The sequence below is a fragment of the Streptomyces sp. NPDC002817 genome, assembly GCF_053592055.1.
In genome coordinates this window covers 568,888-626,558 of sequence record NZ_JBSFUY010000001.1, presented here as the reverse complement: position 1 = coordinate 626,558, position 57,671 = coordinate 568,888, and the positions used below count along the sequence as shown (strand labels likewise).

The window sequence follows — 57,671 nt, the reverse complement described above, 5'->3', positions numbered from 1 at the left end:
CAACTCCCTGCTGATCCTGGCCCGGCTGCTCTCCGACAACCCGGACGGACATCTCTCCGACCAGGAGGTGCAGTTCGCGACGACCATCCACCGCTCGGGCTCGGACCTCCTCCAGCTGATCAACGACATCCTCGACCTGTCGAAGATCGAGGCGGGCCGGATGGACGTACGCCCGAAGAAGCTGCCGCTGATCAAGCTGCTCGACTACGTCCACGCCACCTTCCGCCCGCTCACCCTTGACCGGGGACTCGCCTTCGAGGTGGCGGTCGGCGAGGACGTGCCGCGCGAGATGTACTCGGACGAGCAGCGACTCCAGCAGATCCTGCGCAACCTGCTCTCCAACGCGATCAAGTTCACCGCGACGGGCCGGGTCGAGCTGCGCGTCAACAGGGTCACGGACACCGAGCTCCACTACGTCCGTGACAGCGGCCAGGTGATCGCGTTCTCCGTCAGCGACACCGGCATCGGCATCGCGCAGGAGAAACTGCCGGTGATCTTCGAGGCGTTCCAGCAGGCCGACGGCACCACCAACCGCAAGTACGGCGGCACCGGCCTCGGTCTGTCGATCAGCCGCGAGATCGCCGGTCTGCTCGGTGGCCGGATCGTCGCCGAGAGCGAGCCCGGCAAGGGCTCCACGTTCACGCTGTACGTCCCCGTCGTCAGCCCCGGCCACTCGGCGACCGGCCCCACCCCCGAGGAACACACCCTGCCGGTACCGGAACAGCTGTCGACCGAGCCCTTCACCTCCGCCGAAGTGGACGACTCGTGGCCGACGCCCACCAAGCTGGAGGCGTGGAAGAGGGGCCGGGCGGGCCAGGTGCTGCCCGGGCGGCGGGTGCTGATCGTCGACGACGACATCCGCAACGTCTTCGCACTGACCCATGTCCTCGGCCGGGTCGGCATGCCCGTCCTCTACGCCGAGAACGGCCGGGAGGGCATCGAGACGCTGGAGCGCAACCCGGACGTCGAACTCGTCCTGATGGACATCATGATGCCGGAGATGGACGGCTACGAGACGATCGCCGCCATCCGCCGCACCCCCCGCTGGACGGGCCTGCCGATCGTCGCGCTGACCGCGAAGGCGATGCCGGGAGACCGGGAGAAGTCGATCGCGCGGGGCGCCAACGACTACGTACCCAAGCCGGTCGACGTGGATCAGCTGCTGACCGTCGTGTGCGCGCTCCTCGACCCGGAGGGCCCGCAGGGCGAGGAAGGTGTCCAGAAGCCCGCGGTCGACGCGGAGACCGACGCGCCGGAACCGGGCATGACAGGGGAAGTGCCGGTCCCGCCGACGACTGAATGAGGCACAGTCACCATGAGCGCTGAGGCAACGACCGTAGAGCGCGCCAGCATCCTCCTCGTCGACGACATGGAGGACAACCTGGTCGCCCTGGAGGCCGTCCTGGGGTCCCTCAACGAGCCGCTCGTCCGCGCACGTTCGGGCGAGGAAGCCATGAAGGCACTGCTGCGGCAGCAGTTCGCCCTCGTCCTGCTCGACGTCCGCATGCCGGGCATGGACGGCTTCGAGACCGCCGCGAACATCAAACGGCTCGATCAGACCAAGGACGTCCCGATCATCTTCCTGACCGGCGCGGAGGACGACTCCGGCTACGCCTTCCGCGGCTACGCGACCGGCGCCGCGGACTATCTGACCAAGCCCTTCGACCCCTGGGTGCTCAGGGCGAAGGTCACCGTCTTCCTGGACCTGCACCGCAAGAACCAGCAACTGGAGCGACTGCTGGCCCAGGACCAGGGCGAGGTGAACACCCGCCTGGCCGATCTGGAGGAGCAACTGTCCGGGGAGAACCCCCCGGACCTGGCAACACTGCGCACACAGGTCCGGGAGCTACGCCAGCTGGTCGGCAGAGGGCGCTTGTAACGCCCCTACGCCTCGCGCGTACCGGCGTACATCTCGTCGATCAGGTGCTTGGCCGCATCACAGCGGGAGACGACCCCCGCACCCCCAGCAGGGCTCGGGGCGCCCCCAACCGCGCTCTCACGCCTCACGCGCACCCGCGTACATCTCGTCGATCAGGTGCTTGTACTCCCGCTCCACCACCGGCCGCTTCAGCTTGAGGCTCGGTGTGATCTCGCCGTGCTCGACGTCGAGGTCACGCGGCAGCAGGCGGAACTTCTTGATGGTCTGCCAGCGCTGGAGACCCTCGTTGAGTTCCTTGATGTGGCCTTCGATCATCTCGACGGTGGCCGGCGCGGCCACGACCTCGGCGTACGACTTGCCGTCCAGGCCGTTCTCCTTCGCCCAGCCGAGGATCGACACCTCGTCGAGGGCGATGAGGGCGGTGCAGAAGTTCCGGTCGGCGCCGTGCACCAGGATGTTGGAGACGTACGGGCACACCGACTTGAACTGTCCCTCGACCTCGGTGGGCGCGATGTACTTGCCGCCGGAGGTCTTGAAGAGGTCCTTCTTGCGGTCGGTGATGCGGAGGTAGCCGTCGGGCGACAGCTCGCCGATGTCACCGGTGTGGAACCAGCCGTCGGCCTCCAGGACCTCGGCGGTCTTCTCCGGCAGCCCGTGGTAGCCCTCCATGATGCCGGGCCCGCGCAGCAGGATCTCGCCGTCCTCCGCGATCCGCACCTCCGTGCCGGGCAGCGGCTTGCCGACCGTGCCGGTGCGGTACGCCTCGCCCGGGTTCACGAAGGAGGCGGCCGAGGACTCGGTCAGGCCGTAGCCCTCGAGGATGTGGATACCGGCGCCGGAGAAGAAGAACCCGATCTCGGGGGCGAGGGCCACGGAGCCGGAGACACAGGCGCGCAGATTGCCGCCGAAGGCCTCGCGGATCTTGGCGTACACCAGCTTGTCGGCGACCGCGTGCTTGGCGGCAAGCCCGAAGGGGGCGCTCGCCGTGCCGGTACGGCGGAAGTTGTCCTGGGTGACCTTGGCGTACTCGCGGGCGACCTCGGCGGCCCAGCGGAAGATCTTGTACTTGGCGCCGCCGCCCGCGCGGGCCTTGTTGGCGATGCCGTTGTAGACCTTCTCGAAGATGCGCGGAACGGCCGCCATGTACGTCGGCTGCACGATCGGCAGATTCTCGATGATCTTGTCGACCCGGCCGTCGACGGCGGTGACGTGACCGACCTCGATCTGCCCCGAGGTGAGCACCTTGCCGAAGACGTGCGCGAGCGGCAGCCACAGGTACTGCACGTCCTCGGCGCCCACCAGGCCGGTCGCGGCGATCGCCTTCGCCATGTACGCCCAGTTGTCGTGCGGCAGGCGGACACCCTTGGGGCGGCCGGTGGTGCCGGAGGTGTAGATGAGAGTGGCGAGCTGGTCCTTGGTGATCGCGCCGACCCGCTCCTTGATCAGGTCGGGGTCCTTCTCCAGGCGGGCCGCGCCACGGGCCTCCAGCTCGGCGAGGGTCAGCACCCAGTCGCCGGTCTCCACGCCCTCGGCGTCGATGACCACGACATGGGTCAGGTCGGGCAGCTCGGCGCGCTTCTCCTGCGCCTTGGCCAGCTGCTCGGCGTTCTCCGCGAACAGCACGCGGCTGTCGGAGTCGGAGACGATGAACGCGGACTCGTCGGCGTTGGTCTGCGGGTACACCGTGGTCGTGGCGGCGCCGGCGCACAGGATGCCGAGGTCCGCGAGGATCCACTCGATCCGGGTCGCCGAGGACAGGGCGACCCGCTGCTCGGGCTGCACCCCGAGCTCGATCAGGCCGGCGGCGATGGCGTAGACCCGCTCGGCGGTCTGCCCCCAGCTCAGCGACTTCCAGTCGTCGGGGCCCTCGCCGGATGCCGAGGGCACGGGGTAGCGGTACGCCTCTGCGTCCGGTGTGGCCGAAACGCGCTCCAGGAAGAGGGTCGCCACGCTCGGCGGACGGTTCTCGATCAGGGTCTGTGTGTCGCTCACGACATCCTCCGGGGCCCGCGACAGTGCGGCGGCTGGCTCAGTGCGGCTGGTGACTCGAGTGGGTGTTGTTTAACTCACGAGTAACTATCGAGTGGAGATCAGAGTAGAGCGCGACCGACGCCGATGTAAGGGGCGGCGGCCTGTCACTTTCTACAGAGCGCGACGCTACGCACGCGTAGGGGCCTGTCGCGCTCGCACGCGACAGGCCCCTATTTTCACGGGAAAGCGGCGCTACTTCTTGCCCTTGCCGGAACCCGCGTTGTCGTCGCTGCTCAGCACGGCGATGAAGGCCTCCTGCGGAACCTCCACAGAGCCCACCATCTTCATCCGCTTCTTGCCCTCCTTCTGCTTCTCCAGCAGCTTCCGCTTACGGGAGATGTCACCGCCGTAGCACTTGGCGAGGACGTCCTTGCGGATGGCGCGGATGGTCTCGCGGGCGATGACCCGGGAGCCGATGGCGGCCTGGATCGGCACCTCGAAGGCCTGCCGAGGGATGAGTTCGCGCAGCTTGGCGACGAGCCGCACGCCGTACGCGTACGCCGCGTCCTTGTGCGTGACCGCCGAGAAGGCGTCCACCTTGTCGCCGTGCAGCAGGATGTCGACCTTGACCAGGCTGGAGGCCTGCTCGCCGGTGGGCTCGTAGTCGAGGGACGCGTAGCCGCGCGTCTTGGACTTCAGCTGGTCGAAGAAGTCGAAGACGATCTCCGCGAGCGGGAGGGTGTAGCGGATCTCGACCCGGTCCTCGGAGAGGTAGTCCATGCCGAGCAGGGTGCCGCGCCGGGTCTGGCACAGCTCCATGATCGACCCGATGAACTCGGAGGGCGCGAGGATCGTGGCGCGTACGACGGGCTCGTACACGTCGTCGATCTTCCCCTCGGGGAACTCGCTCGGGTTGGTGACGGTGTGCTCGGAACCGTCCTCCATGACGACGCGGTAGACCACGTTCGGCGCGGTGGCGATGAGGTCGAGCCCGAACTCGCGCTCCAGCCGCTCGCGGATCACGTCGAGGTGCAGCAGGCCCAGGAAGCCGACGCGGAAACCGAAGCCGAGGGCGGCGGAGGTCTCCGGCTCGTACACCAGCGCGGCATCGTTGAGCTGGAGCTTGTCGAGGGCGTCGCGCAGCTCGGGGTAGTCGGAGCCGTCCAGCGGATACAGACCCGAGAAGACCATCGGCTTCGGGTCCTTGTAGCCGCCGAGCGCCTCGGTGGCCCCCTTGTGCAGGGTGGTGATCGTGTCACCGACCTTGGACTGGCGGACGTCCTTCACACCGGTGATCAGATAGCCGACCTCACCGACACCGAGGCCGTCGGCCGCCTTCATCTCGGGGGCCGAGACGCCGATCTCAAGGAGCTCGTGCGTGGCGCCGGTGGACATCATCCGGATCCGCTCGCGCTTGTTGAGCTGACCGTCGATGACACGGACGTACGTCACGACACCGCGGTAGGAGTCGTAGACGGAGTCGAAGATCATGGCGCGGGCGGGTGCGTTTTGGACGCCGACCGGCGCGGGGACGTCGGCGACCACCCGGTCCAGCAGCGCCTCGACGCCCAGGCCCGTCTTGGCGGAGACCTTGAGGACGTCGTCGGGGTCGCAGCCGATGAGGTTGGCGAGCTCCTCGGAGAACTTCTCCGGCTGGGCGGCCGGCAGGTCGATCTTGTTCAGCACGGGGATGATCTTGAGGTCGTTCTCCATCGCCAGGTACAGGTTGGCGAGAGTCTGGGCCTCGATGCCCTGGGCGGCGTCGACCAGGAGGACGGTGCCCTCACAGGCGGCCAGCGACCGGGACACCTCGTACGTGAAGTCCACGTGCCCCGGGGTGTCGATCATGTTGAGGATGTGGGTCTTGCCCGGCTCCTCGGTCGGGGCCCAGGGCAGTCGGACCGCCTGGGACTTGATCGTGATGCCACGCTCACGCTCGATGTCCATGCGGTCGAGGTACTGAGCACGCATCTGCCGCTGATCGACCACTCCGGTCAGCTGGAGCATGCGGTCGGCGAGCGTGGACTTGCCGTGGTCGATGTGCGCGATGATGCAGAAATTGCGGATCAGAGCCGGGTCGGTACGGCTCGGCTCGGGCACATTGTTAGGGGTCGCGGGCACGCAGGGTCCTGTCTCTTGAGGCGCCTTGTGCCTCGGGTCGGATCGATACGTAGGCTCCATGGTCCCATGGGCGGGGACCGGAGGCCGTTTTGGGCCGTCGGCCGGCCCACTGGTACTGTGGGTAGCTGTGTCTCTTGCCCTCTCAGCACGAGGCACACCCCAAGAAATCACCTGGCCCGGGTCCCTTGTGGTCCCGTGCCTGAACCTGAAAAGGCTCAATCAGTGGCGAACATCAAGTCCCAGATCAAGCGGATCAAGACCAACGAGAAGGCTCGGCTGCGCAACAAGGCCGTCAAGTCCTCCCTGAAGACCGCCATCCGCAAGGCCCGTGAGGCCGCTGCCGCGGGTGACACCGAGAAGGCCACCGAGTACCAGCGCGCTGCCGCGCGTCAGCTCGACAAGGCCGTCGCCAAGGGCGTCATCCACAAGAACCAGGCCGCCAACAAGAAGTCGGCGCTTGCTTCGAAGGTCGCGTCCCTCAAGGGCTGACACCTTTTATCTGATCTGTTCTTTTTGATCTGACCGCCGGAAGGACCCAGAGCGGGCCCTCTCTCATCCGCTCCCACCCGGCAACCAGAGCTCGTACGCGGCCTGCGTTCGCCACGCGGGTATGAGCTCGCAAGCTTGGTCCGAAGGCCCCGGAGCCCGCCCTTCCCCAGGGTGGAAGCCGGGGCCTTCGGCATGCGGTGTCACGACCAGAAGTCGTTGGACTTGTCGATGTCCTCGACACACTCGTCGAGATCGGTGGCCTTGTCTCCGACGATCCGGAAGATGATGCAGCTGTTCTCCTCCAGTCGCTTCCCTTTGCGTTCCGCGGTGAAGTGGTGCAGTGCGACGACATGGCCACGGCCGTCGACGAGGAGGCTGCGCAGCTCGGCACTCATCGTGCCGTTGGTCTCCTCGAACAGCCGGCCGTACATCTCGATGATCGCGTCCTGCCCCTTGTAGTCCCCCGAGAGCGGGTGGCTACCGGGCACATGCTGCGTACAGTCCGCGGCCATCAGACCACGCAAGGCGTCCATGTCACCGCGCTGAAAGGCCTCGTAGCCCTTGCGGACGAGCACAGCGTGCGGGTGTTCAGCCATGGCAACCGCCACCTTCCCGTTGCTTCGGCGATATACGGCTGATGCGCCCGATTGTCCTCCCGGAGAAGCCCTCCGTCACGCCGATACGGACAATCGCTGCCCGACCGGCAGGCAGCTCCGTGCCTTCAGCCCGTCCGGCGTCTGAGGACGAGGGTTCGCCGTCCCGATCCCCCACCCACCCGCGCCGCTCAGGGCCGCCCCGCATCCTCCAGCCCGTCCGGCGTCTGAGGACGAGGCCCCTCAAGGGCCGACGGGGGTCTGGGGGCGCAGCCCACAGGGACCGGGGTCGAAGGAGCAGCGTCCCTGGAGGACGGGACGGGTAGGGGCGGCGGGGGCGAGAAACAGCCGACGCCGACCACGGCAAACCTCAGCGAGGCCCGCTACCGCTACGCCCGCCCTCGCGACCGCGCCGCCCGAGCAATCACCACGACCGCCTTCTCCAGGGCGTACTCAGGATCGTCCCCCCCGCCCTTCACCCCCGCATCCGCCTCGGCAACGGCCCGCAACGCCACAGCAACCCCATCCGGCGTCCACCCCCGCATCTGCTGCCGCACCCGATCGATCTTCCACGGCGGCATCCCCAGTTCCCGCGCAAGATCCGCCGGCCGCCCACCCCGAGCCGACGACAACTTCCCGATCGCCCGCACCCCCTGCGCCAACGCACTCGTGATCATCACCGGCGCCACCCCCGTGGCCAACGACCACCGCAGCGCCTCCAACGCCTCCGCCGCTCGCCCCTCGACCGCCCGGTCGGCGACGGTGAAGCTCGACGCCTCGGCCCGCCCGGTGTAGTACCGCCCCACGACCGCCTCGTCGATCGTCCCCTCGACATCGGCGACCAACTGCGACACGGCCGACGCCAGCTCCCGCAGATCACTCCCGATCGCATCGACAAGCACCTGACAGGCCTCGGGCGTGGCCGACCGCCCGGTCGCCCGGAACTCCTGCCGCACAAAGGCCAGCCGGTCCGCCGGCTTGGTCATCTTCGGGCAGGCGATCTCCCGCGCCCCCACCTTCCGCGCGGCATCGAGCAACCCCTTGCCCTTCGCCCCGCCGGCATGCAGCAGCACGAGCGTGATCTCCTCGGCGGGTGCCGAGAGATACGCCTTCACGTCCTTCACGGTGTCGGCCGACAGATCCTGCGCATTGCGTACGACCACGACCTTGCGCTCCGCGAAGAGCGAGGGGCTGGTCAACTCGGCGAGCGTGCCGGGCTGGAGCTGGTCCGGGTTCAGATCCCGTACGTCCGTGTCGGCGTCGGCGGCCTTCGCAGCGGCCACCACCTCCCGCACGGCACGGTCGAGCAGCAGGTCCTCCTGCCCCACGGCAAGCGTCACGGGGGCAAGCGGGTCGTCGTTCGCACTCTTCGTTGCCATCGCCGACAAGCATGGCACGGGCCACTGACAACGAGCCCCGCCCACCGGACGAGCCCGAAGGGCACCCCCACCCCTACGGCTCCTCCCGCCACCCGTCCCACTCCCCCGCGAACTCGTCCAGCGCCCCGGGGTCCAGCCGCCCGTCCTCGTCCCGCAGCACAACGAGCCACTGCGCGTCCTCGGCGTCGTCCTCCCCCGCCAGCGCGTCGCGGACGATGCGCGGCTCCTCAGCCACCCCGAACCGCTCCCTGAGCGCCTCCACCACATCTTCCGCGGCATCCCGGTCAGGCAGCACCAGCACATGTCTCACATCGCTCACCCAGCCATTGTCCGGCACCCGGGAAGCCCCGAACCCCAGCTCAGCCCATGCCCACCAGGACCTCACCCACGGCCCCGGCCCGCCCGCCTCACCCCGCCTTCCGCGCCACCGGCACCCGGTCGAGCTCCACCCCGAACCGCTCCCGGTACACCGCCAGCACCTCCTCGTCCGTCCCCAACTCCCGCACCTCGCGTGCCCCGTCCGCCCCCGTCACCGTGAAGCTCCGCCCGCTGAGCGTGATCCTCCCGCCGTCCTCCGTGACCCGCGAACACACCGGCGACCGTGTGAAGTGCGAGGCCGGCGAGGTGCTGTGCCACCAGGCGCCCGCCACGAAGTCGCCGAGCACCCGGGGCCGTACCTCCAAGCGGTACTGGGGCTTGCCGCCCATGACGACGTCCAGGTCGGCCGCCTCCGCCACCTCGTGCCCGCCCCGCACCCCGGCCGCGTCCGCCCCGGCCTCGACGACCCGGAACGTGCCCCCGGGATCGGCCTGTTCCCCCCGCGCCTCCATCGCCAGCGGATGGTGGCTGTGCGCCCCGAAGCCGACGTCGGCCAGCCAGTCGCCCCCGTCCACCGTCCGCACCCGCAGGGCCAGATGGTCGTACGGGATGCCGAGCCGCCCCTCCTCCCCGTACACCCGGGCCGCCAGCAGCGTCACCTCGAAGCCCAGCGCGGCGAGCAACGCCCCGAAGGAGCCGTTGAGTTCGTAGCAGAACCCGCCCCTTCGCGCCCCCACCACCTTGTCCAGCAGCCGCTTCTCCTCCAGCACGATCTCCTCGCCGAGATGGATCGACAGGTTCTCGAAGGGCACGGTCTGCAGATGGCGCAGCTGCAGCTCGCGCAGGACGTCCACGGTGGGCCACGCCGGGTGCTCGGCACCGAGACGGCGGAGATAGGCATCAACCTGTGTGGAATTCATGCCCTCAGTCTCCCGCCACCCGCAGCGACTCACCCGTTCCCAGGACCGCCAGCGCCCCGTCCTCGTCCGTCCGCAGCACCATCGCTCCCTGGGCCCGCAGCGCCGCGACCGTGCCGGGAGCCGGATGTCCGTACGTGTTGTCCCTCCCCACCGAGATGAGCGCCAGCCGCGGAGCCACCCTGCGTATCAGTTCCGGATCCTGGTAGGCCGAGCCGTGGTGGGCGACCTTGAGTACGTCCACGCCGCCCAGCAGCGCGCCCGCCGGGGATCTCAACAGGGCTCGCTGGGCCGGGGGTTCGAGATCGCCGAGCAGCAGGAACCGCAGTCCGCCCGACCGCACGAGCAGGGCGACGCTGGCGTCGTTCGGCCCTTCCGGTTCCGTCGAGGAAGCCGGAGCTCCCGGAGCTCCCCCGGCCGGCGGTGGCCACACCACCTCCCAGGCCAGCGCCCCGGTGCGCCGCCGCTCCCCGGCCACGGCACGGGTGAGCGGAATCCGGTGCCGCGCCGCCTGCCGCCGTACGAACTCCACCTGGTCCGCCGGCTCCTCGAACCCGGTCGTCTCGATCGCCCCCACGCTCCGCCCGCGCAGCACGCCGGGCAGGCCCGCCACATGGTCGGCGTGGAAGTGGGTCAGCACGACCAGCGGGATCCTGGTGACACCCAGGGTGCGCAGACACCGGTCGACGAGCGTCGGATCGGGCCCCGCGTCCACCACCACACCGGTACCGTCACCCGCCGCGAGCACGGTCGCGTCCCCCTGCCCCACATCGCACATCACGAACCGCCAGCCGGGCGGCGGCCACCCGGTGATCACCCGGGCCAGCGGCGGCGGCTGCACCACCACCAGCAGGAGCAGCGCTCCGCAGACCCCGCACCACCCGGGATGCCGCAACAGCCGCCGCCCGGCCGTCACCACGGCCACCGTGACCAGGGCGAGCAGGGCCGCCCCGGTCCAGCTGCCCGGCCAGTCCACCCCGGCTCCGGGCAGGGACGCCCCGGTGCGGGCGACGTCCGCGATCCACCCCGCGGGCCAACTCGCGCACCAGGCCAGCGCCTTGGCCACCGGCATCACCAGTGGTGCCGTCGCCAGCGCGGCGAAGCCCAGCACCGTGGCCGGCGCCACGGCGAACTCCACGAGCAGATTGCACGGCACCGCCACCAGGCTGACCCGCGCCGACAGCACCGCGACGACCGGCGCGCACAGCGCTTGCGCGGCACCCGCGGCGGCCAGTGCCTCGGCCAGCCGCGGTGGCACCCGCCGCCGTCGCAGGGCCGCGCTCCAGCGGGGTGCGAGCGTGAGCAGGGCCCCGGTGGCCAGCACTGACAGCAGGAATCCGTAACTCCGGGCCAGCCAGGGGTCGTACAGCACCAGTAGCAGGACGGCCGTCGCCAACGCCGGGATCAGCGACCTGCGGCGCCCGGTCGCCAGGGCGAGCAGGACCACGGTTCCGCAGGCCGCGGCCCGCAGCACACTCGGGTCCGGTCGGCACACGACGACGAAGGCGAGCGTGAGCGCCCCGCCGAGCAGCGCCGTCGTCCGCAGGGGGATGCCGAGCCGGGGTGCGAGTCCCCGGCGCTCGACGCGCTGGGCCAGTCCGGGCGGCCCGATGAGCAGGGCCAGGATGATCGTGAGGTTGCTCCCGGAGACGGCGAGCGTATGCGCGAGGTCGGTCTCCTTGAACGCCTCGTCCAGGTCCGGAGTGATCCGCGAGGTGTCCCCGACGACGAGCCCCGGCAGCAGCGCCCGCGCATCCCCCGGCAGCCCGTCGGTGGCCTCCCGCAGTCCGCCCCGCAACCGCCCGGCGAACCGCTGCACCCCCGACGGCCCCGCCACGACCTCCGGCGCCCCCTGCCCTCGCACCCGCACCACGGCCGCGACCCTGTCCCCACCCACCATCACCGGCGCCAGCCGCGCGGCGACACGAAACCGTGTGGAGGGCAGCAACCGCAGCCAGGGCGAGGACTCGGGCCCGCCGAGCAGGGAGCCTCCACCACCCGCCGCCCCCTCGGCGAAGGGACTCCCACCTGTCGATCCGTCGTCGAAGTCGCCCCCATCTGCCGAACCGTCGGCAAAACCGCCCCCACCTGTCGGCCCGAAGGCAGACCCGCCCCCGCTCATCGCCCCGCCGGAGGAACCCACGCCTCCCTCTCCGCCCCGGGCAACGGCACTCGGAGTCTCCCGACCGCCCGAACCCGCCGTCGGCGCCCCGGCCCCTCCGTCGGCACTCCTCCCGAACCCCGCCACGTCGACCATCACCAGCACCGGTGCCCGCGTATCCACCACCGCCCCGCCCGCCTTCGCCACCCGCCGCACCTCACCCTTGATCAGCACGGAAGTCGGCGCCCTACGGTCCCCCTCGACCCTGGGCCGGGTGAGCCGGGGATCGGAGGTGACCTCGATCTCGGCGGTCACGGTCGCGTACTCCCGGGCCAGCCCGGGCACCGGCCCACGGCGCAGATCGGCTCCGTGCAGCCCGGCCGAGACGGCGGCCGCGGCGACGCAGAGCAGCACGGCGGCGACCGGGACCCGCGGCCCCGCACTGCGCCGCGTCAGCAGCATCACGCCCGCTGCCACCAGGCACAGGACGGCGACCCCGGTGACCCACTCGGGCGCGGCGTCCAGCATCAGCGCCGCCGTGGCCCAGGCGGCGAGCGCGGGTGGGACGAGTCGTAGGTCGGCCGGCCCTTCCTGGCGGGGGTTGGCGTCCCCGAGCCGTGTGCCGGAGGCGGCGTGCACGGCTCGGCGGGGCCGGGGCGTCGCCGGTGGAGAAGGCGAGGAGGGCGAACCCTCGGGTACGTGGCTCATGGCCGTACGAGATTCCGCAGATCGGCGAAGCGGCGTTCTCCGATGCCGTTGACCTCGCGCAGCTCGTCCACCGAGCGGAAGCCGCCGTGCTGGGTGCGGTAGTCGACGATGTGCTGGGCCAGGACCGGACCGACCCCCGGCAGGGTGTCCAGCTGGTCCACGGTGGCCGTGTTGAGGGAGACCGGTGCCGCGGGTCCCGCTCCCGGCACGGATCCGGCGGTGCCGACCGGACCACCGCCCGCCGGACCGCCGGGGCCGGCCCCGGGCGCGGCAGGAACGCCGACCACGACCTGCTCGCCGTCGACGAGGAAGCGAGCACGGTTGAGCCCCTCGGTGTCCGTACCGGGCCGCACCCCACCGGCCGCCCGCAGCGCGTCGGCGACACGTGAACCCGCGGGGAGCCGGTGAACGCCGGGATCACGGACCTTGCCGCCGACGTCCACCACGATCTCGGCCGCGGGCGAGCCCACCGCGTTCGGCGCACCGGCCGAAGCGCCGGGACCGGCCTCCGCGCTCCGCTCCGCGAAGGGGGCGGCCACGACTTCGGGTGCCCGCACGGCCTGCGTCCGCCCCGCCCAGAAGTGCTGCACGGCGAGACCCGCGGCGACGACGAGCACCACCGCCAGCGCGACCACACTCCGCCGCTCCAAGCCGCACCTGGCCTGCAACCACACCGGCATCCGCTCCCGAAGAGCCAGCCCGGCCCGCGCCCGCCGGTCCCCCGCCGCAGGGGGAGCATCAGCCCAGCCCATCGGTGCCGGCCCGGGGTCAGGACCGAAGTCCTCGTCCGCGCCGATCCCGTCGGCCCCCGCACCGGGCACACCACCCCCGTCGATGCCCGGCGGCCCCGTCCCCGCCTCCCGTCGCTCCCCGACGCGATCGGCGAACATCGCCTCCGCACGCCGACGGAGTTCCTCGGCCGACGCATACCGGTGCCGGCCCCGTGCCGGCCGATGGTGGCGTTGGTGCTGGCGGGTACGGACGTCGGAGGCAGGCCCACGGCCCGGCCCACTGGTCGGAGTCGCTGTGCGTGAACGTGATCGAAGTGCCATGCGACGAGGATCGGGCACCCGGCGCTCTCGCGATGATCTTGCTCGATTCCCGGGGACGACACCCCAGTTGTGGATAACTCGGCCACCCACACGAGTGACAGCCGGCCACCCACAGCCCCCGACGACGGCGTCACCACGCCATCGCGTCACCACACCACCGCGTCACCGCGGCGAAACCACAGCCCCCAGCAGCCCCGGCCCTGTGTGCGCCCCGATCACCGCACCGACCTCACTCACATGCAGATCCGCCAGCCCCGGCACCCGCGCCCGCAGCCGGTCCGCCAGGGCCGACGCCCGGTCGGGGGCGGCGAGGTGGTGGACGGCGATGTCGACCTGCGCGCTGCCCGCCCGGTCGGCCACGATCTCCTCGAGGCGGGCGATCGCCTTCGACGCGGTGCGCACCTTCTCCAGGGGTTCGATCCGGCCGCCCTGGAGCTGCAGCAGCGGCTTGACCGCGAGCGCGGAGCCGAGGAGTGCCTGGGCGGCACCGATGCGGCCGCCCCGGCGCAGATAGTCGAGAGTGTCGACGTAGAAGTAGGCGGACGTCCCGGCGGCCCGTTTCTCCGCGGCGGTGACCGCCTCGTCCATCGTGCCGCCCGCCTCGGCCGCCTCCGCCGCGGCGAGCGCGCAGAAACCGAGGGCCATCGCGATCATCCCGGTGTCCACGACCCGTACCGGCACCGGCGCCTCGCGCGCCGCGAGGACCGCCGCGTCGTAGGTGCCGGAGAGCTCGGCGGACAGATGCAGGGAGACGATGCCGGTCGCGCCGGACTCCGCGACCCGCCGGTAGGTCTCCGCGAAGAGCGCGGGACTCGGGCGCGAGGTGGTGACAGGGCGCCGCTTCTGAAGTGCCTGGGCCAGGGATCGGGTCGAGATCTCGGTGCCCTCTTCGAGGGCCTGGTCGCCGAGGACGACGGTCAGGGGCACCGCGGTGATGCCGTGGCGCTCCATCGTCCGCTGCGGCAGGTAGGCCGTTGAATCGGTGACGATCGCGACATGGCGGGACATGAGCTGGAGGTTACCTGCCGTAGCGCCAGGGCGGCAGCCCGACCCCTGTCACCTGGGGCAGCCTTGACCGGATCAAGTCGTGCTCTCGGGACGGGGCTTCTTCTGCCAGGGGTACGCGGGGCGCTGTGCCGGCGGGGTGATGGCGGGCCGGGTCGGTTCGTCGGCGGTGCGTGACTTCGGTGTCTCCGGCCAGGTCTGCTGGGCCGTGGTGGCATCGGCGACGGGTGCCTCGGGCCACGGGGGCGGGGACTGCGCGGGCTCCGCCGGCTCCGCTGTCGTCCAGTGCCGCAGCGCGCCGGCCTCCATGTCGATCTGGGAGCTCAGCGAGTCCAGGTCGTCGTCCGCGAAGCGGCGGGCACGGTCCCGGGCCGCCCAGCGCAGTGAGTCCGCGGAGTGCGTGATCTGCTCGGTGCGCTCGCGCAGCGCCGGCAGTCGCTCGGCGAGCGTCGCCCGGTCCGGTTCGGACTCCAGGCGCCTGAGTTCGCCGTCCAGTTCGTGTCCGTGCGCGCTGAGCCGCTGGAAGAGGGCGAGGGACTCCTTGAGGGACTCGTCCTCGGCCACGCCCGCGTGCAGGGCGTCCTGGGTGGCGCGCATGGAGGTGCGCAGCTTCAGCCGCAGTTGGGCCAGTTCGCCCGCCGCACCGGGCTGGGCGAAGGACTTGGCCCGCAGCGTGTGGTCCTCGACCGTGCGGCGGGCCTGCGTGATGGTGCGGTCCACGCCCCGCTTGGCGGCGCCGACCACCTTCACCGTGGCGTAGACACCGAGCACCAGGAAGAGCACGAAAAGCAGAGCGACTATCGCCATCAGTGCCTCCACGATGCTCCTCCTACGACCGGGCGCGATGTTCCGCGCCGCTCTTCAACGGTAAACGCAACGGGCAGGCGCGGAGTTCCGGAAGAACCCCGAACCTGCCCCGTACGGAACCCCTAGGGGTCACCGGCACCGTGCCTCACGACGGAACGATGTTCACCAGCTTCGGTGCCCGCACGATCACCTTGCGGATCCCCGCCCCGTCCAGCGCCGCCACGACCTTGTCGTCGGCCAGCGCCACCTTCTCCAGCTCCTCGTCGGAGATGGCCGGGGACACCTCCAGACGGGCCTTGACCTTGCCCTTGATCTGCACGACGCAGGTCACGCTCTCGTCCACCACGTACGCCGGGTCGGCGACCGGGAAGTCCTGGTGGACGACCGAGTCAGTGTGGCCCAGCTTGCGCCACAGCTCCTCGGCGATGTGCGGGGCCAGCGGCGCGACCAGCAGCACCAGCGACTCGGCGACCGAGCGGGGTACCGAGCCGCCCGCCTTGGTCAGGTGGTTGTTCAGCTCGGTGACCTTGGCGATGGCGGTGTTGAACCGCATGCCGTCCAGGTCCTGCCGTACGCCGTCGATGGCCTTGTGCAGGGCGCGCAGGGTGTCCTCGTCGGGCTCGGCGTCGGTCACCACCAGCGAGCCGGTCGCCTCGTCGACGACGTTGCGCCACAGCCGCTGCAGCAGCCGGAACTGGCCGACCACCGCGCGCGTGTCCCACGGCCGGGAGACGTCCAGCGGGCCCATGGCCATCTCGTACAGGCGCAGGGTGTCGGCGCCGTACTCCTCGCAGATCTCGTCCGGAGTGACCGCGTTCTTCAGGGACTTGCCCATCTTGCCCAGCAGCCGGGAGACCTTCTCGCCCTGGTAGTAGTACGCGCCGTCGCGCTCCTCCACCTCGGCGGCCGGCACCGCGATGCCACGGCTGTCGCGGTAGACGAAGGCCTGGATCATGCCCTGGTTGAACAGCTTGTGGAACGGCTCCACGGAGGAGACGTGCCCCAGGTCGAACAGCACCTTGGACCAGAAGCGCGCGTACAGCAGGTGCAGCACCGCGTGCTCGGCGCCGCCGACGTACAGGTCGACACCGCCGTGCGGCTGGCCCTCGCGCGGGCCCATCCAGTACTGCTCGATCTCGGGGTCGACCAGCTGCTCGCTGTTGTGCGGGTCCAGGTAGCGCAGCTCGTACCAGCAGGAGCCGGCCCAGTTGGGCATGGTGTTGGTCTCACGGCGGTACGGGCGCGGGCCGCGCCCGTCACCCAGGTCCAGGGTGACGTTCACCCAGTCCTCGTTGCGCGACAGCGGCGTCTCGGGGGAGGTGTCCGCGTCGTCCGGGTCGAAGGTGCGCGGCGAGTAGTCCTCGACCTCGGGCAGCTCCAGCGGCAGCATCGACTCGGGCAGCGAGTGGGCGATGCCGTCCTCGTCGTAGACGATCGGGAAGGGCTCGCCCCAGTAGCGCTGCCGGCTGAACAGCCAGTCGCGCAGCCGGAAGTTGACGGTGCCCTCACCGATACCGGAGCGCTCCAGCCACTCGGTGATGCGCGCCTTGGCCTCGACGACGCCCAGGCCGTCCAGGGAGACACCCTCACCGCTGGAGTTGATGATCTTCGCGTCGTACGACCCGAAGGCGTCCTCCCACGTGGAGGTGTCGGTGCCCCGGCCGTCCGTCGGCTCGACGATGCAGTGGATCGGCAGCTCGAAGGCGCGCGCGAACTCGAAGTCACGCTGGTCGCCCGCCGGGACGGCCATGATCGCGCCGGTGCCGTAGCCCATCAGGACGTAGTCGGCGATGAAGACCGGGATCCGGTCGCCGTTGACCGGGTTGGTGGCGTACGAGCCGATGAAGACACCGGTCTTGTCCTTGGCCTCGGCCTGTCGCTCCACGTCGGACTTGGAGGCGGCCTGCGCGCGGTACGCGGCGACGGCCTCGGCCGGGGTCGCGTGGCCGCCGGTCCACACGTCGTGGGTGCCCTCGGGCCATTCCTGCGGCGTGAACTTCTCGACCAGGGGGTGCTCGGGCGCCAGCACCATGTAGGTGGCGCCGAACAGGGTGTCCGGGCGCGTGGTGAAGACGGTGATGTTCTCGCCGTCGATGGGGAAGTCGACGCGGGCGCCCTCGGAGCGGCCGATCCAGTTGCGCTGCTGCAGCTTGATGGCCTCGGGCCAGTCCAGCGCGTCCAGGTCGTCCAGCAGCCGGTCGGCGTAGGCGGTGATGCGCATGTTCCACTGGCGCAGCTTGGCCTTGAAGACGGGGAAGTTGCCGCGCTCGGAGCGGCCGTCGGCGGTGACCTCCTCGTTGGCCAGCACGGTGCCCAGCCCGGGGCACCAGTTGACCGGCGCGTCGGAGGCGTAGGCCAGGCGGAACTCGCCCAGGACGTCGGCCCGCTCGGCGGCGTTCAGCTCGTTCCACGCGCGCGTGTGTCCCGGTACGGCACGCTCACCGGTCTCGAACTGGGCGATCAGCGAGGAGATCGGGCGGGCCTTGTCCGCCTCGTCGTCGTACCAGGAGTTGAAGATCTGCAGGAAGATCCACTGGGTCCACTTGTAGTACTCGGGGTCGATCGTGGCGAACGACCGGCGCTTGTCGTGGCCCAGGCCCAGCCGGCGCAGCTGGACCTTCATGTTCTCGATGTTGGCCTCGGTGGAGACACGCGGGTGCGTGCCGGTCTGCACGGCGTACTGCTCGGCGGGCAGGCCGAAGGCGTCGAAGCCCAGGGTGTGCAGGACGTTGTGGCCGGTCATCCGCTGGAAGCGGGCGAAGACGTCGGTGGCGATGTAGCCCAGGGGGTGGCCGACGTGCAGACCCGCACCGGAGGGGTACGGGAACATGTCCATGATGAACTTCTTGGGCTTGGCGACCAGCTCCGGGTCACCGGCCAGGTCACCCTTGGGGTTCGGCGCGGCGTACGTGCCCTCGACGTCCCAGAAGTCCTGCCAGCGTGCCTCGATCTCGGCCGCCACGGCGGCCGTGTAGCGGTGCGGCGCGGCCACCTCGGCCGCGGGGTTCGTCTCGCTCATGATCCTTAAGCTCCATCGATCGTCTCTGCCAGCGGCTGTGTCGTTCAGGAAACGAAAAATCCCCTCGCACAGGAGGGGACGCCGCGCCGATTCCGACCCATCCGGTTCGCCCGGCGGTCGGGACTGATCAGCGCGGCCCGCTAAGCAGAAGGCGTACGGCACGCATGGCGTCAGAGTACCGCAGCCGTTGAGCAAGCCGCGACGCGCTTACGTATGCCTCTTCGGCACCGGGTGCCGTTCGCTCCAACCCCGCAGAGCACTCCAACATCACCCGACTGACTGAACAAGAGTCAAAAGTTACTTCGCGTAACGACTAGTAAAGGACATCACAACAACCGCATAGTCCTTTGATAACAACGCAATAACTCAAACCTCGTACCGATCGGTATGGCTCCACTTAGAGTGCGGCAGCGGGACCGCTTTCCCGAACTGCTCGGAGTTGCCCCCATGAACCCTCGTCGTAGTAACAGCTCGCTCCCCAGGCCAGGCCGCTCGGCCTACGGCATGGTGTCGGCTGTCGTCCTGCTCTTCATACCCGTGTTCGTGCTGGTCGGAGGTGACAGGGTCCGTGACTTCCTGAACTTCGGCGCCGGCGTGCTGTCCCTCGTCTGCCTCAGCTGCTCGGTGATCTGGGGCCTGGTCGCTCAGGACCGGATCTTCCTCAATCCGCAACAGCGGATCATCGGCCAGGCGGTGCACCGGACGACGGCGGTCGGCTCGATCGCGTTCCTGCTGCTGCACATCACCACGAAGGTCGCCCTCGACCACACATCGCTGATCTCGGCGATCATCCCGTTCTCACTCGGCGTCACCGGAAGCGCCGGCCTGATCGGCCTGGGGTCACTGGCCGGTCTGCTGATGATCTTCGTGGGCATCACCGGCGCCCTGCGCAGCCAGTTCGCCTCCCCGGCCCCGGTCGCCGCCCGCTGGCGCGCCATGCACATGCTGGCCTACCCCGCCTGGTGCTTCGCCCTGGTCCACGGCCTGTACTCGGGCCGCGAGGCCAAGCCGATCTTCGTGATCCTCTACAGCCTCTCGCTGGCCGGCGTCATCGGCGCACTCGCCCTGCGCGCGGCGCCCCGTCCGATCAAGCGCAAGGTCGCCGACAGGATCCAGGCCGTCCTGGGCACCGAGGACCGGCCGGGCCGCGAGGAACTGGACGCGAGCCGCGCCAGGAACGCGGAGAGCTCGTCCGCCCTGCCGGGCTACGAGAGCGCGCGCGGGGGGCAGTCCCGTACGGCACCGCCCTACGAGGCCCCCGCGCCACCCGCCCCCGAGCCCGCGAACGGCTTCGCGGCCGCCTACCGCGCCGTCACGCCGCCGGCCCCGCGCATCCCGCAGCAGCCGTCCTACGGCGCCGACCAGACCGCCCGCATGGACATGCCGATGGACATGCAGCCCACGGAGGCGATCCCGCGCTACGACACCGGCGGCAGCACCTCGGGCAGCTGGCCGATCCCGTCGCCCCCGCCGGTCGGCGAGGCACCCCCGTCGGCCTACGACCCACTCCAGGACACCGGATACAACATCCCGACCTACCGCAATACGGACACATCCGGATACGGCACGAGTGATGTGTACGACACCGGTGAGTCGAACAACTTGTCCGGCACGTACTACCCGAACGACACGTACAACAGCGGTCCCGCCACTGATCCATCGCCCGGTGATTCGTATGACTTCGACACACCGGGCTCGGGCGAACCTTGGAACATGCCTTCCGGAGGCTATAGGTGAACGAGGCCCTGCCCGACGTCCCAGAAGTCCGCGTGGTCGGTCTTCCCCAGCTCACGTCGGGCTTCGACCTTGTCGAAAGACTTGACCTGCCCATGCACCTGAAGGTGCACGGGCCGCTCGAACCCCTGGGCGGCGAGCAACTCGCGAAGCTCGCCGAGAACATCAACCTGAAGGGCCGCGGCGGCGCGGGCTTCCCCTTCCACAAGAAGCTGCGCTCGGTCGCCGAGGCGGCCATCAAGCGCGGTGTGCGCCCGGTCGTCGTCGTCAACGGCAGCGAGGACGAACCGGCCTGCCGCAAGGACACGGTGCTCATCAACCGTGCCCCGCATCTCATCCTGGACGGCGCCCTGCTGGTCGCCGAAGCCCTGGGTGCCCGCACGCTCGTGGTGGGGGTCACCCGGGAGTCCACCCAGCGCTCCATGGAGGCCGCGCTCGCCGAACGCGGCCTCAGCAACGGCCGCCGGTCGGCGCTCCGCGCGCGCGTGCAGCGCAATCCCGTCCGTATGGTCACCGGAGCGGCGGCCTCGCTGATCCGCTCCATCGACGGCGGCCCGGCGATCCCGCCCGGCCGCAAGGTCAGCGCCTCGCAGAACGGCGTCGGCGGCGCGCCCACCCTGCTGTCGAACGCCGAGACGTTCGCGCAGCTGGCGATCGCCGCCCGCATCGGCCCGGAGCGCTACGGCAACACCGGCCTGTACGACGAGCCGGGCACCGTCATGCTCACGGTCTCCGGCGCGGTCGCCCGCCCCATGGTGATCGAGGCCCCCACCGGCGTGCCGCTGCGCTACATCCTGCAGCTCGCCGGCGCCCCGCCGGTCCCGCAGGGCGTGCTGACCGGCGGCTACCACGGCAAGTGGATCGACGCCGCGACGGTCAACGAGGCGGTCGTCTCCCGCAACTCGCTGGACGCGGTGGGCGGCGCGCTCGGCGCGGGCGCGATCCTGCCGATCAGTCAGGAGACCTGCCCGCTGGGCGAGTCGCTGATGGTGGCGAAATGGCTGGCCGAGGAGAGCGCCGGCCAGTGCGGTCCCTGCTACCTCGGTCTGCCGGCCGCCGCGCGCGGCATGGAGGACATCCTCAACGGCGGCGGCCCGGCCGCCCTGGAGGCGCTCAAGCAGGTCGCCAAGAACGTGAAGCGGCGCGGTGCGTGCTCGCACCCGGACGGCTCCGCGATGTTCCTGGAGTCGACCATCAAGGCGTTCACCGACGACCTCGCCGCGCATGTCCTCGGCAACGGCTGCGGACGGCCCGTGGAGGGCGTTCTGCCGCTCTTCGAGGGCGGCATGACGCCCGCGGGCCTCCCGGGTGGCGCGGGGGCCGAGGAGAACGGCCCCAGCCGCCAGAAGATCTACGTCGACTGGACGTTGTGCCGGGGCCACGGCCTGTGCGCCGACATCCTCCCGGAGGTCTTCGAACTCGGCGCCGACGGCTTCCCCACCGTCGCCCAGGCCCAGGTGCCGCGTTACGCCGAGGCGAAGGCGCTCCGCGCGGTCCGCCGCTGCCCCGCCCTCGCCCTGCGCCTCGAGGAGGGGGCCCCGCGCGACAACGGCGCGTCCCGCAACCTCCCGGTCCTCTCCCAGGGCCGCGGCCGCCGCGCACTGGGGCGCTGAGCCGACATCACGAAGGGGGCCGCCCGGATGATCGGGCGGCCCCCTTCGTCGTCAGCGGGTGTGCGGGACAACTGCCCCTGGAAACGCAAGAATCCCGCCGGATCACGATGATCGGGCGGGATCTTTCTGTGGAGCTAAGGAGAATTGAACTCCTGACCTCCTGCATGCCATGCAGGCGCTCTACCAACTGAGCTATAGCCCCTTGCGGTGGCCCCGTGGGTCTCCCCCGGCGGCGACGCCAACATTACACGCTCCCCCGGGTGGAACACCAAATCGTTTCCCTGAGGCCCGCCCACCGACGGGCCTCACGCAGTGACGAACGAGTAGAAGCGTTTGAGCGTGCAGTGTTCCTCGAGGAGCCGGCCGTAGATCGGCTCGCCCTCGAGTTCACGGTACGTCTCGATCGGGTCGCCTTTTATGATCAGCGCCCGCGCGCACTCCTCGCACCAGTACTGGTAGTCGGGATTGACCGGCTCCATGTCCCGCACGATCGGCGTCCCGCTGCCGCACCAGTCGCACTTTCGCCTGTGTGCACCCATCGATCAGCTCCAGCTGTGGCCGCAGGCCGTGCACACGTAGGAAATCCCGCCGTTGTCACCGAGGACTTGGGCGACATGGAGGGAACCGCAGGAAGGGCAGGTGAGCCGGGTGACCGTATCCCGTGTCGACGCTGCTTCAAGGAGGTGGCCGACCTCCTTGAGGATGCTCGCAGGCATCACTGCTCCCTCCCGTCGGGCCGCGCCCCCTTCCGGCCGTTTGATTCTGCCACGGCCGGACCAATACGGTCAGCGACGCCTCAGTACCAGTCCGGACACGGCACCCACCGCCGCCGTCCCGGCCAGCGCGAACATGCACGCCGACAGCGCCTCCGCAGAGGTATACGCCTCGAAAGCCCCGAGTGACTCAAGCCGGTTCAAGAACAGTGTGCCGAACGCGGCGACTCCGGTCAGCTGACCGAGCTGGGTGACCGTGGCGAGCAGCCCGCTGGCGTCCGCCGCGTCCTCGGGCCGCACCGTGGCCAGCGCCCGGGTCAGCGTGGGGCTGAAGGCCAGCGCGAGCCCGACACCCACGCCGGCGTACGCGACGTGCACCCACACCCCGCCGTCACCGCCGCCCTCGAGCGCCAGACCGACCCCGGCCACGGCCAGCGCGGTCAGCAGGAACCCGGCCGGGGTCAGCGCGCGCTGCCAGGCCGCGGGCCACTTCCGCCAGGTCAGGCCGACCAGGCCGAAGACGACCGCGGTCGGTGCGAAGGTCAGGCCGGCGCGCAGGGCGCTGTAGCCGAGACCGCCCTGGACGTGCAGCGTGAGCACGAAAAGGAAGCCGCCGTTGACCGCCATGACGGCCAGGATCCGCAGGACGGCCAGGCCCATGCCCGGGTGCCGCAGCACCCTCGGCGCGATCAGCGGATCACCGCCGCGCCGGGCGAGCCGGGCCTCGTACGCGCAGAACACCGTGAACAGCACAGCGGCGGCCGCCAGCGACAGCCAGGACCACAGCGGCCAGTCCTCCTCCTGCCCCAGCACCAGCGGCACGGTGAACAGCGACACGGCCGCGCCGAGCAGGACCAGCCCCGGCAGGTCCAGGCCGCGCCGGCGCCGGGGGCTGCCGTGGTCGCGCGGCAGAACGCGGCGCCCGACGATCAGGAGGACGACGCCCACGGGCACGTTCACCAGGAACACCGGCCGCCAGCCGGTGCCGAACAGGTCGGCGCTGACCAGGACTCCGCCGAGTATCTGTCCGGCGACGGCACCGACGGCGAGGACCGCCGAGTACGCGCCCAGCGCCTTCACCCGGGCCTCGCCGACGAAGTTCCGCTGGATGAGGCTGAGCACCTGCGGGATCATCACCGCCGAGCCGATGCCCTGGACCAGCCGGAAGGCGATCAGTTCCGTGGCGCCCTGCGCCAGACCGCAGGCGAGCGAGGCGGCGGTGAACAGGGCCATCCCGACGAGATGGACCCGGCCGTGGCCGTACCGGTCGCCGAGGCGGGCACCGGTGATCAGCAACACAGAGTAGGTGATGGTGTATCCGGCGACCACCAGCTGCAACTCGGCGCCCGAGGCCTGGAGTTCGGAACCGATGGTGGGAGCCGCGACGTTCACGATGAAGACGTCGAGCAGGGCCATGAAGGTGGCGGCGAGCACGACCGCGAGCAGGGGCCGGGGCCCGTTGTCAGTGCCGGGTGTTTCACTGATCGCAGGACTTGGAACGGGTGCGATACCCGCTCCGGAACGGGGCGTTGTCGTCATGCCGACGAGCGTGACGCCATCGCGGTACGGGTGCCGAGAGCCCACCGATGCTGGTACTGACAGCACCTGGCAGGGGACGGGCCGGGCGGCGAGGATGGGGGATGTGACGATGGGGACGACACAGCGCCGCCGACCCGAGCTGGCCGCGTTTCTGCGCACCAGACGCGCCCGGGTGACGCCGGCGGACGTGGGGATGCCGCCGGGCTTACGACGCCGTACGCCAGGACTGCGCCGCGAGGAGGTCGCCCAGCTCTCGGGGGTGGGGATCACCTGGTACACGTGGCTGGAGCAGGGCCGCCCGATCAACGCCTCCGCGCAGGTCCTGGACGCCGTGGCGCGCACGCTGCGCCTCGATCAGCCCGAGCGGGAGCATCTGTACCACCTGGCCGAAGTGGCGTACTCCTCCGCGCCGGAGGCCGTCGCGCAGTCCGTGGGTCCGGAGATCCAGGGCATCATCGACGCCCTCGAACCGCGCCCGGCGGTGGTCTACAACTCGCGGTTCGACATCGTGGCCGCCAACGACGTCTACCGGACCCTGTTCGCCGTACCTCTGGCACAACCCAGCGGCCGCCTGCCGAACGCCTTGTGGGGGTTGTTCACCGCGCGGGACGAGCACTGCCCGCTGATGTTCCGGGAGACGGAGCTGCCGGTGATGGTCGCGACCCTGCGCGCCGCCTACGGGCTGCATGCCGGCGAGCCGGTCTGGGAGGACTTCATACGCAAGCTGTCCGCGGCGAGCCCGTTGTTCACCCGGCTGTGGGAGAGCGGCGACGTGGCGGAGCCGGGACGGCGGGTGAAGGGTTTCCGGCATCCGGTGGTGGGCGAGCTGCGGATGACGTCGTTGTCGCTGTCGATCCATGGGATGCCGGAGTGCCGGATCGTCGTCTACACGCCGGACGACGAGCAGACGGCGCAGCGCACGGCTCTGTTGAGGGGAACGAAAAATCCCGCCCTGTGAGGACGGGATCTTCGTCTGTGGAGCTAAGGAGAATTGAACTCCTGACCTCCTGCATGCCATGCAGGCGCTCTACCAACTGAGCTATAGCCCCTTGCTGAGTTCTTCCCGCTCGGCGGGGCGAACAAGAAGAACTTTAGCCTGCGACCTGCCAGAAAGTGAAATCCGCTCAGTCGTCGTCGCCGAGCACCGGTTCCGGCAGCGTGCCGGCGTTGTGCTCGAGGAGACGCCAGCCGCGGGCACCTTCGCCGAGGACGGACCAGCAGCAGTTGGAGAGGCCGCCGAGGCTCTCCCAGTGCCGGGTCTCCAGGCCGAGGAGCCGGCCGATGGTGGTGCGGATCGTGCCGCCGTGGCTGACCACGACGAGCGTGCCGTTGTCGGGGAGCTTGTCGGCGTGCCGGGTCACCACGGGGGCGGCCCGGTCGGCCACCTCGCTCTCCAGTTCGCCGCCGCCGCGGCGGATCGGCTCACCGCGCTTCCACGCGGCGTACTCCTCACCGTGCGCGGCGATGATCTCGTCGTGCGTCAACCCCTGCCAGACGCCCGCGTAGGTCTCGCGCAGGCCCTCGTCGTGGCTGACGTCGAGGCCGGTGAGCGCGGCGAGCTCGCCAGCCGTGTTCGCGGCCCGCTTGAGGTCCGAGGCGACGATCGCGTCGGGCTGCAGGGAGGCGAGCAGCCGGGCGGCCCGGCGGGCCTGGGCCACGCCGGTCTCGGTGAGCTCGACGTCCGTGGTGCCCTGGAAGCGGCGCTCCACGTTCCAGGCGGTCTGGCCGTGCCGCCACAGGATGACGCGGCGGCCCCGGCCGGGCCGGCCCGCCGTCACCTCACCGGTGGCGCTCACCGCCAGTCACCACCGAGGTCCTCGGCGTCCTCGGCGGCCTTCAGCTTGGCGTGCTCCTCGGCCTTGCCGCGGGTGGCCTTGGCGTCCTCGGGCAGGTCGAGCTCGGGGCAGTCCTTCCACAGCCGCTCCAGCGCGTAGAAGACGCGCTCCTCGCTGTGCTGGACGTGGACGACGATGTCGACGTAGTCGAGCAGGACCCAGCGGGCCTCGCGGTCGCCCTCGCGGCGCACCGGCTTGACGCCGAGCTCCTTCTGGAGCCGCTCCTCGATCTCGTCGACGATCGACTTGACCTGGCGGTCGTTGGGCGCGGAGGCCAGCAGGAAGGCGTCCGTGATCGACAGTACGTCGCTGACGTCGTAGGCGATGATGTCGTGCGCGAGCTTGTCGGCGGCCGCCTGTGCGGCGGTGTGGATGAGCTCGATGGAGCGGTCAGTGGCGGTCACTACACGGCTTTCGGTCGGCGGTCACTTGACATCAAGGGTCTCACGGACCGCCGAGGGCACCCCATTCCTTTGAACGATCACGCCGTGGGGCCGGGTCGCGGACCTCCGCGACCCGGCCCCGTGACCCGGTTCCCGCCGGTCTCCCGACCGGTTACGACGACGTGGGCTGGTAGTCCTGGCCGAGGACCACGGAGACGTTCGCGTTCGAGGTGGTGCTGCCCTTGGTGACGGCGCCGGCGGGCAGGCCCAGGGTCTTGGCGACCTCGGTGGCGTTCTCCTTGTCGGCGGCGTCGGTGTAGAGGACCTTGGAGGCGCTCTGGGCTGCGGACGCGGTGCCGCCCTCCAGGAAGGTGAAGCCGCCGTTGAGGAGCACGATGCGGGCCTTCTCGGTGTTGCCCTTGACGCCGCTGGCGTTCTGGACGGACACGCGGACGGCGGCATCCTTGTCGGGGCTCTTCGCGGTGCCGCCGAGGACGTCCTTGACCACGCTGTCACTGGCCTGGGCGCTCAGCGTGCCGTCGGTCTGGACGGGCAGCAGGGCGGTCTTGTAGTCGCCGCCCTTGGCGAGGTCGGCGAGCTTGGCGAGGAAGGTGCCGAGGTCCTTGTCGGTGAGCGACGGGTCGAGGATCTGCGCCAGTGTCTGGACGGTGACCGTGGCGCCCTGCGCGTCGGAGGACACCTTGCGCAGCACGCCCTGCATGACCTGCCCGAACCGCTCCAGCTGGGCGTCCTGGGCCTCGCCGGAGGCGCGGTAGGTGGCGTAGGCGACGGCCGCCTTGCCGCCGAGGGTCCGGTCCTTGCCCTTGGTCACGAGGGGCGCGGTGCCCTTCTTGCCGTCCGGGTCGGGCACGTCGGCGTTGGTGTCGATCTCGATGTTGCCGATGATGTCGACGAGGTTCTGCAGGTAGGGGGTGTCCAGGCGCCAGGTGCCCTGGATCTCGGTGCCGAGGACCGTGTCGATGGCCTCGCGGGTGCCGGAGGAGCCGTCGTCCTCGACCGACTTGGCGAGCGTGGTCGTGCTGCCGTCGTCGTCGGCCACGGCGAGGGAGTTGGGGAGCAGGACCGTGGTGCCCTGCTTGGTGGTGGTGTTGTCGACGAGCAGCGCCGTGGAGGTGCCGCCCTTCTTGGTGTTGTGCAGGTGGACGACGACCACGTCGCGGTTCTGGGCGGCCGCGGACGTGGCCGTGCCCGTCTTGGAGTCGGAGGAGGACAGGCCGGGCAGCTTCCCGGCGTACCAGAGGTAGCCGACGCCGCCGACCGCGGTCAGCGCCAGGACGACGACCAGGGCGACGAGGCGGCTGCGGGCACGGCGCTTGGCCTCCTCGCGCCGCTCGGTGCGGTTCTCGGTGAAGTTCAGCCAGTCGATGACGTCCTCGGAGTCGGTGTCCGGCTCCTCGACGAAGGCGAACTGCCCGGTCGCGTAGTCCCGTTCGGACCGGCCGTCACCGGCGGGGCCGTCGGTCTCCTCGGCCGGGCCGGCCTGCTGCGGGATGTAGGCGGTCTGCTCGGCGGCCCGGGGCTGCTGCCCGCTCGCGGCGGCGCGGCCGTAGGGGTCGTACGACGTCCCGGGCACCCCGGGCGCTCCTTGCGCCGCTCCGTGCCCGTACGGGTCGTAGGGCGGCACGGGAGCCTGCCGGCCGGTGTCGTACGGGTCGTACGAGGGCACGGGGTGCTGGCTTCCGGTGTCGTAGGACTGCCCGGGGTACTGCCCTGTCTGCTGTCCGCCCGCCGCGTAAGGGTCGTAGCCGTAGCCCTGTTGCTGCGCGTACGGGTCGTACTGCTGCTGTTGCGGTTGCTGCTGGGCGGCCGGCTGGTAGATGGGCCGGCCGTACTCGTCGTAGCCGACGAGCTCGTACCGGTCGTCGTGGTCGCCGCCGTATCCCGCGTCGTATCGGTCGTTCACCGGTGCCCCTCTCGGCTCACTCGCCGCGGTACAGCTCGCGCTTGTCGATGTAGCGCACGACTCCGTCCGGCACCATGTACCAGATGGGGTCTCCCTTGGCGACTCTCGCACGGCAGTCCGTCGAGGAGATGGCGAGCGCGGGAACCTCCACGAGAGAGACACCGCCCTCCGGGAGTCCCGCGTCCGTGAGGTGGTGGCCGGGGCGGGTGACCCCGATGAAGTGCGCCAGGGAGAACAGCTCCTCGGTGTCGCGCCAGGTCAGCAGCTGGGCGAGGGCGTCGGCGCCGGTGATGAAGAAGAGGTCCGTGTCGGGGTTGAGCGCGCGCAGGTCGCGCAGGGTGTCCACGGTGTAGGTGGGTCCGCCGCGGTCGAGGTCGATCCGGCTCACCGAGAACTGCGGGTTCTCGGCGGTCGCGATGACCGTCATCAGATAGCGGTCCTCGGCCGGCGAGACGCTGCGGTGACTCTTCTGCCACGGCTGCCCGGTCGGTACGAACACCACCTCGTCCAGGTGGAACTGCGCGGCGACCTCACTGGCCGCCACGAGGTGTCCGTGGTGGATCGGGTCGAACGTTCCACCCATGACGCCGAGGCGGCGCTTGCCGGGGTTCGACGGGGCGTTGCCCGGGCCGGTAGGCATGTCCTGCTCTCCCATGCGTGCAGACCCTACCGGCCCGTCCTGAGGACACCGGTCGGAGGAGGCCCGGAGTGCCCTGTTATGGGCACCGGGTGCCTCAGCGGTCGCGGTTGAAGCGGGTGGTGATCCACAGCAGGAGCATCAGGACGACGAAGGCGCCGCCACCGGTGAGAAGGGGGCTGAGGCTCTCGTGGTTGCCGCCGTGCTCCTCGCCCTCGGCGGCAAGGGTGACCAACTGGGCTGCGGCGCTGTGGAAGCTCATCTTCGGCAGGACCTATCCGGTGGGCGGGATAAAGATGTCGGCCCATCGTAAGCGGGCGGCTTGTCGCCGATCACGCCGACTCCGCCGTTGGGGCGCCGGGTTGCCGTCACCGGCCGCCGCGAGGGAACTTCCGCGCTCTTTCAGTCGTCCTTCTGCCTGTAGCCACGCAGCAGGAACCACGCGGTCAGCGCACAGCCCACCAGCATCACCACGAGTACGACCCGGAGCAGGTTTCCGGCCCCTTGCTGCTCGGCTGCGCCCGCGGCTCCGGCGAGCCAGGCGGACGCGGGGTTGTGCTCCATGACGGGACTCCTTCGCTGTACTGCCCGTCCACCGTATCTCCGCCTAGGCTGGGCTCTGCTTCGGGGGCGCAAAGGACCGCACAAGGGTCCGCAAAGGGCCACTCTCACGCACATGGGGGAAGACATGTCCGACGACGGCCACGAGCAGAACGGGCACGAGCAGAACGGGCACGAGAACGTGCCGAGCAGGCAGCGCAGGCGCTTCCCCGGAATCTCCTCGCGTGCGTACGAGCACCCTGCCGACCGCTCCGCCCTGGTGGCGCTGCGGAAGCTGAGCGGGTTCGACACGGTCTTCAAGGCGCTCAGCGGGCTGCTGCCCGAGCGGAGCCTGAGGCTGATGTTCCTGTCCGACTCCGTGCGGGTGTCGGACCAGCAGTTCGCGTACCTCAACGACATGCTGCGGGACGCCTGTTACATCCTGGACCTGGAGAAGGTCCCGCCGATGTACGTCAGCCAGGACCCGAAGCCGAACGCGATGTGCATCGGCCTGGACGAGCCGATCATCGTCGTCACCACGGGCCTCGTCGATCTGCTGGACGAGGAGGAGATGCGGGCGGTCGTCGGGCACGAGGTGGGGCACGCCCTGTCCGGCCACGCGGTCTACCGGACCATCCTGCTGTTCCTGACCAACCTCGCCATCCGGGTGGCGTGGATCCCGCTGGGCAACCTCGCGATCATGGCGATAGTGACCGCGCTGCGTGAGTGGTTCCGCAAGTCGGAGCTGTCGGCGGACCGGGCGGGGCTGCTGGTGGGGCAGGACCTGCGGGCCTCGATGCGGGGTCTGATGAAGCTGGCGGGCGGCCATCATCTGCACGAGATGAACGTGGACGCGTTCCTGAAGCAGGCCGAGGAGTACGAGGCCGGGGGCGACCTGCGCGACTCCGTACTGAAGATCCTCAACGTGCTGCCGCGCTCCCACCCCTTCACCACGGTGCGGGCGGCGGAGCTGAAGAAGTGGGCCGAGTCCCGCGACTACCAGCGGATCATGGACGGCCACTACCCGCGGCGCACCGAGGACAAGGACACCTCGGTCACGGACTCCTTCCGTGAGTCGGCGGCCAGCTACGCGAGCAATGTGAAGGGCTCCAAGGACCCCCTGATGAAGCTGGTCAGCGACATCGCCGGCGGAGCGGGCGACCTGGGCGGCCGCGTCCGGCGAGGCTTCGGCGGCTTCGCGAGCACGACCCCGAGGGACGACGAGCCCCCGACGGACACGGACACACCGCCCCGCAATGACGACTGAGGGCCGCTGAAGACGCCTGAAGGGGCGCGGGGAACTGCGCGAGCAACCACGCACCGGCCGACACTCGCCCGACAACCGAACCGTCACGCCGAATTGGCGCTCAGAGCTTCGGCTGAGCCCCCGTGGCCAGCGTCCCGCACACCGCCGTCGCCCGATCCGTCGCGAACGGATCCGTCCCGGCCGGCCCGCCCGTCTTCGCGGTCTGGCCGGCCAGCAGCGGACTCAGCAGCTCCGCCACGTTGCCCCCGCAGGACAGCGGCCCGGCCTGGACGTACGACACGGTGAGCTGGGCCTGGTGCAGGCGCACGTCGTTGTGGTCGAAGCGGAACCGCATCTCGCGCCGCACGGTGAACAGCGACGCCTCGGCCTCGGCGCCGGCACCGACGGGCCGCAGCGCGTACACGAAGGTGTGGTCCGCGGTGACCTCGAGGAACGTCGAGTCGGTCTCGGTGGCCCGCAGGGTCCCCTGCACCCGGATCCTGGGGTCGGCCAGCTCGACGCTCTTGGCGTCGAGGCGAACCAGCCATCCGGTGACCGCATGGCGCCCGTCGGCGGCCGGGTGGCTCAGGCTCTCGTCGAACTGGAGGTGCTGGTCCGCCGGCAGCAGTACCCGCACGGGACGGGTCTGCCCGCCGGTGAGCACCTCCGGATAGAGCGCGGAGCGGACGATGTACTCCTTGACGGTGTCGAGCGCGCTCGACACCTGGGTCTGGGAGAAGTGCGAGGTGTCGCGGGCGGCGGGCATCGTGATCCCCGCGGCACCGATGCGGAACCGGGCGGCGGGGCTGTGCGCGTACAGCTGCTCGGGGTCGGTCGCACCGGGCACCTTGCCCTCGGGGGCGAGCGGGACGACGGTCGCCCGGAAGAGGCTCGCTTCGACATCCCTGATCGCGGCGGGGCTCTCATAGGGGTGCCGTACGCCCATGTAGATCGCCGTACCGAAGGCCAGGGCGATCAGCAGGACCAGGACGAGCGCCTGCCGGGACAGCCCTCGGCGGGTCGGTGGACGGCGGCGGACGGCGGGCGCGTGGTCGGCGATGCGCTCCTGCGCGGAGAATTCCTGGAGCCGGGCAGCACGGACGAACGACTCGTCGAAGACGACGGATCGGTACTCGTCCTCTCCACCACCGGGGCCGCCCTCGGGTGCCCCCTCAGGTGGTTCTCCAGGCCCTCCCATATCTTCAGAGTAGGTCTCCGGGAGCTCAGGTAAACGCCCTGCTGCGCGACAACTTCTGACAGGTTCTCACCAGGATCGTCAGCCCGGTGGCCGGTAAGCGGTCAAGGCATCCGCGGGGTCGCCGAGATGGCCGGCTGGGAGTGGTCGGCGGAGGCCGAGGGTGCCGCCCCGGTTCCCTGCTCCAGTCCGGTCGAGGCGGGGGCGGACGGACCTTGGTCCCGACTGTTGGAGGACGCGCCCCGGTAGACCGCGGTGAAGGCCAGCGCGACCATGCCGATGCCCATCACGAGGGCCAGCATCCAGGCGACGGGACGGTGCCAGCGGACCTGTTTGCCGTACGTCCCCGGGGCGCCGTAGCGGCCCTCCAGGACATCGGTGTCGTCCAGCTCGTCGAGCTCGGGATCATGGCCGAAACGGTCGTGCCCGTCGGAGCCGTACCCGTCCTCGTAGCGCTCGCCTCTGCCGTGGGTTCGGCGGGCCTCGGCCTCGGAGGCCTCCGCTCTCGCCTGCGCGGCGGCCAGGAGGCGTTCCACGGCGGTCGGCTCGTGCACCACGGCCGCTCGCACGAAGGCCTCGTCGAAGACCACGGAGGCGAACTCTTCGTCCGACACCCCGCGGTCGTGGTCGTCGTCGGGCTCCCAGCCGTCAGGGAACGGCGTGCCCCCCACGTCCTCCGGCACGGATCCAGAGTAGACCTGGGGGGTCATTTTGGGCAGACGGTATGGAAATTCATCCGCCTTGTGAGACACCTCTTGTGCGGCACGGGCGCGCACCGGGAGCGCGTGCCGCACGCATATGCGCAGGCGTGCGCCTCAGCGCCGTACGTGCCCGTCGCCCGTGACGATGTACTTCGTGCTCGTCAGCTCCGGCAGCCCCATCGGGCCGCGCGCGTGCAGCTTCTGCGTGGAGATGCCGATCTCGGCGCCGAAGCCGAACTGGCCGCCGTCGGTGAAGCGGGTGGAGGCGTTCACGGCGACGGTCGTGGAGTCGACCAGCTGGGTGAAGCGGCGGGCGGCCTGCTGGGAGGTCGTCACGATGGCCTCGGTGTGACCGGAGGTCCACAGCCGGATGTGCTCGACGGCCTTGTCGAGGGAGTCGACGACCGCGGCGGCGATGTCGTAGGAGAGGTACTCGGTGTCCCAGTCCTCGAGCGTGGCCTCGACGACGGTCGCCCTGGTGTCCTTCGCGTACGCCAGCACCCGCGGGTCGGCGTGGACGGTCACCCCGGCCTCCGCGAGGGCGTCCAGGGCGCGCGGCAGGAACTCGGGGGCGATGTCCTGGTGGACCAGGAGGGTCTCGGCGGCGTTGCAGACGCTGGGACGCTGGGCCTTGGAGTTGATCAGGATGTCGATCGCCATGTCGAGGTCGGCGTGGGCGTCGACGTAGACGTGGCAGTTGCCGGTGCCGGTCTCGATGACCGGGACGACGGACTCGGTGACGACCGTCTGGATCAGGGAGGCGCCGCCGCGCGGGATCAGGACGTCGACGAGGCCGCGGGCCCGCATCAGCTCGCGCACGCTCTCCCGGCTCTCGCCGGGGACCAGCTGGACGGCGTCGGCGGGCAGCCCGGCACCGCCCACGGCGTCGCGCAGCACCCGCACGAGAGCGGTGTTGGACTCGTACGCCGAGGCCGAGCCGCGCAGCAGGACCGCGTTGCCGGACTTGAGGCACAGCGCCGCCGCGTCCACCGTCACGTTCGGCCGGGCCTCGTAGATGATGCCGACGACGCCGAGCGGGACGCGGACCTGGCGCAGGTCGATGCCGTTGGGGAGGGTGGAGCCGCGGACGACCTCGCCGACGGGGTCGGGCAGGGCGACGACGTCCCGCACGTCCGAGGCGATGGCGCGGATCCGCTCCGGAGTCAGGGTGAGCCGGTCGATGACGGTCTCGCTGGTGCCGGCCTCGCGGGCCTTGGCGATGTCCTTGGCGTTGGCCTCGACGATCTCGCTCGTACGCACTTCCAGCGCGTCCGCGATGGCGAGCAGCGCGTCGTCCTTCTCGGCCCGCGGGAGCGGGGCGAGGTCGGCGGCGGCGGCCTTGGCGCGGTAGGCGGCCTGCGTGACCGGGGACATGGAGTCGTACGGCGAGAGCGTGGTCATGAGGGAAGGGTAGTGCGCCGTACGGGGGCGGCCACCGCTCATCCCAAACCGCGAGACACCTCCCCTTTGCGCCTAAACCGGCGCCGCTCTCGCGGACGTGGTCGCTCGCCGTGGGGGTTCCTCAACTGGCGGTTACGGTCCGTGGTCGGATCAGAACGGGTGTACGCCGACCGGTGTCGCCGGCAGCGGGCCGTACCCCTCGGAGATGCGCTGGTGGTAGGTCTCGCGGTCGATGACCTCCAGGCCGACGATCTCCCAGGGCGGCAGCCCAGCGGTCAGGCGGTGCTCGCCCCACAGCCGCAGCGCGACGGCGGCCGCGTCGTGCAGATCGCGGGCCTCCTCCCAGTAGCGGATCTCCGCGTGGTCGTGGGCATAGCGGCTGGTCAGCAGAAAGGGATGGTCGTGGGCGAGCTGTTCGAGGCCGCGCCGCACTTCCTTCAGCGGGGCCTCCTTCCCGGAGACGCTGAGGGTCACGTGCCACAGGCGGGGCAGGTCCCGCGGCTCCTCGTACCGGTCGCCGGCCGCGACGCTCGTCAAGGCGCGCTCCTCACCGGCCGCACGCGACGAGGCCTCGGCGGCACCACTGCGGGACCGGTCCCCAGGGCGCACTCGTCTCACGACGGCCTCCTTTACGCAGTGACCGACCCGGTGGTCGTGCGGAATGTGTCCCTGAGACAAAGTTGAGCAGGCCGCAAGGGTTCGCGTGGCGCTTTTGCGGAACGTCCACCTGAGGGCGACTCCTCGGACAGGACGTTCACCCCGTTTTCGGCCGGGGATCCGGGGGTCGCCCCCGGGACGACACAGCGGCTGCGAAGGGGCCTGCGCGGCACCCTGTCGCGCTCAGGGCTGCAGGATCACCAGGTCGTCCCGGTGCACGACCTCGCGCTCGTACGCCGGACCCAGCTCGCGCGCCAGCTCCCGGGTCGAACGCCCGATCAGCTGAGGGATCTCCTTGGCGTCGAAGCTGACGAGCCCGCGGGCCACCGCGCGCCCCTCGGCGTCCCGCAGTTCGACGGGGTCGCCGGCGTTGAACTCGCCCTCGACGGCGGCGATCCCGGCCGGCAGCAGCGACTTGCGGCGCTGGACGACCGCCCGGACCGCACCGTCGTCCAGGGTCAGGGAGCCCTGCGGGGTGGAGGCGTGCTGCAGCCACAGCAGCCGGTCGGCGGAGCGCTTGCCGGTGGGGTGGAAGTAGGTGCCGGTGTCGCCGCCGAAGAGCGCGTCGGCCGCGTGGATCGCGCTGGTCAGCACCACGGGGATGCCGGCCGCGGCGGCGATCCGGGCGGCCTCGACCTTGGTGACCATGCCGCCGGTGCCGACGCCGGCCTTGCCGGTGCTGCCGATGTCGACGCCGGCCAGGTCCGCGGGCCCGCGCACCTCCGCTATCCGCGAGGTGCCCGGCTTGCTGGGGTCACCGTCGTACACCCCGTCCACGTCGGACAGGAGCACCAGCAGGTCGGCCCGCACCAGATGGGCCACCAGCGCGGCGAGACGGTCGTTGTCGCCGAAGCGGATCTCGTCGGTGGCGACGGTGTCGTTCTCGTTGACGACCGGGAGCGCGCCCATCGCCAGGAGCTTGTCGAGGGTGGTGGAGGCGTTGCGGTGGTGGGAGCGGCGGCTCATGTCGTCGCTGGTGAGCAGGACTTGGCCGACACGGACGCCGTAGCGGGCGAAGGAGGCGGTGTAGCGGGCCATGAGCAGGCCCTGGCCGACGCTGGCGGCCGCCTGCTGGCGGGCGAGGTCCTTGGGGCGGCGGCGCAGTCCCAGCGGGGCGAGTCCGGCCGCGATGGCGCCGGAGGAGACGAGGACGACCTCCTTCTCCCCGCCGCTGCGGCTCTTGGCGAGAACATCGACGAGCGCGTCGACCCGGTCGGCGTCCAGGCCGCCCGACGCGGTGGTCAGCGACGAGGAACCCACCTTGACGACGATCCTGCGGGCCTCGCTCACGGCCTGCCTCACGCTTGCCACCTGCACTGTCCCCACTTCCTTGCGCGTGGCAGCAATCTACGCGAAGGGGCCCGTGCGAGACGTATCGGTCCAGCCCCCGGACACATCAGGAGGTAACCGTTTGCTCACCCTTCGCATACGGCAAAAAGGTTGTACAGGTTGCTCGTAGAAATCAAAGACGATCCAAATTTATTCTGAAGGTTGTGCCACCTAAAGTTCACCGCGTGAAGCGCATCCTGATCCGGTCCGGCAAGAACCCGTTCGACGTGGTCCCCGTGGAAGAGTCCCTCCAGCGGGACCTGATCGCCACCAACTCGGGCAACTTGATCTTCAGCGACGCCACCCACAAGCTGCTCGAAGCCCCGGACACCGAGGTCGTCTCGAACGGCATCAAGTCGCTGGTGTCCGAGGCCGACCGGATCAACCAGGAGTACGACGCCTTCGTCGTACCGCTGGCGAACGCCTTCCGCCCGTCCTTCGAGCCGCAGCTCAAGCGGCTGACGCGGCTGATCGCCCGGCTGAAGATCCCGGTCGTGGTGGTCGGCGTCGGTGCGCAGACCGGGCTGAACTACGACCCGGCGCGACTGAAGCCCATCGAGCCGTCCGTGCGCGAGTTCGTCTCGGCGGTGCTCGACCACAGCGCCTCGATCGGGGTGCGCGGCGAGTTCACCGAGCAGTACCTCAAGGACATGGGGTTCCGGGACGTCGAGACCATCGGCTGCCCCTCGCTGTTCATGTACGGCAAGGAACTCGACGTACAGAAGCGGTCCCCGGAGCTGACCGCCGAGTCCCGGATCGCGGTCAACGGGTCGCACAACGCGGTCCAGAAGCAGGGCCTGGGCAAGGTCATCGAGCGGACCCACGCCCGCTATCCGCATCTGCGCTTCATCGGCCAGAACCTCTCCGACGCACGGCAGTTGCACTGGCGGGACCTGTCGGACCCGAACGCCAAGGTGACGGCGATACCGACGCACCCCGACCACCCGATGTACCGGGAGGACAAGGTCCGCGTCTACGTCGACCCGATCACCTGGATCGACGACCTGCGCGACTTCGACTTCTCCTTCGGCTCCCGCATCCACGGCAACATCGCGGCGCTGCTCGCGGGCACGCCCGCCACCGTGCTCGTCGGTGACTCCCGGACCCTGGAGCTGTGCCGCTACTTCGAGATCCCGCACGTCAGGATCGACCGGCTGCCCGCGGACCTGGACCCGGCGCGGCTGTACGAGGAGGCGGACTTCAGTGGGCTGGTGAGCGGTCACCACGAGCGCTTCGAGCGGTTCACGGCGTTCCTCGACCGCAACGGACTGCGGAACACCTTCACGCACGGCGACGGCGGCGCTGCCTTCGAGAAGCGCATGAGCAAGCTGTCGTTCCCGGCGGGGGTGCGTCCCTGGCTCGAGGCCGATCTCGCCTCGCTGGCCACGCGGATGGCGTTCATGCAGCGCCACATCACCGATCTGACGCTGGACAACGAGCGGTTGAAGCGGGACCTGGCCCGCGCCAAGGCCGGTTCCCGGGGCACGAGAACGGTCGCGGGCATTCCGGCGCCGTCGGTCTACCGCCGGGCGCGCCGGGTGGTGGGCGCACCCATCCGCCGGGCCCTGGGGTCGGGCCGCCAGTAGGGCTGCGGGCAGGATCGGGCAGTACCACTCCACGGTCGTCGCAAGGCGCCCGGACACGCGCGTGTCGTCCAGAGGTCGGCGGGCGTTAACCCGGGCGCACGTCCTGCGACGACCTTGGAGTGACGCAGTGCCCCCTTCCCTCCCCCGCCGGCGCTCCACCAAGAGGCCGAAGAGACCGAAAAGGCAGAAGAGACTCCGTCTCGGACGCTCCCTGAAACGTCTCTTCAGACGCCCCCGCAAACCCCTCCCCCTGCGTCGCCGGGCGGCCCAGGTCCTCGTCACGGCCCTCCTCGCCGCCGCCTTCGCGGCACAGGCCGTCGCGGCCCTGCTCCCCGACATCCCGCTGCTGCTCGCCGCGACGGCCGCCTCGGTGGCCGGGGAGGGCGTGCTGTACAGGTGGCAGCGCCCCATGATGTCGGTGTTCGCCAAGACGCACGCGGACATCACCGTGCGTCACGTGCTGCGGGACCTGCTGCTGGTGGCGGGGCTGCTGCGGGTGGGCGAGCAGGAGCGGGAGTCGGTGTACGCCCCGCTCATCGCCGGTCTGCTGGTCTTCTACGGCCTGCACTTCGCGATCCAGGCGGTCTCCGTCCTGGTCCGCCGCACCCGCACCCTGCCGGTGGTGACCCGGAACATCGACGCCTCCGCGCTGCGCCTGTCGACCGCGCCGCTCGCACTGCTGCTGCGCCGCCCCGGGCACCGTCTGCTGCTGTTCGGGCTGCCGGCCACCTCCGGTCTCGCGGCCACGGCGGCGACGGACCTGCCTGCGGCCGCGGCGGCCGGGGTCGCGCTGTCGCTCCTGCTCGCCCTGCTGGGCCTGGGCGAGCTGCTGCTGCGGCTGCTGCCGAGCCGCCGCCCCGCGGGCGAGCAGCAGGTGCTCGACTGGTTCGACGCGTGGCTGGCCGACTACCGGCCGACGGTGGGCCTGTACTTCTCCGGCGGCGCGTCCTCGGCGTACCAGGCGAACATGTGGCTGGAGTCGCTCGCCAAGCTCGACGCCCGGCCGGTGGTCGTGCTGCGCGAGCGCTTCATGGTGCAGAAGATCGCGGCGACGGACATCCCCGTCGTCTGTCTGCCCAAGGTCACCACTCTGATGCGGCTGGAGCAGTCCACGCTCCAGGTCCTGATCCACCCCTCCAACTCCGGCAAGACCTCCCAGGTCCTGCGTATCCCCACGCTCAGGCACACGTTCGTCAATCACGGCGAGAGCGACAAGCTGTCCTCGTGCAACCCGTACGCGAAGGCGTACGACGAGGTGTGGGTGGCCGGTCCCGCGGCGCGCGAGCGGTACGCGCTGGCCGAGGTCGGCGTGGACGACCGCGACGTGGTGGAGACCGGGCGGCCCCAGCTGGACGCCGTACGGCCGTACGCGGGGCCTCCCTCCGGCCCGTACATGACCGTCCTGTACGCGCCGACCTGGGAGGGCTGGGACGGCAACCCGGGCAACACCTCGGTGGTCGAGGCGGGCGAGAACCTCGTACGGGCGCTGCTCGCGGACGACGGCGTACGGCTGCTCTACAAACCGCATCCGCTGACCGGCTCGGTCGATCCGCGGGCGGGCGCTGCCGATCAGCGCATCCGGGAACTGATCCGGAGCGCCAACCGGCGGCGGACGGGGCCGCGGCCCACCGCCGACGGCGAACTCGCCCGGTGCGCGGCGGAGTTGGACCGGCTCACCACGGCCGACTTCCGGACCAGCGCCGACCAGGTCGAGCGGATGCTGCTCCAGTCGGTGCCGCACAAGGGGCGTGCGAAGGCGGTGGAGCGGGCCACGGCCGCCTGGGAGGAGGCTTACTGGGCCTCGCTGCCCGAGTGGGAGCACCAGGTCGTCACGGACGCCCGGCCCACGCTGTACGCCTGCTTCAACCGGGCCGACCTGCTCATCAGCGATGTGTCGAGCGTGGTCAGCGACTTCCTGGCGAGCGGCAAGCCCTATGCGGTGGCCAACACCAGTGGGCTGTCCGAGGAGGTGTTCCGCGAGAGCTTCCCGACGGTCCGGGCCGCCACCGTGCTGACGCCGGACGCGGGCGGGGTGGCGGAGCTGCTGGACGCCGTACGCCGGCCCGAGAAGGACAAGCTGGTCGAGGAGCGGGCCGAGTTGAAGCGCCATCTGCTGGGCCCGGCGGAACCGGTCTCGCAGGTGCGCTTCAACGCTGCCGTGCAGGCGCTGTGCGCGGAGGCCAGGGAGCACCGCGCGCGGATGCGGGAACGGCTGGCCTCGGAGATCCCGGGGCAGCGGCAGACCGAGGTCGAGCCCGAGCCCGAGGAGCAGCACACCGCCACTCCCTAGGCCCTCATGCCACCGCCGTCGGCCTGACGTCCCGGACCGGCAGCATCCGGCGGGCCTTGCGCAGCGCCCGTCGGACGAAGGAGTCGAGCCCGCCCTCCCGGTACCCCGGGAACGCCCGGGCCTCGCGGGGTTCGGCGAGGTAGACGGAGTCGGGGATGCCGGCGGCGGCGTCGCGGAAGTGGGGGTAGGCGAGATACAGGCGGCGGCCGCGCTTCTCCAGCAGCGCGGCGGCCTGCTTCTTGGTCCGCAGGAACTCCAGGACGTCCGCGAGGAGTTCGGGCCGCTCCTCGGCCACCAGATGGAGGCGCAGGCGCTCGTCGACCCTGAGTCGGCGGGCGACCTCGTCGGTCCAGTAGGCGTCCGTCAGGGGCTTGGCCAGCTCGAACTTGTGCCGTCGGACCTCCTCGCTGTCCCGCAGGTATCTCGGGCCGAACTGCGGGAGCAGTGTGACGAGGAAGGGCCGGAGCATGAGCATGTCGCGCCGCGGGCCCGCCGGGACCATCTCCGCGATCAGGTTCATCAGGGCGCGCGCGGAGTCGAAGCGCAGGGTGTAGCTCCCGCTCTTCGTCACATGCTTGCCGTCCTCGCGGCCCACCAGGTAGTAGCAGGTGTAGTCGTCGATCAGGGAGACGCCGTCGGCCCGCAGATAGGCCTCCATGGTGAACAGGGCGTCCTCGCCGGTCCACAACGACTCGTCGAACCGCATGCCGTGACGGTCCAGCAGGTCGCGGCGGAACAGCTTCTGCGCGCTCAGCGTGAACTTGATGTTGGACGACCAGATGTCGGTGCGCTCCAGCGTCTGTCCCCACATCGACTGCGGCGGCTTGCGGTTGATGCCCTCGACGTGGCCGAGGACCACGTCGGTGCCGTTGCGGTCGGCCATCGCGACCATCCGCTCCAGGGCCTCGGGGCCGAGCCGGTCGTCGGCGTCCAGGAAGAACACGTACCGTCCGGCGGCCTTGCCCAGGCCGACGTTGCGCGGGCCGCTGGGGCCGCCGGAGTTGTCCTGGCGGATCACCGTGACCGGCATGTCGGCGCGGTCCGCGAACTCCTCCAGGCACGCGCCGGTGCCGTCCGTGGAGCCGTCGTCGACCGCGATGACCTCGATGCGTGTGTGGTCGATGGTCTGGGCCTCGACGGACGCGAGGCACTCGACCAGGTACGGCATCGCGTCGTACGCCCCGATGATCACGGTCACATCAGGCTGCGTCACGGTCACACTTCCCCCAGATCATGAGGAACCCTTGGTCATAGGGCATTCCCCCCGTATTGGCTTATTCGCAACTTAGTAGACGGACGAGGACGGGAAGCGGTTGCCTGCTCATAGCTTTTTTGTGGCGCAGGTCACGACCACTGGGAACGCGTCTGTCATGAGGTACGTAAAAGGGCCCTGTTTTCGAGGATCATTCCTCGAAAACAGGGCCCTTCTTGACGGCGAGTTGGTCAGGCCTTGGTCGTGGCCTCCGCGGCTCCGGCCGCCGCCCGTGACTCCTGCCCGACGTTGCGCGCCTCGGCCTTGAGGGCGAGGTTCGCGACGGCGGTGTTGAACTGCTCGATGGACTTCGGCTCGTCCGGGCCCAGCAGATACTGCTTGAGCTCCCTGCGGTCCTCCGCCAGCGGGTCGCCCGCGAGGTCACGGACCGCGTCCAGCAGGCCGCCCAGCTCGGCCGCGCTGTTGGACAGGATGGTGGCGGCGCGCACCGCGGTGTTCTGCCGCTTGAACTCCTCCACACCCAGCTCGGCGGAGTCCGTCACCGCGTACGGCTTGCCGCTCGCGATGAAGTCGGAGACCACGCTGGAGATGTCGGAGACCATCGCGTCGGAGACGTTGAAGCAGTCGTACAGCCGGGGCTCGGCGCCGGCGATGACCCGGTGCTCGAAGGCGCCGACGGAGCGCCAGTAGGCGTCGTTCCACTCGGCGCGCAGCCGGGCGATCTCCTCGTGCCTGGCCACGTCGACCACACCGTCACGGGTGGCCTCGGCCTCGTCGCCCTTGTCACCGCCGCGGCCGGACAGCTCGGCGATCCGCGCTTCGATCCGGACGAGATCGGCCTTGGCCTGCGTCCGGGTGGCCGCGTCGGCCGTGAAGCGGGCGTCGGTGGCCCGCTCGGCGCCGGCCTTCTCCACCAGGGCGGTGATCCGCGCGTGCGCGGCGCCCGCCTCCTTGCTGACGGTGCCGGTGAAGGGGTGCGGCTTGTACAGGACCCGGACCGGCGGGTCGGCCTTCACCAGCTTCTTCACGATGTTCTCGCCGGCCAGCACGATCGAGGTGTTGCCCGGGTCGCCGTCCCAGCCCTCCCAGGTGGGCGCGTACAGAACGGTCGGGATACGGCCCTCGGGGACGCCCTGCCAGGTCTGGATCGGCGCCAGCTGCGGGCGGCCCACCTCGGCGATGTCGTCGTCACGGACGCCGACGTCGGCGATGGCGTAGCGGTCGCGGCCCGCACGGCCGGCGGTCCACACCTCGTCGTACACCTTGCTGAACGGGTTGACGCTGGCGAGCTTGTCGCTGTCGCCGTGGCCGATGAAGACGTGCTTCATGGTCGGGACGCGCAGCAGGTGGATGTTCTTGCCGACGTTCGCCGCGTACAGCGCGACGCGCACGTTGGTCAGGTCCATGTTCATCAGGTGCACCCCTCCGGGCACGCAGACGACGGGGACCGTGGTGGGGGCCAGGTTGTTCAGGATGGCCCGCTCACGCAGGATGATCAGCGGCTTGGAGTCCAGCTGTTCCATGGTCTCCAGCCACATGTTGACCTGGTACGCCGAGTCCTTGGAGCCGGAGAAGTACAGCACCGTCTCCGGCTGGTAGCCGGCCAGCCAGTCGTCCATGGCGGCCAGCACGATCTCCGCGTTCGGCGGGGTCTTGCTGCCGCGGACGTACGGCATGAGCGCGACGACGTACAGGGTGCCCAGCGCTATCGTCACGCCGATGCCGACGAAGGCCGCGAGGGTCTCCTCCATGGCCGCGGAGACCAGCACACCGACGACGGCGGCGAGGTCCAGGTGCAGCATCTTCTCGGCGGAGCGGTTGAGCAGACGGCGCGGCGGGGCGTCCGGGATGCGGATGCGGGACTTCAGGTCGACGTTGCGGGTGGCGACCGGCATCCGGCGGCGGTTGCGGATCAGGGTGACCAGCGCGCCGTGCGGGGCCTGCAGACCGTAGAAGGCGATGAAGCACGCGACGGCGCCGTAGAAGACCAGACCGTCCGCGAGGTCGAGCCGGGCCAGCAGCAGGACCAGGAGCAGCTGCCGGATCAGGAAGCGGATCGACAGACCCGCGCGCACTTTGCTCAGGCGGTTGATCAGATAGCTGCCCTTGCGGTGCAGATAGTGGTCCGCCAGGTACGTCACCGCGGCGGCGGCCGTGAAGGCGGGAACGCTCGGGACGAGCGCGGCCAGCATGAGCGCCGGGAAGCCCAGGATCATGAGGGCCGCCGCGGCCAGCTCGGCCGCACTGCCCACCCGGGCGACGCGAATGGCTCTGGTTATCACAGAGGAACCTGCTCTTGGAGGGGGAGTGCCGGTGTGGTTCTGATATGCAGCGAAAATGTGAGAAATTCGCGAGAGGTACTGATTCAGGCCCCTGCGAATGCTCCGATAACGGGCAGCCACAGAGGCCTGAATAGCAGATCTCTAATTGCTGTTGATTATGCCACGCCGTCCTGACGGTCCAGGACACTGGCAAGTGCCTGCTCGAACCCGGAGGCCCTGCCCGCGGCGGCCGTGGGGTCCTGCTGGCGCACGTCGATCACGTGGCCGGTGAGCTCGGACAGCAGCACGTCGAGCGAGGTGCGGGCGACGGCCTCGGAGGAGAGCAGGGTGCCCGAGGGCTCCTGACCGAACGCCTTGGTGCGCATCGGGGTCGCGGTGCGCTCCGGGTTGATGCAGTTGACGCGGACACCGTCGCCGGCCCACTCGTCGGACAGGGCCTGGGTGAGGTTCACCATCGCGGCCTTGGTCGAGGAGTAGAGGCTGTACTCGGCGCGGCCGCGGGTGTAGCTGCTGGAGGTGTAGAGCAGCAGCTGGCCCTTGGTCTCCGCCAGGTACTTGTAGCTGGAACGTGCGATCTGCACCGGGGCGAGGTAGTTGACCTTCAGCGCTTCCTCGATGGTCGCGTTGTCGGTCTCGGCCAGCTTGCCGATGCGCAGTACTCCGGCGGTGTTGACGACGTAGTCGATGCGCCCGGTCTCGGCGTACGCCTTGGACAGCGCGTCGTCGACCTCCTCGGGGTTCTCGACGTGCGTGCCGGTGGTGGAGCGGCCCAGCGCGTACACCTTCGAGCCGTAGGACTCGGCGAGTTCGGCGATGTCCTTGCCGATGCCGTAGGAGCCGCCGAAGACGACGACGGTCTTGCCGGTCAGCAGCTCGCGGTAGGCCTCCTCGGAGACCTGCTCGGGCGCGGCGGTGGAGGCCAGCTGGAAGAGCTTGTCGGCGATGAAGACGTCGACGGGCTGGGTGACCTTCATGTTGTACTCGTCGCCCGCGACGACGTGGATCGGCACGTCCGGCAGGTACTTGAGCACGACCGAGCAGTCGTCCGTGGCCTGGAAGTTGGGGTCGCCGGCGGCGACCTCGTAGGCCCGCTTGATCGTGGACAGCTTGAAGGCCTGCGGGGTCTGGCCGCGGCGCAGCCGGGAGCGGTCCGGGATCTCGGTGATGAACTCACCGTCCTCGCCGTGCGTGCGCGTCACGATGATGGTGTCCGCGGACGGGATGGCGACGTCGACGGCCTGGTAGCGCTCCAGCGCGACCACGCAGTCGTCGATGACCCGCTGGGCCAGCAGGGGGCGAACGGCGTCGTGGAACAGGACGTTGAGGTCCTCGCCCTCGGCCAGGCCCTCGCCGAGCGCCTCGATGGCGCGCTCGGTGGTCTCGTTCCGGGTCGAACCGCCCTCGATGACCTTCTTGACCTTCGTGAACCCGGCCTTGGCCACGATCTTCTCTATGTCCGGCACGTAGCCCGGCGCCATCAGGACGATGATGTCGTCGATCGAGTCGGCGTTCTCGAAGGTGGTCAGGGTGTGCTCGATGACTGCCTTGCCGGCGATCTTCAGCAGCTGCTTGGGGATCGAAAGACCCACACGCTGACCGGTACCGCCGGCCAGGATCACTGCGGTGGTACGGGGCTTGGCGATGTGCTGGGACACAGATGACCTACCTCGGGGCGACAGGGAACTCGGAAATGGTCCCACTTGGGGTTACCGCAGTGCAAGGTGAGCGCCGTCCGCCGCATATGTGCGCGCCATCTGTCATTCACCTTGTACTCCTGGTGATTGAGGAGACCGTTGTGGCGAGTACCTGGAATTGCTGTGAGTAACTCCACAGGGAGTTCTGTATTGCTGTGTGTGACGACGGTACCCCTCAGCGCCGCCGCAGCCGCTTCAGGCAGCGGTGTCCCAGCACCTTCATGAGTTCTTTCGACGAGGTCTGGTGCACGGTGCGCGACTTGACCGGAGCCGTGTTCCGGATCGGCGCGGCGGCGGCCGCGGCGAGCGCTCCGTACAGTGCCTGCGCGGCCACCTCGGGGGCGATCCGCGGTTCCGCCGGGGTCTGCGCGGGAGGCTTCGGCACGGCGGACAGCAGGGCCGGGTCGCCGAGGACGCGCACGCCCATGGTGCCGATGCGCTGCGCCATCTCGGCGCCGATCTCCGCCGCGGCCTCGACGGCCCACTGCGGGGTGCTGATCTTCACGTCCTGCGCGGTCGGACTGCACGCGTTCTTCATATGCATCACCGCGCCGTGCCGTACGAGCTTGGAATACAGCTCCTCCGGGAGGTCATTGCCGCGGAATTCCTTATTAAGATTCCGCAGCATTTCGGTCTCGGCGAGCGTCAGGGAACGGTTCGCGGTGTCCGGGACCTCCTGGAGCAGATCCGCCGGCAGCCCGAGCAGCGACTCGAAGGTGCGCATCAGCCCGCCCCGGTCGCGGTCGTCCACCACGACGACGGTGAGCCGCTCCGGGCCGGCCACCCGGGACCAGCGCTCCACGAGCCGGTCGTGCCGGTGGCGGTGCCAGAAGCTGGGGTTGGGCTTCTCGTAGGGGGCCTTTCTGAGCATGTGCTCGAGCCATTCCTCGTAGCCCATGCGCAGGCCGTTCTGGACGTACTGCTGCCACTGCGAGGGCATGACCTTCGCGAGCGGGCGCAGGGTGATCAGGATGTGTACGGACTCGCGTCCGAGCTGCCCGACGATCCGCTCGATGGCCGCGTCGTCGGGGGCGTCGGCGAAGAACTCGCTGCTGATGACCGAGGTGCGGTGGCCCGCGCCCCGCGCCTTGTCCACGAGCTGCAGCCACTGTTTCTCGCTGGGCCCGGCGTCGCCCATCATCCCCGGCCGGGCGCAGGCCGCCAGCACGGCCTCCATGGGGTGCCGGGTGGTGGCCGGCCAGTCGACCCCGTACCCGCCGAGCCGGTCCCTGACGGCGAACATCGCGCCCTGGATCGAGGTCGTCCCGGTCTTGTGGGGGCCGATGTGCAGCAGGCGGGTGCCGGCGGGCAGCGGGGTGATCACGCCGCCGTTCGCCGCGGGTTCATGTCTCGTACAGTCCGTCTCCATGGTTAAGGGACGGTAAGAGGGATTCCTGAGACTGCGCTGAGAGAGACCTGGGACACAGATGAGTCCCAGGCTCCCGTCACACGGAATTCATCGTCGGCCGGTCACGCGAGCTCGACGCCGGGGCGGTCCGCCTCGACCCGCAGCGTGGCCAGCGTGCTCGCCGTCGCCGTCGGCTGCCGGACCGTGTCGACGGTCCTGACCCGGGCGTCGATGCCATGGCGGTCGACGTCGAAGAGGTGGTAGCCGCGGTGGGCGTCGAGCAGCTTCCAGTGCGGGTTGTCCGCCATCAGCGGGTCCCACTGCTTGTGGAAGGCGTCCTGGTCCTGGTCGCCGTTGCTGGAGATGGACGTCCCCACGAACTCGGCGCCGACGACGTCGGAGTCCGGGTCGGCGAAGTCCTTCTTGAGGTCGCTGATCATCGTCAGATGGCGGTCGCCGGTGAACACGACGGGGTTGCGGACGTCCTCGAACTCCCGCATGAGCTGGTTGCGTTCGGCCTGGTAGCCGTCCCAGGCGTCGTAGTACCAGAGCTTGCCCTCGCCGACCTTCAGATCGGTCTCGGCCATCATGATCTGCGAGGCGATGAGGTTCCAGCGGGCCGGGGAGTCGTGCAGCCCGTCCAGGAGCCATTCCTTCTGCCCGGCGCCGAGCATGGTGAGCGAGGGGTCCTGGGCGCCCTCCTGGCCGGTCGCCTGGTCGCTGCGGAACTGCCGGGTGTCGAGCACGTTGAGCCGGGCCAGGCGGCCGAACTCCAGGCGGCGGTACATCTGGATGTGCGGGCCGTCGGGGACCGAGCTCGCGCGGACCGGCATGTGCTCGTAGTACGCCTGGTACGCCGCGGTGAGCCGGGCCACGAAGGCGTCGTGCGACTGCTTGTCGGGGTCCTGCGGGATCTCGCCGGCGAAGTCGTTGTCGACCTCGTGGTCGTCGAAGGTGACGATCCAGGGGGCGCCGGCGTGCATCGCGGCGAGGTCCGGGTCGGTGCGGTACTGGGCGTACCGGTTGCGGTACTGGACCAGGGTGTACGGCTCCCCCGTGCCCTCGTGCCGGCGCACACCCGTGGACGCGGGCGACGACTCGTAGATGTAGTCGCCGACGAAGAGCACGAAGTCGGGGTCCTGGGCGAGCATGTCGGCGTACGGCGTGAAGTAGCCGTGCTGGTAGTTCTGGCAGGACGCGAGCGCGAAGCGCAGGCTGCCGCCCTTGCTGTGCGGGTGGGGGGCGGTACGGGTGCGGCCGGTGGGCGAGATCTGGCCGCTCGTGCGGAAGCGGTACCAGTAGGTGCGGCCCGGGCGCAGATGCCGTACATCCACGTGGACGCTGTGCCCGTACTCGGGCCGCGCCCGGGTCACGCCCCGGCGTACGGGCTTTCTGAACCGTTCGTCCTCCGCGAGCTCCCACTCCACCGGCACGACCTCGTCGGGCATGCCGCCGCCGTTCAGCGGGTCGGGGGCGAGCCGGGTCCACAGGACGATGCCGTCGGGCAGCGGGTCGCCGGAGGTGACGCCGAGGCTGAACACGCCGTCGGGCAACGTCGTTCCGGCCGCACGGGCGGTGGTGGGCAGCCACAGCTGGGCGGAGGCGGCGGCGCCGATCACGGCGGCCCCGGCGGTCAGAAAGCGGCGTCGGTCGGGCGATGTTGCTCCGGTCATCAGTGAACTCCCCTGCCTCACTGGCCTCTTGGACACTGGAAGCTCACGCCCGTGGACAGTCCGCCCGCTGAACCACGGGCTTCGGGTGCATGACAACTGGGGAGACAACAGAAGACCCGCCGCGGCACGCGAACACCTCGTTGCCGCAACGGGCCTGACCGGTGATCAGTACGCGAAAGCGGAGCCGAGTCTCGCGTTCTTCCCGTCGGTGCCGAGCAACGTGGTGCCGAAGGCGGTGGTGCCTCCCCACATAGCCGGCGCGCTTCCTGCCGCCGACCGTGCCGCCCGCGGCCCTGAAGGCCACGTCCTGTCAGCCGTCGTCGTCGAAGTCAGCGCGGATCCTGGACGCGGCGGACTGCGGCTCGGCGGCGGCTCAGTGCGGGAAGTCCGCGCCCAGCCGTGCGGAGTCCGGGTTCGTGCCGAAGGCCTTGGCGCCGAAGGAGAGGGATCCGCTGGTGGTGACCCCGGCGGCGGTGGAGCGGAAGGCCCACACCGAGCCTGCCTCGGCGTTCTCTCCGGGTGCGCCGACGATCAGGTCGGCGCGGCCGTCGTGGTCGGTGTCGAGCAGGGTGACCGCCTCGCCGAAGCGGTCCCGGCGCTCGGCGGTGCCGGGGACACCGGCCGTGTTCTGGCTGAACACCTTCGCACCGGCACCGGTGGGGCCGGACGCCCCGCCCGGGATCACGGCGACCGTGCCCGCGTCCTGCACTCCGGCGAAGTCCTCGATCGGGATGCCGGCCACGATGTCGGCGTAGCCGTCGCCGTCGACGTCCCCGACCGCGACGGACGCACCGAAGTAGTCGCCCGACTCGCCGGCGCCCGGCACCCCGGGGGTGTCCTGGTGGAGCATGCGCGGGTCCCCGGTCTTCGGGCCCTGCGCGGTGCCCAGGACGACGCCGACCCGGTCGCCGTACTGGCTGGGGTCGTTCGGCTCCTCGTTGCCGTTGGCCGGGAAGGGCCTGCCGAAGACGATGTCGTCGCGGCCGTCGCCGTTCACGTCACCGAGCTCGACGTCATTGCCGCCCTCGATCTTCGCGCCCCGCGCGTTCCGCAGCGCGGTCAGCGGGGCGAGGCCCTGCTCGGTGCCGTGCAGGTAGTTGAGGTTGTGGCTGGAGCCCTGGTCGCCGGGCTCCCAGTCGGCGGGCATGGTCAGCGAGAGGAGGTCGGTGATGCCGTCGCCGTCGACGTCCCCTGCCGCCATGTCGAGCACCGAGTTGTCGCCGTCGTAGACGGGGATCTCCTGGGTCCTGGCGGGCACGCCGTCCCGGGTGAAGGGGCCGAAGCGCACGCCGCCGGGCATGGCCAGGTCGGCGTGGCCGTCGCCGTCGAAGTCGCCGGGGAGGCTGGAGTGGGCGGCGAGGAGCCGCCCCGGCTGCAGAAGCGTTCCGCCGGACAGGCCCGTGGCGGATCCCCACAGCACGGTCTGGCTGTGGACCTGTGCCTCGCCGCCCGACGTCCAGTGCTCCCCGGTCGCGGGCACCACCAGGTCGGTGTAGCCGTCGCCGTCCAGGTCGACGGGGATGACGTGGTAACCGAAGCGGTCGTCCGCCTCGGGCGATCCGGGGATACCGGGCGAGGCCTGCGAGTAGACCTTCCTGGTCGCGAGGTCCAGGCCCTTCGCCGACCCGTGGACGACGGCGAAATATCCCGCCGCCTTCTTCCCGCCGACCGTGGCGTACGGCACCCCGACGGCGAGATCCTCGTAACCGTCCCCGTTGAAGTCCTGCAGCGCCTCAGCCTTCGGCTGCGCCTGCGCGACGGGCAGCGCGCCGCACGTGGCGGCGATCAGGGCGATCGCCGCGACGACGGCGCGCCGGGTTCTGTGCGAGGCGGACGAAGCAGGTAGGGACACGTGAACTCCGGCTGTCGTAAGGGCAGTTGGCCGCGGAGAGCATCAAGATCCTCATCCACGCTGCCCAGTACGACTCACCGGAACGACGCTTGGTTGCCCTGCCTATCGCCGGAGGTTCTCCCGGCGTCAACGACCGCAGCCGGCGACCTCGGTCACCGACCGGTTCACTGCTCGAACGGCTCGAAGTCGTCGAACTCCCGCGACGCCTCGTCCCGTTCGGCCTCCTTGTCGCGGCGCCGCTGAGCCGCGGGACGCGGAGCCTCGAAGCGGTGGTCCTCACCACGGCGGCCGAGCATCTCGGCACCGGCCATCACGGTCGGCTCCCAGTCGAAGACCACGGCGTTGTCCTCGGGGCCGATCGCGACGCCGTCGCCCGAGCGGGCGCCCGCCTTCATCAGCTTCTCCTCGACACCGAGGCGGTTGAGGCGGTCGGCGAGATAGCCGACGGCCTCGTCGTTGCTGAAGTCGGTCTGCCGCACCCAGCGCTCCGGCTTCTCGCCGCGCACCCGGAACAGCCCGTCCTCCTCGCGCACCACGGTGAAGCCCGCGTCGTCCACGGCCTTGGGCCGGATGACGATCCGCGTCGCCTCCTCCTTCGGCTTCGCGGCGCGCGCCTTGGCGACCACCTCGGCCAGCGCGAACGACAGTTCCTTCAGCCCCATGTGCGCCACCGCGGACACCTCGAAGACGCCGTAGCCGCGCGCCTCCAGCTCCGGGCGCACCATCTCGGCGAGGTCCTTGCCGTCCGGGACGTCGATCTTGTTCAGTACGACCATGCGGGGCCGCTTGTCGAGCCCGCCGCCGTACTGCCGCAGCTCCTCCTCGATGATGTCGAGGTCGGAGACGGGGTCACGGTCGGACTCCAGGGTCGCCGTGTCCAGCACATGCACCAGCACGCTGCACCGCTCCACGTGCCGCAGGAACTCCAGGCCCAGGCCCTTGCCCTGGCTGGCGCCCGGGATCAGACCCGGCACGTCGGCGATGGTGTAGACGGTCGAGCCGGCGGTCACCACACCGAGGTTCGGGACCAGGGTGGTGAAGGGGTAGTCGGCGATCTTCGGCTTGGCCGCGCTGAGCACCGAGATCAGCGAGGACTTGCCCGCGCTCGGGTAGCCGACCAGCGCCACGTCGGCGACGGTCTTCAGCTCCAGGACGATGTCCTGGAGGTCACCGGGCACACCGAGCAGCGCGAAGCCGGGCGCCTTGCGCCGCGCGGACGCCAGCGCCGCGTTGCCGAGGCCACCGCGGCCTCCCTGGGCGGCGACGTAGGAGGTGCCGTGGCCGACCAGGTCGGCGAGGACGTTGCCCGCCTTGTCCTGTACGACGGTGCCGTCCGGCACGACCAGGACCAGGTCCTGACCGTCCTTGCCGGAACGGTTGCCGCCCTCGCCGGGCTTGCCGTTGGTGGCCTTGCGGTGCGGGGAGTGGTGGTAGTCCAGGAGCGTGGTCACCGACTGGTCGACGGTCAGGATGACGTCGCCGCCCCGCCCGCCGTTTCCGCCGTCGGGGCCGCCGAGCGGCTTGAACTTCTCCCGGTGGACGGAGGCACAGCCGTGACCTCCGTTACCCGCGGCGACATGCAGTTCGACGCGGTCCACGAAGGTGGTCATGTGGGGTGCCTCCAGCACTTGAAATGTTCGTACGGTTCTCTACTGCTGTAACACGCGAAAGGCGGACCCGCCTTCCCACAGGGGAAGTGAGGTCCGCCTCGCGAAACGTTCGGTCTGAAGCCCTAAGCCTGAGCTCAGGCGACCGGGACGATGTTCACGACCTTGCGGCCACGGTGGGTGCCGAACTGCACCGAACCGGCCGCGAGGGCGAACAGCGTGTCGTCGCCGCCACGGCCGACGCCCGCGCCGGGGTGGAAGTGGGTGCCGCGCTGGCGGACCAGGATCTCACCCGCGTTGACGACCTGACCACCGAAACGCTTCACGCCGAGGCGCTGAGCGTTGGAGTCACGACCGTTACGGGTGGACGATGCGCCCTTCTTGTGTGCCATCTCTCCTCAGTCCCTTACTTCGCAGCCGCGGGGATCTCAGTGACCTTGATCGCCGTGTACTGCTGGCGGTGGCCCTGACGACGGCGGTAGCCGGTCTTGTTCTTGTAGCGAAGGATGTCGATCTTGACGCCCTTGTGGTGGTCCACGACCTCGGCCTGGACCTTGATACCGGCCAGCACCCACGGGTCGCTGGTCACGGACTCGCCGTCGACAACGAGCAGGGTCGAGAGCTCGACCGTGTCGCCAACCTTGGCAGTGGAAATCTTGTCAACCTCAACGATGTCGCCGACAGCAACCTTGTGCTGGCGACCACCGCTGCGCACGATGGCGTACACGCGGATCTCACTCTCTCGCTCGGGACGGCACCCCCGCAGTCCAGCCACCCGGCACGCGGACGGCCTCTCCAAAACACCCAGGTGCTCCGGAGGAAAGGGTTTACGGGGATGTGACGTGTCAGTCGACACGCCGACGGTCAAGGTTACGGGGCCACGGCCGAACGGGTCAAACCGGGCCGGGGCCCCCGGGTGTGCGGCTGATCACTCGTGACCAGCCGCACACCCGCGGTGAGCCGGAACTCAGCTCTCGTCGGCGGAAGCCGAGACCGAGGACAGCGTCTGCTCGGCCGCCGCGGTCTTCTTCGCCGTCGTCTTCTTGGCGGCGGCCTTCTTGGTCGTCGCCTTCTTCGTGGCCGTCTTCTTGGCCGCGGTCTTCTTGGTGGCGGCCTTCTTCGCCGTCGCCTTCTTGGCCGTCTTGCGCGCGGCCGTCTTCTTGGCCGGAGCCGTCTCCTCCGCGGCCGGGGCCTCCGTGGCGGTCTCCGTCGCCGGGACGACCACGACGGCCGTCTCCTCGGCCGCGGTCGGCGCGGTGGCCTTGCGCACGGCACGGCGCCGCGGACGGGCCGGGGCCGCGCTCTCGGCGGGCGCCTCGGACTGCTCGGCCTTGGCCGGAGCCTCCTCGGCGACCGGCGCGGGCGCTGCCGCGGCCTCGGTGACCGTCACGACGGCCGCCTCGGCACCCGCGGGCGATCCGGCCGGCGCGGACACCTTGCGGGTCGCACGACGACGCGTACGTCCCTTGGGCGCGGCATCCTCGACGACCGGGTCCTCGACAGCGGCCGGCTCGGCCTGTGCCTGCGCGGCCGGCTCGACCTGCACCGGACGCTCGACCTCTTCCTCGGCGGTCACGTCCTGAGCCGTCGGGACCTCGGCCCGCTCGCCCCGCTCCCGCTTCGGCGCACCGGCCGGAGCCGACGACCGCCGGCTCGACCGACGCCGCGAACGGCCCCGGGTCGCGGCGGCCTCCGCCTCGGCGGCACTGCTGTACAGCTCCTCGTCCGCCTCGAAGACGGGCGCGGGCAGCGCGACCGGCTCGGCGACCTCGGCGACGACCTCGGCCTCGGTCTCCACGTCCAGCTCGGCAGCCTCGGCGCTCTCGACGGACTCCGCCGCCACCGCGGCCTCGTGCACGTGCTCGATGCCGCCACGCCCGCGCTTCTTGCGCTTGCCGCCGCCTCCGACGGAGGTCGGCTGCTCCATGTGGACGATGACACCGCGGCCGTTGCAGTGGACGCAGGTCTCCGAGAACGACTCCAGCAGGCCCTGGCCGACCCGCTTGCGGGTCATCTGGACGAGACCCAGCGAGGTGACCTCGGCCACCTGGTGCTTGGTCCGGTCCCGGCCCAGGCACTCCAGCAGCCGCCGCAGCACCAGGTCCCGGTTGGACTCGAGGACCATGTCGATGAAGTCGATGACGATGATGCCGCCGAGGTCGCGCAGCCGCAGCTGACGCACGATCTCCTCGGCCGCCTCCAGGTTGTTCCTGGTGACCGTCTCCTCGAGGTTGCCGCCCTGACCGGTGAACTTGCCGGTGTTGACGTCGACGACGACCATCGCCTCGGTCCGGTCGATCACCAGCGAACCACCGCTGGGCAGCCAGACCTTGCGGTCCAGCGCCTTCGACAGCTGCTCGTCGATCCGGTACGTGGCGAAGACGTCGACCTCGGAGGTCCACTTCGACAGCCGGTCGGCCAGGTCGGGCGCGACGTGCGAGACGTATCCGTGGATGGTCTCCCAGGCCTCGTCACCGCTGACGACGACCTTGGTGAAGTCCTCGTTGAAGATGTCGCGGACGACCCGGACGGTCATGTCCGGCTCGCCGTACAGCAGCGTCGGCGCGTTGCCGTTCTTGGCCTTCTTCTGGATGTCCTCCCACTGCGCCTGCAGTCGCTCGACATCGCGGCGCAGCTCGTCCTCGCTCGCGCCCTCGGCGGCGGTGCGCACGATGACGCCCGCGTCCTCGGGGACGATCTTCTTGAGGATGGTCTTCAGACGCGCGCGCTCGGTGTCGGGCAGCTTGCGGCTGATGCCGGTCATCGAGCCCTCGGGCACGTACACGAGGTAGCGCCCGGGCAGGGAGACCTGGCTGGTAAGCCGGGCGCCCTTGTGCCCGATCGGGTCCTTCGTCACCTGGACGAGCACCGACTGACCGGACTTCAGCGCGCTCTCGATGCGCCGCGGCCCGTTGGCCATGCCCAGCGCCTCGAAGTTGACCTCACCGGCGTAGAGCACCGCGTTGCGGCCCTTGCCGATGTCGATGAAGGCGGCCTCCATCGACGGCAGCACGTTCTGGACCTTGCCCAGGTAGACGTTGCCGACGTACGAGGTCGACTGCTCCTTGTTGACGTAGTGCTCGACGAGCACGTTGTCCTCGAGGACGCCGATCTGGGTGCGCTCGCCGCTCTGGCGGACGACCATCACCCGCTCGACGGCCTCACGGCGGGCCAGGAACTCGGCCTCGGTGATGATCGGGACACGGCGGCGGCCCTGCTCACGGCCCTCACGGCGGCGCTGCTTCTTGGCCTCCAGACGGGTCGAGCCCTTGATGGACTGCACCTCGTCGGACGGCTCGGCCTTCGGGCGGGGCTCGCGGACCTTGACGACCGTGCGCTCGGGGTCACCGTCACCGGGCTCGGTGTCGGCGGAGCTGTCACCGGTACGACGACGACGGCGACGGCGGCGACGGCTGCTGGAGGACGAGGAACCGCCCTCGTCGGAGTCCTCCTCCGCGTCGTCCTCGCCCTGCTCGGCGGTGTCCTCGGCATCCTGATCCGCCTGTTCGGCGGCAAGCTCGTCGCCCTCCTCGCCGTCCGCATCGGCGGACTCACCGCGACGACGGCGACGGCCACCACGACGGCGGCGACGGCGCGAACCGCTCTCCTCGGCGTCCTCCGCCTCGGCACCGTCCTCGGCGTCGGCGTCGGCGGTCTCCTCGGTCTCGTCCGTCTCCTCCTCGGCGACGGCCTCGACGACCGGGGCGGCCTCGGCCTCGGCGGACTCACCGCGACGACGGCGACGGCGACGCGGCGTCTGCTCCTCCTGGAGCTCCGCCTCGGGCTCCTCGACCTCCACCTCGGCGGCGGCTGCCTCGGCAGCGGCCCGCTGGGGCGTCTGGAACTGCGGCTCGGCGAAGACCGGCGCCTGGAACACGGCCACGGCGGGCCGTGCCGGCCGACGCGAACCCTCGTCCTCGGCCGCCTCGTCGGCGCCGGACCGCGCGGCGGGCTCGGAGAACCCGGTGGCGGCACGACGCACGGAACGGCGGCGCGCACGACGCGGGCCGGCCTCGTCGGCGGGGGCTTCAGCGGCAGGGGCCTCGCTCGCCGGCGCCTCTTCGGCAGCCTTCGGCTCCACGGCGGCCTCGACCGGCTCGTTCTCCTCGACAGCGCTCACGGGTGCCTCCACGCTCTCGGGCGCCGCGGTGGGCGCGGTCACGCGACGCGTGGCTCGACGGCGGGCCCGGCGCGGGGCCTCTTCCTCGGCGGCAGCCTCTTCGGTGACGATCGGCTCCGGCTCGGCCTTCGCCGGAGCCTCGGCGGCGGGCTCGGCGGCCTCGACGGGCGCGGCCGTCCGACGGGTGGCCCGACGGCGGGTACGGGCGGCGGGCGCGGCCTCCTCGGCGGGCGCCTCAGCCGCTACGGCCTCTTCGGCTTCATCAGCGGGTGCGGCACTCTCGGCGACGGCCGGAGCACCGCCGGGCGCGGACGCCCGGCGGGTGGCACGACGACGCGTACGCCCGGCGGGCGCGGCCTCCTCGGCAGGCGCCTCGGCCACCACGGTCTCCGCAGCGGCCTCCTCGGCCTTCACCTCGGCCGCGGCGGGTACGACGGTCTCGGCAGCCTCGGCCGCGGCGGGTACGACGGTCTCGGCAGCCTCGACCGCGGCCGGAGCACCGGCGGGCGCGGACGCCCGGCGGGTGGCACGACGACGCGTACGGGCGGCGGGTGCGGCCTCCTCGGCAGGTGCCTCGGGCTCCACAGCGGCCTCTTCGGCCACCGCCGGCTCTTCGGTCTCCTCGGCGGGCGCGTCCTCGGCGGCCGGTATGGCCGGCGTCACCTCGTCCGGCGTCTCGGCTGCGGCGCCGACCGGCGGGCCCGCCGGTCGGGATGCGGCCCTGCGCCGACGACGCGGCGGCAGGGTGTCGCTGGGGGTGTTGAGTTCGGAACCCTCGGTGGGTTCGGTCGGCTCGAGCATGCGGGCGTTTCTCCCGTCAGGCTCCCGGGCGCCGCACCTGGTCCGGCGATGCCGGTGACGTCCGCGGCTCGCGCGATGCGCGGTGCCGCCGTCCGGGGCGCGGGCGCCGCACGGGAGCTCTCTGTGTCCTGTCTCGCCGGTTCCGTACACCCTGTTGGGTACGGCCTGGCGAAAGTCTTCTGGTCGGTGTGCTGCCCGACCCAGGTGGCTCCCGAGTACGAGGGCGGCGCTACGACGTCCGTCCTTCGCGGGACCTTCCCTACGCCGGCGCCTTCGCGGCGGCAGCGGCCGTTGTGGGGGCCTCAGCTGCCTCGCGGTCGGGCGCGAGCGGGTCGGTCACCGTGCCGGTCTCTTCATCGAACAGCCCCTGCGCCAGCCTGGTCACCGCTGCGGGGACCGGCGGCGCCAGGTCGGCCACGGCGCGAAGACCGGACAGGACGTCGTCGGGTCGAACGGCAGGCGTCACGTGCCGAACAACCAGCCGCAGTATCGCACAGGGCTGGTCGGTCGGCCTATCAGCCTGTGGACCGTGCGTCTCAAGTTGTACGACTGCGGAACGGGCGTCGAAGGTACGGATGCCGTTCTTGGTCTTGCGCTGAACCTCGACGGACTCGGCGGCGGTGAAGGCCGCGACCGCGCGCTCGGCGTCGGCCGGGTCCACTCCGTCGAGCCGCAGCTCCCACACCGAGGCCGTGAGCCGGTCGGCGAGCCCCGAGGTCCGGGCCTCGACCGCGTCGATGATGTCGAGGCCGGTGGGCATCGACTCGTCGAGCAGGACCCTGAGTTTCTCGGGGTCCCGCGCCTGGGTGAGAGCGATCTCCAGATACTCCGCCTCACTGCCCGTGCCGGTGGGTGCGGCATTGGCGTACGACACCTTCGGATGCGGCGTGAACCCCGCCGAGTACGCCATCGGCACCCCGGCACGGCGCAACGCACGCTCGAAGGCGCGCTGGAAGTCACGGTGGCTGGTGAACCGGAGGCGGCCGCGCTTGGTGTAGCGCAGTCGGATGCGCTGCACCGCGGGTGCGGGCGGCGGGCCTTCGGGCTGTCGCTTGCCCAGTGTCGTTCAGTCCTTCGTGAGTGCGGTCGTACTGCTACCTAGAGTACGTGTCTCACGGCCCGACGGTTCCCGTCGGTCCACCCCGACCGTCTCCCGGGGCTCCCCGAGGAGCATCCGCCGGAAGTCGGCCCGCGCCTGCCGTACGGTCTCCCGGGCGGCGGCGAGCGCCTGCCGCGTGGCCCGCCCCACACTGCGTGCGGCCTCGGCGACGGGCCGCAGCACGAGGTCCCGCACCACATGCCCGACCGGCGTGAGCAGCGTCCGGTACACCCACCGCACCGGCTCCACGAAGATCCACCGGAAGAGGGTCCCGAGGAACCGTCCGACGGCGAGCGAGAT

General features: G+C 70.5%; 46 protein-coding genes and 2 tRNA genes (2 of these 48 only partly in view). 9 read left to right on the top strand and 39 right to left on the bottom strand.

Annotated features, from left to right (window positions below):
* Nucleotides 1-1,303: the 3' end of a HAMP domain-containing protein gene (locus ACWD3I_RS02730; RefSeq protein ID WP_365409850.1), read on the top strand. The gene continues 2,873 nt to the left of window position 1, outside the view; 1,303 of the gene's 4,176 nt are visible here — the last part of the coding sequence; its start codon lies beyond the left edge, outside the window; it ends in the stop codon at nucleotides 1,301-1,303.
* A 12-nt stretch (nucleotides 1,304-1,315) separates the two neighbouring features.
* Nucleotides 1,316-1,879 carry a response regulator gene (locus ACWD3I_RS02725; protein WP_365409848.1) on the top strand — a complete coding sequence of 188 codons (564 nt, stop codon included), beginning with the start codon at nucleotides 1,316-1,318 and terminating at the stop codon, nucleotides 1,877-1,879.
* A gap of 117 nt (nucleotides 1,880-1,996) precedes the next feature.
* Here ACWD3I_RS02725 and ACWD3I_RS02720 read toward each other — a convergent pair whose 3' ends face one another.
* Nucleotides 1,997-3,871, bottom strand: a complete 1,875-nt coding sequence (locus tag ACWD3I_RS02720) for an AMP-dependent synthetase/ligase (RefSeq protein ID WP_365409845.1) — start codon at nucleotides 3,869-3,871, stop codon at nucleotides 1,997-1,999.
* 231 nt (nucleotides 3,872-4,102) lie between these two features.
* Nucleotides 4,103-5,971 (bottom strand): translation elongation factor 4, encoded by a 1,869-nt coding sequence (gene lepA, locus ACWD3I_RS02715; RefSeq protein ID WP_365409842.1) that lies wholly within the window; start codon nucleotides 5,969-5,971, stop codon nucleotides 4,103-4,105.
* A 222-nt stretch (nucleotides 5,972-6,193) separates the two neighbouring features.
* On the opposite strand from lepA, the gene rpsT reads away from it, so the two are divergent.
* Entirely contained in the window at nucleotides 6,194-6,460 is a 267-nt protein-coding gene (gene rpsT, locus ACWD3I_RS02710) for a 30S ribosomal protein S20 (RefSeq protein WP_093909403.1), read from the top strand.
* 200 nt (nucleotides 6,461-6,660) lie between these two features.
* Here the strand turns inward: rpsT and ACWD3I_RS02705 are convergent, their stop codons facing one another.
* The 9 genes from ACWD3I_RS02705 to leuS form a co-directional block, all read right to left on the bottom strand.
* Nucleotides 6,661-7,056 (bottom strand): nuclear transport factor 2 family protein, encoded by a 396-nt coding sequence (locus ACWD3I_RS02705; RefSeq protein ID WP_365409840.1) that lies wholly within the window; start codon nucleotides 7,054-7,056, stop codon nucleotides 6,661-6,663.
* Nucleotides 7,057-7,442: 386 nt separating this feature from the next.
* A complete protein-coding gene (holA, locus tag ACWD3I_RS02700) occupies nucleotides 7,443-8,432 on the bottom strand; it encodes a DNA polymerase III subunit delta (protein WP_365409837.1) in 990 nt (329 codons plus the stop codon).
* Nucleotides 8,433-8,505: 73 nt separating this feature from the next.
* Nucleotides 8,506-8,751, bottom strand: a complete 246-nt coding sequence (locus tag ACWD3I_RS02695) for a hypothetical protein (RefSeq protein WP_365409834.1) — start codon at nucleotides 8,749-8,751, stop codon at nucleotides 8,506-8,508.
* An 88-nt stretch (nucleotides 8,752-8,839) separates the two neighbouring features.
* Nucleotides 8,840-9,670 (bottom strand): arylamine N-acetyltransferase family protein, encoded by an 831-nt coding sequence (locus ACWD3I_RS02690; RefSeq protein WP_365409831.1) that lies wholly within the window; start codon nucleotides 9,668-9,670, stop codon nucleotides 8,840-8,842.
* A gap of 4 nt (nucleotides 9,671-9,674) precedes the next feature.
* Nucleotides 9,675-12,476, bottom strand: coding sequence for a ComEC/Rec2 family competence protein (locus ACWD3I_RS02685; protein WP_365409828.1), 2,802 nt, complete (start codon nucleotides 12,474-12,476; stop codon nucleotides 9,675-9,677).
* The gene (locus ACWD3I_RS02680; protein ID WP_365409825.1) at nucleotides 12,473-13,528 is read right to left on the bottom strand and encodes a ComEA family DNA-binding protein; all 1,056 of its coding nucleotides are present in this window, start codon (nucleotides 13,526-13,528) and stop codon (nucleotides 12,473-12,475) included. Before ACWD3I_RS02680 ends, ACWD3I_RS02685 begins: the two co-directional genes overlap by 4 nt.
* A 162-nt stretch (nucleotides 13,529-13,690) precedes the next feature.
* A complete protein-coding gene (locus ACWD3I_RS02675; RefSeq protein ID WP_266892510.1) occupies nucleotides 13,691-14,536 on the bottom strand; it encodes a DegV family protein in 846 nt (281 codons plus the stop codon).
* A 72-nt stretch (nucleotides 14,537-14,608) separates the two neighbouring features.
* Nucleotides 14,609-15,340, bottom strand: a complete 732-nt coding sequence (locus ACWD3I_RS02670) for a hypothetical protein (protein WP_451084015.1) — start codon at nucleotides 15,338-15,340, stop codon at nucleotides 14,609-14,611.
* A gap of 145 nt (nucleotides 15,341-15,485) precedes the next feature.
* A complete protein-coding gene (gene leuS / locus ACWD3I_RS02665; RefSeq protein ID WP_365409817.1) occupies nucleotides 15,486-18,359 on the bottom strand; it encodes a leucine--tRNA ligase in 2,874 nt (957 codons plus the stop codon).
* Between the two features lie 447 nt (nucleotides 18,360-18,806).
* On the opposite strand from leuS, the gene ACWD3I_RS02660 reads away from it, so the two are divergent.
* Nucleotides 18,807-20,096, top strand: a complete 1,290-nt coding sequence (locus ACWD3I_RS02660) for a cytochrome b/b6 domain-containing protein (protein ID WP_365409814.1) — start codon at nucleotides 18,807-18,809, stop codon at nucleotides 20,094-20,096.
* Nucleotides 20,093-21,706, top strand: a complete 1,614-nt coding sequence (locus ACWD3I_RS02655; protein ID WP_365409811.1) for an NADH-ubiquinone oxidoreductase-F iron-sulfur binding region domain-containing protein — start codon at nucleotides 20,093-20,095, stop codon at nucleotides 21,704-21,706. Before ACWD3I_RS02660 ends, ACWD3I_RS02655 begins: the two co-directional genes overlap by 4 nt.
* Before the next feature lie 129 nt (nucleotides 21,707-21,835).
* Here the strand turns inward: ACWD3I_RS02655 and ACWD3I_RS02650 are convergent.
* From ACWD3I_RS02650 to ACWD3I_RS02635, 4 genes are all read right to left on the bottom strand, one after another.
* Nucleotides 21,836-21,908, bottom strand: a tRNA-Ala gene (locus ACWD3I_RS02650).
* A 103-nt stretch (nucleotides 21,909-22,011) separates the two neighbouring features.
* Nucleotides 22,012-22,245 (bottom strand): hypothetical protein, encoded by a 234-nt coding sequence (locus ACWD3I_RS02645; RefSeq protein ID WP_003976229.1) that lies wholly within the window; start codon nucleotides 22,243-22,245, stop codon nucleotides 22,012-22,014.
* A 3-nt stretch (nucleotides 22,246-22,248) separates the two neighbouring features.
* Nucleotides 22,249-22,422: a hypothetical protein gene (locus ACWD3I_RS02640; RefSeq protein ID WP_107080567.1), complete on the bottom strand. Its 174-nt coding sequence runs from the start codon at nucleotides 22,420-22,422 to the stop codon at nucleotides 22,249-22,251.
* 69 nt (nucleotides 22,423-22,491) lie between these two features.
* On the bottom strand, nucleotides 22,492-23,853 hold the full coding sequence (locus ACWD3I_RS02635; RefSeq protein ID WP_365401169.1) for an MFS transporter: 1,362 nt from the start codon (nucleotides 23,851-23,853) through the stop codon (nucleotides 22,492-22,494).
* A 214-nt stretch (nucleotides 23,854-24,067) separates the two neighbouring features.
* On the opposite strand from ACWD3I_RS02635, the gene ACWD3I_RS02630 reads away from it, so the two are divergent.
* A complete protein-coding gene (locus ACWD3I_RS02630) occupies nucleotides 24,068-24,916 on the top strand; it encodes a helix-turn-helix transcriptional regulator (protein WP_365401055.1) in 849 nt (282 codons plus the stop codon).
* Between the two features lie 18 nt (nucleotides 24,917-24,934).
* On the opposite strand, the gene ACWD3I_RS02625 is transcribed toward ACWD3I_RS02630, so the two are convergent.
* The 7 genes from ACWD3I_RS02625 to ACWD3I_RS02595 all read right to left on the bottom strand — a co-directional run bounded on the left by ACWD3I_RS02625 (nucleotide 24,935) and on the right by ACWD3I_RS02595 (nucleotide 29,301).
* A tRNA-Ala gene (locus ACWD3I_RS02625) sits at nucleotides 24,935-25,007 on the bottom strand.
* 75 nt (nucleotides 25,008-25,082) lie between these two features.
* Nucleotides 25,083-25,754 carry a histidine phosphatase family protein gene (locus ACWD3I_RS02620; RefSeq protein ID WP_451084014.1) on the bottom strand — a complete coding sequence of 224 codons (672 nt, stop codon included), beginning with the start codon at nucleotides 25,752-25,754 and terminating at the stop codon, nucleotides 25,083-25,085.
* Entirely contained in the window at nucleotides 25,751-26,197 is a 447-nt protein-coding gene (rsfS, locus tag ACWD3I_RS02615; RefSeq protein WP_046259938.1) for a ribosome silencing factor, read from the bottom strand. The genes ACWD3I_RS02620 and rsfS overlap by 4 nt, the downstream gene beginning before the upstream one ends.
* 151 nt (nucleotides 26,198-26,348) lie before the next feature.
* The gene (locus tag ACWD3I_RS02610; RefSeq protein WP_365401058.1) at nucleotides 26,349-28,100 is read right to left on the bottom strand and encodes an LCP family protein; all 1,752 of its coding nucleotides are present in this window, start codon (nucleotides 28,098-28,100) and stop codon (nucleotides 26,349-26,351) included.
* A gap of 16 nt (nucleotides 28,101-28,116) precedes the next feature.
* Nucleotides 28,117-28,755: a nicotinate-nucleotide adenylyltransferase gene (gene nadD, locus ACWD3I_RS02605; RefSeq protein ID WP_046259936.1), complete on the bottom strand. Its 639-nt coding sequence runs from the start codon at nucleotides 28,753-28,755 to the stop codon at nucleotides 28,117-28,119.
* Between the two features lie 79 nt (nucleotides 28,756-28,834).
* Nucleotides 28,835-28,999, bottom strand: a complete 165-nt coding sequence (locus ACWD3I_RS02600) for a hypothetical protein (RefSeq protein WP_266892491.1) — start codon at nucleotides 28,997-28,999, stop codon at nucleotides 28,835-28,837.
* Between the two features lie 140 nt (nucleotides 29,000-29,139).
* Complete coding sequence (locus ACWD3I_RS02595; RefSeq protein WP_266827165.1) at nucleotides 29,140-29,301, bottom strand: hypothetical protein; 162 nt, start codon at nucleotides 29,299-29,301, stop codon at nucleotides 29,140-29,142.
* 112 nt (nucleotides 29,302-29,413) lie between these two features.
* On the opposite strand from ACWD3I_RS02595, the gene ACWD3I_RS02590 reads away from it, so the two are divergent.
* Nucleotides 29,414-30,544, top strand: a complete 1,131-nt coding sequence (locus ACWD3I_RS02590; RefSeq protein ID WP_451084013.1) for a M48 family metallopeptidase — start codon at nucleotides 29,414-29,416, stop codon at nucleotides 30,542-30,544.
* Between the two features lie 100 nt (nucleotides 30,545-30,644).
* On the opposite strand, the gene ACWD3I_RS02585 is transcribed toward ACWD3I_RS02590, so the two are convergent.
* The 5 genes from ACWD3I_RS02585 to proB all read right to left on the bottom strand — a co-directional run bounded on the left by ACWD3I_RS02585 (nucleotide 30,645) and on the right by proB (nucleotide 35,767).
* Entirely contained in the window at nucleotides 30,645-31,721 is a 1,077-nt protein-coding gene (locus tag ACWD3I_RS02585) for an SCO2583 family membrane protein (protein ID WP_365401063.1), read from the bottom strand.
* Between the two features lie 101 nt (nucleotides 31,722-31,822).
* Nucleotides 31,823-32,401, bottom strand: coding sequence for an SCO2584 family spore wall biosynthesis protein (locus tag ACWD3I_RS02580; RefSeq protein ID WP_451084012.1), 579 nt, complete (start codon nucleotides 32,399-32,401; stop codon nucleotides 31,823-31,825).
* Between the two features lie 132 nt (nucleotides 32,402-32,533).
* Entirely contained in the window at nucleotides 32,534-33,820 is a 1,287-nt protein-coding gene (locus tag ACWD3I_RS02575; RefSeq protein ID WP_365401066.1) for a glutamate-5-semialdehyde dehydrogenase, read from the bottom strand.
* A gap of 150 nt (nucleotides 33,821-33,970) precedes the next feature.
* Entirely contained in the window at nucleotides 33,971-34,438 is a 468-nt protein-coding gene (locus ACWD3I_RS02570; protein WP_365401069.1) for a hypothetical protein, read from the bottom strand.
* Between the two features lie 222 nt (nucleotides 34,439-34,660).
* Complete coding sequence (gene proB / locus ACWD3I_RS02565) at nucleotides 34,661-35,767, bottom strand: glutamate 5-kinase (RefSeq protein ID WP_365401179.1); 1,107 nt, start codon at nucleotides 35,765-35,767, stop codon at nucleotides 34,661-34,663.
* Between the two features lie 224 nt (nucleotides 35,768-35,991).
* Here proB and ACWD3I_RS02560 point away from each other — a divergent pair, with 224 nt between their 5' ends.
* Nucleotides 35,992-37,392, top strand: coding sequence for a polysaccharide pyruvyl transferase family protein (locus tag ACWD3I_RS02560; RefSeq protein WP_365401072.1), 1,401 nt, complete (start codon nucleotides 35,992-35,994; stop codon nucleotides 37,390-37,392).
* 250 nt (nucleotides 37,393-37,642) lie between these two features.
* Nucleotides 37,643-39,682: a hypothetical protein gene (locus ACWD3I_RS02555; RefSeq protein WP_365401182.1), complete on the top strand. Its 2,040-nt coding sequence runs from the start codon at nucleotides 37,643-37,645 to the stop codon at nucleotides 39,680-39,682.
* Between the two features lie 4 nt (nucleotides 39,683-39,686).
* On the opposite strand, the gene ACWD3I_RS02550 is transcribed toward ACWD3I_RS02555, so the two are convergent.
* The 12 genes from ACWD3I_RS02550 to ACWD3I_RS02495 all read right to left on the bottom strand — a co-directional run.
* Nucleotides 39,687-40,901 carry a glycosyltransferase family 2 protein gene (locus ACWD3I_RS02550; RefSeq protein ID WP_365401075.1) on the bottom strand — a complete coding sequence of 405 codons (1,215 nt, stop codon included), beginning with the start codon at nucleotides 40,899-40,901 and terminating at the stop codon, nucleotides 39,687-39,689.
* Nucleotides 40,902-41,125: 224 nt separating this feature from the next.
* A complete protein-coding gene (locus ACWD3I_RS02545) occupies nucleotides 41,126-43,177 on the bottom strand; it encodes a hypothetical protein (RefSeq protein WP_365401078.1) in 2,052 nt (683 codons plus the stop codon).
* Nucleotides 43,178-43,332: 155 nt separating this feature from the next.
* The gene (locus ACWD3I_RS02540) at nucleotides 43,333-44,832 is read right to left on the bottom strand and encodes a bifunctional cytidylyltransferase/SDR family oxidoreductase (RefSeq protein ID WP_046259924.1); all 1,500 of its coding nucleotides are present in this window, start codon (nucleotides 44,830-44,832) and stop codon (nucleotides 43,333-43,335) included.
* A gap of 214 nt (nucleotides 44,833-45,046) precedes the next feature.
* Entirely contained in the window at nucleotides 45,047-46,240 is a 1,194-nt protein-coding gene (locus tag ACWD3I_RS02535) for a hypothetical protein (protein WP_365401081.1), read from the bottom strand.
* Between the two features lie 101 nt (nucleotides 46,241-46,341).
* Nucleotides 46,342-47,892 (bottom strand): alkaline phosphatase D family protein, encoded by a 1,551-nt coding sequence (locus ACWD3I_RS02530; protein WP_365401084.1) that lies wholly within the window; start codon nucleotides 47,890-47,892, stop codon nucleotides 46,342-46,344.
* Nucleotides 47,893-48,265: 373 nt separating this feature from the next.
* Nucleotides 48,266-49,744: an FG-GAP and VCBS repeat-containing protein gene (locus ACWD3I_RS02525; RefSeq protein ID WP_365401087.1), complete on the bottom strand. Its 1,479-nt coding sequence runs from the start codon at nucleotides 49,742-49,744 to the stop codon at nucleotides 48,266-48,268.
* A 164-nt stretch (nucleotides 49,745-49,908) separates the two neighbouring features.
* A complete protein-coding gene (gene obgE, locus ACWD3I_RS02520) occupies nucleotides 49,909-51,354 on the bottom strand; it encodes a GTPase ObgE (protein WP_365401090.1) in 1,446 nt (481 codons plus the stop codon).
* A gap of 134 nt (nucleotides 51,355-51,488) precedes the next feature.
* Nucleotides 51,489-51,743 carry a 50S ribosomal protein L27 gene (rpmA, locus tag ACWD3I_RS02515; protein WP_042172004.1) on the bottom strand — a complete coding sequence of 85 codons (255 nt, stop codon included), beginning with the start codon at nucleotides 51,741-51,743 and terminating at the stop codon, nucleotides 51,489-51,491.
* Between the two features lie 14 nt (nucleotides 51,744-51,757).
* Nucleotides 51,758-52,078 (bottom strand): 50S ribosomal protein L21, encoded by a 321-nt coding sequence (gene rplU, locus ACWD3I_RS02510; RefSeq protein WP_046259920.1) that lies wholly within the window; start codon nucleotides 52,076-52,078, stop codon nucleotides 51,758-51,760.
* A gap of 240 nt (nucleotides 52,079-52,318) precedes the next feature.
* Nucleotides 52,319-56,272: an Rne/Rng family ribonuclease gene (locus ACWD3I_RS02505; protein ID WP_365401094.1), complete on the bottom strand. Its 3,954-nt coding sequence runs from the start codon at nucleotides 56,270-56,272 to the stop codon at nucleotides 52,319-52,321.
* 259 nt (nucleotides 56,273-56,531) lie between these two features.
* Complete coding sequence (locus ACWD3I_RS02500; RefSeq protein ID WP_365401097.1) at nucleotides 56,532-57,290, bottom strand: TIGR03936 family radical SAM-associated protein; 759 nt, start codon at nucleotides 57,288-57,290, stop codon at nucleotides 56,532-56,534.
* Between the two features lie 48 nt (nucleotides 57,291-57,338).
* Nucleotides 57,339-57,671, bottom strand: the final stretch of a protein-coding gene (locus ACWD3I_RS02495; RefSeq protein WP_365401100.1) for a hypothetical protein. Its footprint extends 726 nt past the window's final position; 333 of the gene's 1,059 nt are visible here — the last part of the coding sequence; the start codon falls outside the window, past its right edge; its stop codon occupies nucleotides 57,339-57,341.

Bases quoted from the DNA above. Each gene is read 5' to 3' on its own strand.
- ACWD3I_RS02725 (WP_365409848.1), top strand. From the start codon at position 1,316: ATGAGCGCTGAGGCAACGACCGTAGAGCGCGCCAGCATCCTCCTCGTC.
- ACWD3I_RS02705 (WP_365409840.1), bottom strand. From the start codon at position 7,056: ATGGCTGAACACCCGCACGCTGTGCTCGTCCGCAAGGGCTACGAGGCC.
- holA (WP_365409837.1), bottom strand. From the start codon at position 8,432: ATGGCAACGAAGAGTGCGAACGACGACCCGCTTGCCCCCGTGACGCTT.
- ACWD3I_RS02690 (WP_365409831.1), bottom strand. From the start codon at position 9,670: ATGAATTCCACACAGGTTGATGCCTATCTCCGCCGTCTCGGTGCCGAG.
- ACWD3I_RS02685 (WP_365409828.1), bottom strand. From the start codon at position 12,476: ATGAGCCACGTACCCGAGGGTTCGCCCTCCTCGCCTTCTCCACCGGCG.
- ACWD3I_RS02680 (WP_365409825.1), bottom strand. From the start codon at position 13,528: ATGGCACTTCGATCACGTTCACGCACAGCGACTCCGACCAGTGGGCCG.
- ACWD3I_RS02675 (WP_266892510.1), bottom strand. From the start codon at position 14,536: ATGTCCCGCCATGTCGCGATCGTCACCGATTCAACGGCCTACCTGCCG.
- ACWD3I_RS02670 (WP_451084015.1), bottom strand. From the start codon at position 15,340: ATGGCGATAGTCGCTCTGCTTTTCGTGCTCTTCCTGGTGCTCGGTGTC.
- leuS (WP_365409817.1), bottom strand. From the start codon at position 18,359: ATGAGCGAGACGAACCCCGCGGCCGAGGTGGCCGCGCCGCACCGCTAC.
- ACWD3I_RS02660 (WP_365409814.1), top strand. From the start codon at position 18,807: ATGAACCCTCGTCGTAGTAACAGCTCGCTCCCCAGGCCAGGCCGCTCG.
- ACWD3I_RS02645 (WP_003976229.1), bottom strand. From the start codon at position 22,245: ATGGGTGCACACAGGCGAAAGTGCGACTGGTGCGGCAGCGGGACGCCG.
- ACWD3I_RS02640 (WP_107080567.1), bottom strand. From the start codon at position 22,422: ATGCCTGCGAGCATCCTCAAGGAGGTCGGCCACCTCCTTGAAGCAGCG.
- ACWD3I_RS02630 (WP_365401055.1), top strand. From the start codon at position 24,068: ATGGGGACGACACAGCGCCGCCGACCCGAGCTGGCCGCGTTTCTGCGC.
- nadD (WP_046259936.1), bottom strand. From the start codon at position 28,755: ATGGGAGAGCAGGACATGCCTACCGGCCCGGGCAACGCCCCGTCGAAC.
- ACWD3I_RS02600 (WP_266892491.1), bottom strand. From the start codon at position 28,999: ATGAGCTTCCACAGCGCCGCAGCCCAGTTGGTCACCCTTGCCGCCGAG.
- ACWD3I_RS02595 (WP_266827165.1), bottom strand. From the start codon at position 29,301: ATGGAGCACAACCCCGCGTCCGCCTGGCTCGCCGGAGCCGCGGGCGCA.
- ACWD3I_RS02590 (WP_451084013.1), top strand. From the start codon at position 29,414: ATGGGGGAAGACATGTCCGACGACGGCCACGAGCAGAACGGGCACGAG.
- ACWD3I_RS02585 (WP_365401063.1), bottom strand. From the start codon at position 31,721: ATGGGAGGGCCTGGAGAACCACCTGAGGGGGCACCCGAGGGCGGCCCC.
- ACWD3I_RS02575 (WP_365401066.1), bottom strand. From the start codon at position 33,820: ATGACCACGCTCTCGCCGTACGACTCCATGTCCCCGGTCACGCAGGCC.
- ACWD3I_RS02535 (WP_365401081.1), bottom strand. From the start codon at position 46,240: ATGGAGACGGACTGTACGAGACATGAACCCGCGGCGAACGGCGGCGTG.
- ACWD3I_RS02530 (WP_365401084.1), bottom strand. From the start codon at position 47,892: ATGACCGGAGCAACATCGCCCGACCGACGCCGCTTTCTGACCGCCGGG.
- obgE (WP_365401090.1), bottom strand. From the start codon at position 51,354: ATGACCACCTTCGTGGACCGCGTCGAACTGCATGTCGCCGCGGGTAAC.
- rpmA (WP_042172004.1), bottom strand. From the start codon at position 51,743: ATGGCACACAAGAAGGGCGCATCGTCCACCCGTAACGGTCGTGACTCC.
- ACWD3I_RS02505 (WP_365401094.1), bottom strand. From the start codon at position 56,272: ATGCTCGAGCCGACCGAACCCACCGAGGGTTCCGAACTCAACACCCCC.